This is a genomic window from Rouxiella sp. Mn2063 (assembly GCF_049319665.1).
Taxonomy (GTDB): Bacteria; Pseudomonadota; Gammaproteobacteria; order Enterobacterales; family Enterobacteriaceae; genus JBMOUD01.
Window position 1 is genome coordinate 1 of record NZ_JBMOUD010000002.1, and the last position, 57,671, is coordinate 57,671.

52 protein-coding genes (1 of these 52 running past the window's edge) are annotated in these 57,671 nt (G+C 48.7%); 38 read left to right on the forward strand and 14 right to left on the reverse strand.

From position 1 onward, the window contains the following. Positions 1 to 656 precede the first annotated feature (656 nt). Entirely contained in the window at positions 657 to 1,346 is a 690-nt protein-coding gene (locus ACL9RG_RS03410) for a FadR/GntR family transcriptional regulator (protein WP_422791186.1), read from the forward strand. 6 nt (positions 1,347 to 1,352) lie between these two features. Here the strand turns inward: ACL9RG_RS03410 and rbsR are convergent, their stop codons facing one another. The 7 genes from rbsR to kup all read right to left on the reverse strand — a co-directional run bounded on the left by rbsR (position 1,353) and on the right by kup (position 9,355). After that, positions 1,353 to 2,360 (reverse strand): ribose operon transcriptional repressor RbsR, encoded by a 1,008-nt coding sequence (rbsR, locus tag ACL9RG_RS03415; RefSeq protein ID WP_422791187.1) that lies wholly within the window; start codon positions 2,358 to 2,360, stop codon positions 1,353 to 1,355. Beyond that, on the reverse strand, positions 2,360 to 3,289 hold the full coding sequence (gene rbsK, locus ACL9RG_RS03420) for a ribokinase (protein ID WP_422791188.1): 930 nt from the start codon (positions 3,287 to 3,289) through the stop codon (positions 2,360 to 2,362). The genes rbsR and rbsK overlap by 1 nt, the downstream gene beginning before the upstream one ends. A gap of 166 nt (positions 3,290 to 3,455) precedes the next feature. After that, positions 3,456 to 4,346, reverse strand: coding sequence for a ribose ABC transporter substrate-binding protein RbsB (gene rbsB / locus ACL9RG_RS03425; protein ID WP_422791578.1), 891 nt, complete (start codon positions 4,344 to 4,346; stop codon positions 3,456 to 3,458). Between the two features lie 30 nt (positions 4,347 to 4,376). After that, a complete protein-coding gene (gene rbsC / locus ACL9RG_RS03430; protein ID WP_422791189.1) occupies positions 4,377 to 5,348 on the reverse strand; it encodes a ribose ABC transporter permease in 972 nt (323 codons plus the stop codon). Continuing rightward, a complete protein-coding gene (gene rbsA / locus ACL9RG_RS03435) occupies positions 5,345 to 6,859 on the reverse strand; it encodes a ribose ABC transporter ATP-binding protein RbsA (RefSeq protein ID WP_422791190.1) in 1,515 nt (504 codons plus the stop codon). Before rbsA ends, rbsC begins: the two co-directional genes overlap by 4 nt. Before the next feature lie 7 nt (positions 6,860 to 6,866). Continuing rightward, positions 6,867 to 7,286: a D-ribose pyranase gene (gene rbsD / locus ACL9RG_RS03440; protein WP_422791191.1), complete on the reverse strand. Its 420-nt coding sequence runs from the start codon at positions 7,284 to 7,286 to the stop codon at positions 6,867 to 6,869. Positions 7,287 to 7,486: 200 nt separating this feature from the next. Continuing rightward, complete coding sequence (kup, locus tag ACL9RG_RS03445) at positions 7,487 to 9,355, reverse strand: low affinity potassium transporter Kup (protein WP_422791192.1); 1,869 nt, start codon at positions 9,353 to 9,355, stop codon at positions 7,487 to 7,489. 307 nt (positions 9,356 to 9,662) lie between these two features. Between kup and ravA the strand changes: the two genes are divergently transcribed. The 17 genes from ravA to glmS all read left to right on the forward strand — a co-directional run bounded on the left by ravA (position 9,663) and on the right by glmS (position 28,200). Next, positions 9,663 to 11,171 carry an ATPase RavA gene (gene ravA / locus ACL9RG_RS03450; protein WP_422791193.1) on the forward strand — a complete coding sequence of 503 codons (1,509 nt, stop codon included), beginning with the start codon at positions 9,663 to 9,665 and terminating at the stop codon, positions 11,169 to 11,171. A gap of 3 nt (positions 11,172 to 11,174) precedes the next feature. Next, entirely contained in the window at positions 11,175 to 12,653 is a 1,479-nt protein-coding gene (gene viaA, locus ACL9RG_RS03455) for an ATPase RavA stimulator ViaA (RefSeq protein WP_422791194.1), read from the forward strand. Between the two features lie 114 nt (positions 12,654 to 12,767). Next, positions 12,768 to 13,229: a transcriptional regulator AsnC gene (asnC, locus tag ACL9RG_RS03460; protein WP_422791195.1), complete on the forward strand. Its 462-nt coding sequence runs from the start codon at positions 12,768 to 12,770 to the stop codon at positions 13,227 to 13,229. A gap of 127 nt (positions 13,230 to 13,356) precedes the next feature. After that, a complete protein-coding gene (gene mioC, locus ACL9RG_RS03465) occupies positions 13,357 to 13,800 on the forward strand; it encodes an FMN-binding protein MioC (RefSeq protein WP_422791196.1) in 444 nt (147 codons plus the stop codon). 380 nt (positions 13,801 to 14,180) lie between these two features. Continuing rightward, the gene (gene mnmG, locus ACL9RG_RS03470; protein WP_422791197.1) at positions 14,181 to 16,070 is read left to right on the forward strand and encodes a tRNA uridine-5-carboxymethylaminomethyl(34) synthesis enzyme MnmG; all 1,890 of its coding nucleotides are present in this window, start codon (positions 14,181 to 14,183) and stop codon (positions 16,068 to 16,070) included. 126 nt (positions 16,071 to 16,196) lie between these two features. After that, on the forward strand, positions 16,197 to 16,817 hold the full coding sequence (rsmG, locus tag ACL9RG_RS03475) for a 16S rRNA (guanine(527)-N(7))-methyltransferase RsmG (RefSeq protein ID WP_422791198.1): 621 nt from the start codon (positions 16,197 to 16,199) through the stop codon (positions 16,815 to 16,817). 638 nt (positions 16,818 to 17,455) lie between these two features. After that, entirely contained in the window at positions 17,456 to 17,848 is a 393-nt protein-coding gene (atpI, locus tag ACL9RG_RS03480) for a F0F1 ATP synthase subunit I (RefSeq protein WP_422791199.1), read from the forward strand. A 42-nt stretch (positions 17,849 to 17,890) separates the two neighbouring features. Beyond that, the gene (atpB, locus tag ACL9RG_RS03485) at positions 17,891 to 18,679 is read left to right on the forward strand and encodes a F0F1 ATP synthase subunit A (RefSeq protein ID WP_422791200.1); all 789 of its coding nucleotides are present in this window, start codon (positions 17,891 to 17,893) and stop codon (positions 18,677 to 18,679) included. A 49-nt stretch (positions 18,680 to 18,728) separates the two neighbouring features. Beyond that, the gene (gene atpE, locus ACL9RG_RS03490; RefSeq protein ID WP_422791201.1) at positions 18,729 to 18,971 is read left to right on the forward strand and encodes a F0F1 ATP synthase subunit C; all 243 of its coding nucleotides are present in this window, start codon (positions 18,729 to 18,731) and stop codon (positions 18,969 to 18,971) included. 64 nt (positions 18,972 to 19,035) lie between these two features. Then, positions 19,036 to 19,506, forward strand: a complete 471-nt coding sequence (atpF, locus tag ACL9RG_RS03495; RefSeq protein WP_422791202.1) for a F0F1 ATP synthase subunit B — start codon at positions 19,036 to 19,038, stop codon at positions 19,504 to 19,506. Positions 19,507 to 19,520: 14 nt separating this feature from the next. Then, a complete protein-coding gene (gene atpH / locus ACL9RG_RS03500) occupies positions 19,521 to 20,054 on the forward strand; it encodes a F0F1 ATP synthase subunit delta (RefSeq protein ID WP_422791203.1) in 534 nt (177 codons plus the stop codon). Between the two features lie 12 nt (positions 20,055 to 20,066). After that, entirely contained in the window at positions 20,067 to 21,608 is a 1,542-nt protein-coding gene (gene atpA, locus ACL9RG_RS03505; RefSeq protein WP_422791204.1) for a F0F1 ATP synthase subunit alpha, read from the forward strand. 77 nt (positions 21,609 to 21,685) lie between these two features. After that, entirely contained in the window at positions 21,686 to 22,549 is an 864-nt protein-coding gene (gene atpG / locus ACL9RG_RS03510; protein ID WP_422791205.1) for a F0F1 ATP synthase subunit gamma, read from the forward strand. A gap of 32 nt (positions 22,550 to 22,581) precedes the next feature. Continuing rightward, positions 22,582 to 23,964 (forward strand): F0F1 ATP synthase subunit beta, encoded by a 1,383-nt coding sequence (atpD, locus tag ACL9RG_RS03515; protein ID WP_422791206.1) that lies wholly within the window; start codon positions 22,582 to 22,584, stop codon positions 23,962 to 23,964. A 51-nt stretch (positions 23,965 to 24,015) separates the two neighbouring features. Further along, positions 24,016 to 24,438 carry a F0F1 ATP synthase subunit epsilon gene (locus ACL9RG_RS03520; protein WP_422791207.1) on the forward strand — a complete coding sequence of 141 codons (423 nt, stop codon included), beginning with the start codon at positions 24,016 to 24,018 and terminating at the stop codon, positions 24,436 to 24,438. A 321-nt stretch (positions 24,439 to 24,759) separates the two neighbouring features. Continuing rightward, on the forward strand, positions 24,760 to 26,133 hold the full coding sequence (glmU, locus tag ACL9RG_RS03525) for a bifunctional UDP-N-acetylglucosamine diphosphorylase/glucosamine-1-phosphate N-acetyltransferase GlmU (RefSeq protein WP_422791208.1): 1,374 nt from the start codon (positions 24,760 to 24,762) through the stop codon (positions 26,131 to 26,133). 237 nt (positions 26,134 to 26,370) lie between these two features. Continuing rightward, complete coding sequence (glmS, locus tag ACL9RG_RS03530) at positions 26,371 to 28,200, forward strand: glutamine--fructose-6-phosphate transaminase (isomerizing) (RefSeq protein ID WP_422791209.1); 1,830 nt, start codon at positions 26,371 to 26,373, stop codon at positions 28,198 to 28,200. 105 nt (positions 28,201 to 28,305) lie between these two features. Here the strand turns inward: glmS and ACL9RG_RS03535 are convergent, their stop codons facing one another. Continuing rightward, on the reverse strand, positions 28,306 to 29,223 hold the full coding sequence (locus ACL9RG_RS03535; RefSeq protein ID WP_422791210.1) for a response regulator: 918 nt from the start codon (positions 29,221 to 29,223) through the stop codon (positions 28,306 to 28,308). Beyond that, complete coding sequence (locus tag ACL9RG_RS03540) at positions 29,210 to 32,563, reverse strand: ATP-binding protein (protein ID WP_422791211.1); 3,354 nt, start codon at positions 32,561 to 32,563, stop codon at positions 29,210 to 29,212. The genes ACL9RG_RS03535 and ACL9RG_RS03540 overlap by 14 nt, the downstream gene beginning before the upstream one ends. 240 nt (positions 32,564 to 32,803) lie before the next feature. On the opposite strand from ACL9RG_RS03540, the gene urtA reads away from it, so the two are divergent. The 6 genes from urtA (at position 32,804) to ACL9RG_RS03570 (ending at position 38,706) form a co-directional block, all read left to right on the forward strand. Then, the gene (urtA, locus tag ACL9RG_RS03545; protein ID WP_422791212.1) at positions 32,804 to 34,057 is read left to right on the forward strand and encodes an urea ABC transporter substrate-binding protein; all 1,254 of its coding nucleotides are present in this window, start codon (positions 32,804 to 32,806) and stop codon (positions 34,055 to 34,057) included. 60 nt (positions 34,058 to 34,117) lie between these two features. After that, positions 34,118 to 35,044 (forward strand): urea ABC transporter permease subunit UrtB, encoded by a 927-nt coding sequence (urtB, locus tag ACL9RG_RS03550; protein WP_422791213.1) that lies wholly within the window; start codon positions 34,118 to 34,120, stop codon positions 35,042 to 35,044. Between the two features lie 10 nt (positions 35,045 to 35,054). Then, positions 35,055 to 36,170, forward strand: coding sequence for an urea ABC transporter permease subunit UrtC (gene urtC, locus ACL9RG_RS03555; protein WP_422791214.1), 1,116 nt, complete (start codon positions 35,055 to 35,057; stop codon positions 36,168 to 36,170). Continuing rightward, positions 36,167 to 36,916 (forward strand): urea ABC transporter ATP-binding protein UrtD, encoded by a 750-nt coding sequence (gene urtD / locus ACL9RG_RS03560; protein ID WP_422791215.1) that lies wholly within the window; start codon positions 36,167 to 36,169, stop codon positions 36,914 to 36,916. The genes urtC and urtD overlap by 4 nt, the downstream gene beginning before the upstream one ends. A gap of 10 nt (positions 36,917 to 36,926) precedes the next feature. After that, the gene (urtE, locus tag ACL9RG_RS03565; RefSeq protein WP_422791216.1) at positions 36,927 to 37,616 is read left to right on the forward strand and encodes an urea ABC transporter ATP-binding subunit UrtE; all 690 of its coding nucleotides are present in this window, start codon (positions 36,927 to 36,929) and stop codon (positions 37,614 to 37,616) included. Between the two features lie 76 nt (positions 37,617 to 37,692). Further along, positions 37,693 to 38,706 carry a formamidase gene (locus ACL9RG_RS03570; RefSeq protein WP_422791217.1) on the forward strand — a complete coding sequence of 338 codons (1,014 nt, stop codon included), beginning with the start codon at positions 37,693 to 37,695 and terminating at the stop codon, positions 38,704 to 38,706. A gap of 94 nt (positions 38,707 to 38,800) precedes the next feature. Here the strand turns inward: ACL9RG_RS03570 and ACL9RG_RS03575 are convergent, their stop codons facing one another. Next, positions 38,801 to 39,715, reverse strand: a complete 915-nt coding sequence (locus ACL9RG_RS03575; protein WP_422791218.1) for a LysR family transcriptional regulator — start codon at positions 39,713 to 39,715, stop codon at positions 38,801 to 38,803. Positions 39,716 to 39,820: 105 nt separating this feature from the next. Here ACL9RG_RS03575 and ACL9RG_RS03580 point away from each other — a divergent pair, with 105 nt between their 5' ends. The 8 genes from ACL9RG_RS03580 to ACL9RG_RS03615 all read left to right on the forward strand — a co-directional run bounded on the left by ACL9RG_RS03580 (position 39,821) and on the right by ACL9RG_RS03615 (position 49,838). Continuing rightward, entirely contained in the window at positions 39,821 to 40,282 is a 462-nt protein-coding gene (locus ACL9RG_RS03580) for a DMT family transporter (protein ID WP_422791219.1), read from the forward strand. 4 nt (positions 40,283 to 40,286) lie between these two features. Continuing rightward, positions 40,287 to 40,733: a DMT family transporter gene (locus ACL9RG_RS03585; protein ID WP_422791220.1), complete on the forward strand. Its 447-nt coding sequence runs from the start codon at positions 40,287 to 40,289 to the stop codon at positions 40,731 to 40,733. A gap of 31 nt (positions 40,734 to 40,764) precedes the next feature. Continuing rightward, complete coding sequence (locus ACL9RG_RS03590; protein WP_422791221.1) at positions 40,765 to 42,165, forward strand: aldehyde dehydrogenase family protein; 1,401 nt, start codon at positions 40,765 to 40,767, stop codon at positions 42,163 to 42,165. Between the two features lie 568 nt (positions 42,166 to 42,733). Further along, positions 42,734 to 42,976, forward strand: a complete 243-nt coding sequence (locus ACL9RG_RS03595; protein ID WP_422791222.1) for a hypothetical protein — start codon at positions 42,734 to 42,736, stop codon at positions 42,974 to 42,976. Next, positions 42,977 to 43,918 carry a pseudouridine-5'-phosphate glycosidase gene (locus ACL9RG_RS03600; protein WP_422791223.1) on the forward strand — a complete coding sequence of 314 codons (942 nt, stop codon included), beginning with the start codon at positions 42,977 to 42,979 and terminating at the stop codon, positions 43,916 to 43,918. It begins immediately after the preceding gene. A 1-nt stretch (position 43,919) separates the two neighbouring features. After that, entirely contained in the window at positions 43,920 to 44,606 is a 687-nt protein-coding gene (locus ACL9RG_RS03605; protein WP_422791224.1) for an HAD family hydrolase, read from the forward strand. Positions 44,607 to 44,678: 72 nt separating this feature from the next. Continuing rightward, positions 44,679 to 45,926 carry a questin oxidase family protein gene (locus ACL9RG_RS03610; RefSeq protein ID WP_422791225.1) on the forward strand — a complete coding sequence of 416 codons (1,248 nt, stop codon included), beginning with the start codon at positions 44,679 to 44,681 and terminating at the stop codon, positions 45,924 to 45,926. A gap of 75 nt (positions 45,927 to 46,001) precedes the next feature. Then, entirely contained in the window at positions 46,002 to 49,838 is a 3,837-nt protein-coding gene (locus ACL9RG_RS03615) for an amino acid adenylation domain-containing protein (RefSeq protein ID WP_422791226.1), read from the forward strand. A gap of 66 nt (positions 49,839 to 49,904) precedes the next feature. Here the strand turns inward: ACL9RG_RS03615 and ACL9RG_RS03620 are convergent, their stop codons facing one another. Beyond that, positions 49,905 to 50,837, reverse strand: coding sequence for a LysR family transcriptional regulator (locus ACL9RG_RS03620; RefSeq protein WP_422791579.1), 933 nt, complete (start codon positions 50,835 to 50,837; stop codon positions 49,905 to 49,907). 107 nt (positions 50,838 to 50,944) lie between these two features. Here ACL9RG_RS03620 and eamB point away from each other — a divergent pair, with 107 nt between their 5' ends. After that, complete coding sequence (gene eamB, locus ACL9RG_RS03625; RefSeq protein WP_422791227.1) at positions 50,945 to 51,532, forward strand: cysteine/O-acetylserine transporter; 588 nt, start codon at positions 50,945 to 50,947, stop codon at positions 51,530 to 51,532. A gap of 53 nt (positions 51,533 to 51,585) precedes the next feature. On the opposite strand, the gene ACL9RG_RS03630 is transcribed toward eamB, so the two are convergent. Then, complete coding sequence (locus ACL9RG_RS03630) at positions 51,586 to 53,019, reverse strand: purine-cytosine permease family protein (RefSeq protein ID WP_422791228.1); 1,434 nt, start codon at positions 53,017 to 53,019, stop codon at positions 51,586 to 51,588. A 233-nt stretch (positions 53,020 to 53,252) separates the two neighbouring features. On the opposite strand from ACL9RG_RS03630, the gene ACL9RG_RS03635 reads away from it, so the two are divergent. The 3 genes from ACL9RG_RS03635 to ACL9RG_RS03645 all read left to right on the forward strand — a co-directional run bounded on the left by ACL9RG_RS03635 (position 53,253) and on the right by ACL9RG_RS03645 (position 55,235). Further along, on the forward strand, positions 53,253 to 53,828 hold the full coding sequence (locus tag ACL9RG_RS03635) for a cytochrome b (RefSeq protein ID WP_422791229.1): 576 nt from the start codon (positions 53,253 to 53,255) through the stop codon (positions 53,826 to 53,828). A gap of 112 nt (positions 53,829 to 53,940) precedes the next feature. Further along, entirely contained in the window at positions 53,941 to 54,429 is a 489-nt protein-coding gene (locus tag ACL9RG_RS03640; protein WP_422791230.1) for a sigma-70 family RNA polymerase sigma factor, read from the forward strand. Continuing rightward, a complete protein-coding gene (locus ACL9RG_RS03645; RefSeq protein WP_422791231.1) occupies positions 54,426 to 55,235 on the forward strand; it encodes an anti-sigma factor family protein in 810 nt (269 codons plus the stop codon). The genes ACL9RG_RS03640 and ACL9RG_RS03645 overlap by 4 nt, the downstream gene beginning before the upstream one ends. Before the next feature lie 5 nt (positions 55,236 to 55,240). Here the strand turns inward: ACL9RG_RS03645 and ACL9RG_RS03650 are convergent, their stop codons facing one another. Further along, positions 55,241 to 55,816, reverse strand: a complete 576-nt coding sequence (locus tag ACL9RG_RS03650) for a YceI family protein (RefSeq protein ID WP_422791232.1) — start codon at positions 55,814 to 55,816, stop codon at positions 55,241 to 55,243. Positions 55,817 to 55,973: 157 nt separating this feature from the next. Next, positions 55,974 to 56,873, reverse strand: a complete 900-nt coding sequence (locus tag ACL9RG_RS03655) for a LysR family transcriptional regulator (RefSeq protein ID WP_422791233.1) — start codon at positions 56,871 to 56,873, stop codon at positions 55,974 to 55,976. 98 nt (positions 56,874 to 56,971) lie between these two features. Here ACL9RG_RS03655 and ACL9RG_RS03660 point away from each other — a divergent pair, with 98 nt between their 5' ends. Next, positions 56,972 to 57,604, forward strand: coding sequence for a glutathione S-transferase family protein (locus tag ACL9RG_RS03660; RefSeq protein WP_422791234.1), 633 nt, complete (start codon positions 56,972 to 56,974; stop codon positions 57,602 to 57,604). 5 nt (positions 57,605 to 57,609) lie between these two features. After that, positions 57,610 to 57,671 carry the 5' end (the start) of a pyridoxamine 5'-phosphate oxidase family protein gene (locus ACL9RG_RS03665; RefSeq protein ID WP_422791235.1) on the forward strand. 859 nt of this gene lie beyond the right edge of the window, so only the first 62 of its 921 coding nucleotides appear in the window; the start codon lies at positions 57,610 to 57,612; the stop codon falls past the right edge of the window.

Here is a 57,671-nt window from a genome sequence, read left to right on the forward strand (position 1 = left end):
TCAATTAAAAGTTCGATTTGCTGAAACAAGTTCAGCGATGCTCAAAGTTACTTCACATCATTCATAATGAATTACTGCTTAGACACTCTTGAGACTTTAATATTTTCGCTACCGAAGTAGCTTGATATCGTCCTGTGAGTGCCCACACAGATTGTCTGATAAATTGTTAAAGAGCAGTGCCGCTGTTCGCTAGGAATCTTATGCGGCGCGGGAGGCGTATATTACGTTTTCCCGCTGAAGAGTCAAGAGATTATTCATTCGAACATCTTTCTTTTCTCTTCCTAACCCGGCGACTTGTCAGTCGTTGTTCCCGGTCAGTGGAGGCGCATTATAGGGAGTTTCAGAAAGCCTGCAACCCCCTTTTGCTAAATAATCGCAAATAATTATCTGACCGTTTCTTTTTTCTACAAACCTCTGTAATTAGTACGATTTTCAGCCACTTTATGATGAAAAATACCGCTTCCACTGCAAAATCCCAGCGTAAACTGATTTTATCTCATTTCATTTGAATGGCTGGTAGAAGACAATCAGACCTAATTCTCATCACTAAACCCGAAAAATAAGCCTATCAGACTATCCAGGTCAGCAAGAAACCCTCTGCATGCCGGATAAATATGGTTATAAATGATGATAGAAACCTATCCAGGATGATATTGATGCCACTGACTGCCCAACAGCAAGCCGCTCAACGCAACCTTTCTTATATTGTGGCGGAGAAAATCGCACAAAGGATTTTCTCCGCTACTTATATAGCTGGCAGCATTCTGCCAAGTGAGATGGAGTTGGGTGAGATATTTGGTGTAAGCCGCACGGCGGTACGTGAAGCGGTCAAAACGCTGACGGCCAAGGGAATGCTATTACCGCGTCCACGCATAGGTACCCGCGTGATGCCGCAAAGCCAATGGAACTTTCTCGACCAAGAGCTCTTAACCTGGTGGGTCAACGGGGAAAACATTGAGCATATCACGGCGCATTTTGTAGTACTGCGTCTTACCCTTGAACCACAGGCCTGCGCCCTCGCGGCGATTAATGCCAGTCAGGAACAAAAAGAACAGTTAGCTATATATATGGCAGAAATGCGGGATTTACATCAAAGCTTCGACCGCGAGCGTTGGATTACCGTAGACACACAATTCCATCATTTGATCTATCAAGCCAGCAGGAATCCATTCCTGACCTCTTTTGCTAACCTGTTGAGTCCGGTTTATCAAAGCTATTTCCGTTCAATTACCAGAAATACTGTCATCAAACTCCACCAGCACCAAAGATTGGTTGAGGCAATTCTGGCTGGCAACACAAATGATGCCTTATTGGCGTGCCAAACCTTATTAAAGGATGAGGAGTAAAGAGTACTAGCGCGAGGACTTGTCCACCGAGCCGCGAATAATCAGTTCAGGTGTTAGTGATAAAACCTGAGCTTCTGTATCCGGCGCCTGCAATCGGTGTAATAAGGTATCTATCGCCAGTTCGCCTAACTCATCTTTAGGTTGATGAATCGTTGTCAGCGGTGGCGTCATATATTGTGCAAGCTGAATGTCATCGTATCCCATCACCGCAATATCGCCTGGGATACTCAGCCCCTGCTGATAAACAGCCTGATAAACACCGACCGCCATTGCATCATTACTAGCAAATACCGCATCAGGCGGCGCGGCTAAAGCTAGCAGCTGCTGCATTGCCGACAATCCACCCGCAAATTCAAAATCTCCGCTGACTTCATAACCAGGGAGAATATCCAAATTGGCTTCATGCATTGCCTGGCGAAAACCAGCCAAACGTTGTTGCGCGGTCGTTTTATCTAAAGGCCCGGTGATACAGGCAATGCGGGTGTACCCTTGGTCAATTAAATACTGGGTCGCCATCTTTCCGCCGATTAGGGCGTTATCTTGAATAATGTCATTGGCTCCATCGAACGGCGACCAGTCCATCATCACGATAGGTAAAGAAGGATAGCGGTTTAAGGCATCCTGCGATGGGCAATGATTTTCGGTACACATCATAATCAACCCATCGACGCGTTTTTGCAGTAGCGTTTCAATACTGCGGTTCATACGCTCTTCATCACCATCGGTATTACACAAGATCAAGCTATAACCGCGTTCATAGCAGCTGCGTTCAACGCCTAGCACTACTTCAGAATAGAAAGGGTTGCTACTGGCCGTCAATAACATACCAATTGTTCGGGTTTGATTGAGCTTCAAGCTACGCGCCAATGCAGAAGGCGCATAGTTGAGTTGGTCGATAGCAGCATTCACTTTGTCGCGAATAGCCTCGCTGACAAAGCGATTGTTGTTAATCACATGCGAGACTGTAGAAGTCGAGACACCCGCTTCGCGGGCGACATCTTTCATTGTAGCCACTAGCTCTCCTGATGAGCTAAAAAGTCATCAATATCCTGACGCCAAGGCACTGAAGGTTGCGCGCCCGGGCGAGTTACAGCGATGGCAGCAGCAGCATGGGCAAAGCGCACAGCTTGATCCATTTCTTTACCTTCGAGCAACGACGTCACTAAAGCACCATTAAACGTGTCACCAGCGGCGATAGTATCAACGGCTTTCACACGGAATCCTGGTACTTGTTTGCCCTGACCCTTTTGACTCAACCACACACCTTTACTACCCAGGGTAATAATGACGGTATCGATGCCTTTTTGATGCAGAACGTCTGCTGCACGCGCAGCGTCAGATTGATCTTTTACCTGAATACCGGTCAAACGTTCGGCTTCGGTTTCATTTGGGGTGATGATATCCACCAGCGACAACAACTCATCAGGCAACTCGCAAGCAGGGGCTGGATTGAGGATAACCTGGGTTTGATGCGCTTTTGCCAGTTTCGCCGCAGCGGTAACTGTCTCAAGAGGAGATTCAAGCTGCATCAACAGTGCATCAGCATCTATTATCTTTTGCTGATACTGCTGCATATAAGCAGGCGTCAATTCGTCATTAGCACCGGCGTTAATCGCAATGACATTTTCACCATCAGCATTGACGAAAATAAGTGCCACGCCGGTTGTCGTATCTTTAATGGCTTGGACGGGTTGAGTATCAATGTTATCGCTGGCTAGCTGCTTGCGAATACGTTCCCCAACATCGTCATCTCCCACGCAGGCAATAAAAGAGATATCTGCACCGCTACGACCTGCGGCCACTGCCTGATTGCCCCCTTTACCACCGAAAGCAACATTATATTGCTTACCGATCACCGTTTCGCCCGGTTGCGGGAAATGTCTGACGTTAAGAATGTGGTCAGCATTAATGCTGCCTAACACAACCAGTTTACCTGTAGCCATCGTATTCATTCCTGAGTCAATATATTGCGCCGCCCGATGCGGGCGGCGCAGATAAGATTAAAGCCAATTTAATTAAACAATATTCTTATGAATCAATTAACAAGACATCTACCCTATAGACTTCTTGGTGCAGCCAACACGCCAGCCCCCCGAAGCATTACAGGTATTAAGGCTGAGCAACTAATTTCAAATCCACCGGGATAGTCGCTGGCACTTTCTCGCCTTTAAGCACTTTATCAGCAGTATCTACACCAATAACACCGATTTGCTCAGGCTGTTGCGCTACTGTTGCACCTAGCTTGTGACTATTTACTGCTTTCACGCCATCTGCGGTACCGTCAAATCCGACAACCAGAACATCAGATTTACCGGCGGTCTGCAAGGCGCGTAGTGCACCTAATGCCATTTCGTCATTTTGAGCAAACACGGCCTGCACGTCTGGGTGAGCAGTCAGCAGGTTTTGCATGACGTTCAAGCCTTTGGTGCGGTCAAAATCAGCCGGTTGGCTAGCCAGCACGGAGAAATGATGCGCATCAACCGCTTGTTTGAACCCTTCACCACGTTCACGAGCAACAGAGGTCCCTGCGATACCTTCAAGTTCAATCACTTTGGCATTATCGCCGAGTTTCTTAGCGATGTAGTCACCAGCCATTTTTCCGCCCAGTACGTTATCGGAAGCAACGTGGCTTACGACTTGTCCTTTATTAGCCTGGCGGTCAAGGGTGATTACTGGGATCTTCGCCTGATTAGCCAAGGCAACTGAGCTGCCGACGGCATCAGAATCTGTTGGGTTGATCAGCAACAGTTTGGTTCCGCGCACCGTTAAATCTTGTACGTTAGCAAGCTCTTTGGCCGGATTGTTCTGCGAATCAAGCACCACTAGGTTGTAACCCAGTTTGGTCGCTTCTTTCTGCGCCCCTTCTTTCATAGAAACGAAGAACGGGTTATCCAGTGTGGAAACCACCAGCGCGATAGTATCTTTTGCCAATACGCTAGCACTGAAAGTGGCGGTAATGGCTGCGGCAGAGACTAATGCCGCCAGTTTTTTCATTGAAATTGTCATAATCATGTTTCCTGTAGGGGAGGTTTATTTGTTGCTTTTGTTGTCTACCAATACCGCCAGTAAAATAACCACTGCTTTGACGATCATTTGATAGTAAGAAGAAACACTTAACAGATTCAGGCCGTTATTGAGGAAACCAAGGATCAGTGCCCCAATAAGCGTACCCATAATTCGCCCTTTCCCCCCAGACAAACTGGTACCACCCAGTACAACTGCGGCGATAGCATCCAGTTCATAGCCAGTACCTGCGGTCGGTTGAGCCGAAGAAAGACGTGCGACTTCGATAATCCCAGCCAATGCCGCCAATAGGCCACACAGGGAATAGACAATGATTTTTACTTTATCAACGCTGATACCTGACAAACGCGTTGCCGCTTCATTACCGCCAAGCGCATAGATATAACGGCCCAAGCGCGTGTGCTGGAGCATGTACCACACCGCAGCAAACACAATAGCCATAATCCACACGGGTGTAGGAATGCCCAGCGGACGACCAATACCAAACCAGCCAAAGGTATCTGCAACGTCACTAAAACCGGTGCTAATTGGGCTACCGTTGGTATACACCATCGTGACACCACGTAGCAGTAACATCATCACTAATGTCGCGATAAATGCCTGAACCTTGCCCTTGGCCACAATAACTCCGGTGACTGCACCTACCGCGGCACCTAGTGCCAAAGAGGCAGCAACAGCCAGCAAAGCGCTGGATTCCAATCCGACTACCGATGCTGCCACTGCGCCGGTTAGTGCCAGCAGTGACCCTACGGATAAATCAATCCCCGACGTCAGGATAACCAACGTCATTCCCACCGCCATAATGGCGTTGACCGAAGTCTGCTGCAGAATGTTAAACAGGTTATTAACGGTGAAGAAATTCGGGCTCATTGAGGAGACCACGGCTATCAACACCAGCAAGGCAATCAGTGATTTTTGCTCTAACAACCACTGTTTGCTGATCCAACGCTTTTTGGCTGGTAACGTTTGAGAACTCATATCTGATACTCCTGCTTCACGCCGTATTGCTTGCCAACGGCTGCTGCCATCAACACTTCTTGCGTCGCCTGTTCTATCGGGAATTCACCGCTTAAATGTCCTTCATGCATCACTAAAATACGATCGCTCATGCCAATAACTTCCGGCATTTCCGAAGAGACCAAAATGATGCTCAAACCTTCGCGCTTGAACTGGTTAATAAGTTGGTAAATCTCTTTCTTGGCCCCAACATCAACGCCGCGCGTTGGTTCATCGAGGATCAAAACTTTCGGGCGTGTCATCAATCCGCGGGCAATCGCGACTTTTTGCTGATTCCCCCCGGACAACAACCCTATCGGCTGCAGCATGGAAGGCGTTTTGATATTAAACAGGCGAATGAAATCTCCGACTGCAATTTGCTCTTCCCCATGCTTTAAACTGCCGCCAACCCGGCTGAAATAGCGCAGTGCAGTCAGCGACATGTTTTCTTTCACTGACATGCCTAAAACTAAGCCATCTCGTTTACGGTCTTCAGAGATGTAAACAATGCCGTTAGCCAAACCATCTTGCGGACTACGGGTAATAACGTCTCGCCCATCGAGCAGCACATCGCCGTTAGTGCGTTTAAGTGCGCCATAAATAATTTTCATCAACTCGGTACGGCCTGCGCCCATTAAGCCTGAAACGCCGAGGATCTCTCCTGAGTACAAATCAAACGAGATATTATCTACACCAGGCCCAGAGAGATTTTTCACCTGTAAGCGTAGCGCACCTCGTGGCTGGTTGAGCCGTGGATACTGCTCTTCCAGACGACGCCCTACCATCATTTCGATCAGCGTATCTTCTTGTAATTCACTGACCGGGCGCTCGGCAATAAACTGTCCGTCGCGAAATACCGTTACGTCATCGCAAATCTCAAAAATCTCTTTCATACGGTGCGAGATATACACCACACCGCATCCTGAGGCTTTTAACTCGTTGATTACCGCAAACAATGAGGCAGTTTCGGTATCAGTCAACGCGTCGGTGGGCTCATCCATAATGATCACCCGAGATTCGAAGCTCAGCACCTTGGCAATCTCAACCATCTGTTGATCGCCAATAGATAAATCGCCCACCAGCCGGTGGCTGCTGTATTTAAGATTGAGACGAGCCAGTAATTTATCGGCCTCGGCATACATCTTCTTCCACTGGATACGTCCCAACCCATTAACAAATTCACGCCCGAGGAAAATATTCTCAGCGATAGTCAGTTGTGGAATCAGGTTTAGCTCTTGGTGGATGATGCCAACGCCGGCTTCTTGTGAAGCTTTAGGGCCAGAAAAAGAAGCCTCTTTCCCTAAAAATTGCACCGAACCCGCGTCTTTTTGATAGATGCCGGTCAGGATTTTCATCATGGTCGATTTGCCGGCACCGTTTTCGCCGACCAACGCCATAACTCTTCCCGGATAAACCTTTAGCGCAGCGCCTGACAGCGCCTTAACACCGGGGAAAGCTTTATCTATTCCTGAGAGTTGCATCAAAGGTTGCATAGAGGCCTCAGAAGGTTACGCCAGCACACAAGATAATGTTCGCATAAGGTGAACACTCTCCACTGCGGATCACGGCACGGCTGTTGGCACTTTGCGCCTTGAAGGATTCATGGCTGATGTATTGCAAAGTGATGGTATTTCCCTGGTGTTGCTCAAGTTGTTCTAACTGTAAAAGCAGAGCGTCATGAAGTTTTGGATTTTGTTTGACGATCTCTTCAGCAAGGATAGCCTGTTCTACCTGCATCTCCTCGGTGATGACTTTGAACACCTGAAGAAAAGTCGGCACGCCCGCAGTCAGCGCCATATCAATACGCTGTGTCGTCGCGGGTACCGGCAACCCGGCATCAGCGATAACCAGCATATCGGTATGGCCAAGCTTGGCGATTGCATGGGAGATTTCGGCATTCAGCAACATGTTCTTTTTCATTATCGACTCCGTTAGCGAAACGTTTCGCTCACAAGGAGTTTTAAAAAAATGACGCGGCTTGGCAATGGAAAAGTAGCGGAAATGTGATCACCGTCGAAACGTTTCGATAACAGTAAAAAAGGACGCTGAGAGGATTTAGCTTAAGGGAGTCAATCGGCAAATAAAAACACTCGAGGCACCGTGAAGGTGCCTCGATATCATTATATTTCTACCTGGGTTCCCAGCTCGATAACCCGGTTAGGTGGGATCTCAAACTGATCAGGTGCGCGCAGCGCATTGCGGCTGAGCGCCATAAACAACTTGCCGCGGAAGTAGAGGTACCAAGGGCGTTTAGTCAGGATCAGCGATTCATGTGACATGAAGAACGAGGTTTCCATCATCCGACATGACAAGCCTTCCAGACCGCAGCGATGGAATACTTCCTCAACATTCGGCGTCTCTTTAAAGCCGTAACTTGCCACGACTCGCCAGAAAGTTGGCGACATCTGTTCGATAGTCACACGCCGGACATTATGCACAAAAGGCGCATCCTCTGTTCGCAGCGTTAGCAGGACGACACGCTCGTGCAACACTTTGTTGTGCTTGAGGTTATGCAACAGCGCGAATGGAATGACATTGATAGCGCGCGATAAGTAAACCGCCGTGCCGGAGACTCGCACCGGTGGCGATTTCTCCAAAGAGGCGATCATCGCTTCAAGCGAGTTACCGTGCTCATTCATACGACGCATAAGGCGGAAGCGCTCACTCTTCCATGTAGTCATGATAACAAACATCACCAGACCCAACGTCAGCGGCAGCCAGCCACCAGAAAGTAACTTGGTCGCATTCGCAGCAAACATCGGCACATCGATAAACAGCATGACCGAAACCAGCAGAGCAACCAGGAAGCCTTTCCAGTGCCAGTTTTTATATGCCACGGTACAAGAGAGGATACTGGTTAATACCATCGTCCCAGTCACCGCAATACCATATGCCGCGGCCAAATTGCTCGAATGCTCAAAGCTGACAATAACGATAACTACCGCGATATAAAGCGTCCAGTTAATCGCGGGAACGTAAACCTGTCCTTCTTCCATCGCTGAGGTGTGGATAATGCGCATTGGCGGCAAATACCCTAAACGAACGGCTTGGCGAGTCAGCGAGAATACCCCTGAAATCACCGCTTGCGAGGCAATAATTGTCGCCAGCGTTGCCAAAATCAGCATCGGGATAAGCGCCCAGTCAGGGGCCAGCAAGAAGAAGGGGTTTTGTATCGCCTGCGGGTTTTTCAGCAACAGCGCGCCCTGACCAAAATAGTTGAGCACTAATGAAGGCAGCACCACGCTAAACCAAGCCAAACGAATCGGCAATTTACCGAAGTGCCCCATATCAGCATACAGAGCTTCAACCCCGGTGATGGATAACACCACGGCGCCAAGTGCCAGGAAAGCAAAGAATTTGTAGTTGATGATGAAGTTAATCGCCCACATTGGGTTCATCGCTTGCAGCACTTCGGGGTTGCCGATAATGCTATTAATACCAAGCAGAGCCAGGGCTAAAAACCACAGCAGCATGACCGGCGCAAACATCTTGCCAACCAAACCAGTCCCATGCTTTTGGATGAAGAACAGCAACGTCAGAACGGCAACCGATAGTGGCACAATAAAGTGATCAAGGTTCGGTGCCGCAATTTGCAGGCCTTCCATCGCTGAAAGCACTGACATTGCCGGGGTAATCACCACCTCGCCATAGAAGAAACTGCCACCAATCAGACCAAGAATAACCAGTATTGCTGTGGTGTGTGCATTGGTATTGCGTCCAGATAAGGACATCAAGGTCAAAATACCGCCTTCGCCTGCGTTATCTGCACGCAGCACAAAAGAGAGATATTTCAGAGAAACAACAAGGATTAACATCCAGAAAATCAGAGAGAGAAAACCAAATACCACGCTAGGTTCAACGTTAAAACCATAGTGGCCAGAAAAGCATTCTCTCAAGGTATAAAGAGGACTGGTGCCAATGTCGCCATATACCACGCCAATTGCCGCTAAGGTGATTGCGGGTAATGGCCGTTTATGTTCTGTACTCATAATGGGTGTCTTTTGATGTTTCTTTGTGGGCTAGATACATTCCATGGGCCATACGTGTGCTCAATCCATGATCCCCACGAAAAACGCACAGTATGCACGAATAAAAAAGATTGCCTACCCCTTAATGCCGAGTTAACCGTTAACACGTATAAACAGAAAGGTTTTAAGACAAATTGCATACTGTTATGAATCAACAAGGTTTACAAATCACCCGGGTATACTGTCAGTAGTTTTCATGGTTTATTATCCTACAGCGAATTAATATTCATTTACTTACGACACTACTTTGGGAAATTTAAAGATATTTATGGCGCAATCACCACTTCTGGCAGAAAGAATTACCCGATTAGCCAACGCATTGGAAAAAGGCCTCTATGAACGACAAGATGCCATTCGCCTGTGCTTATTAGCCGCATTGTGTGGAGAGAGTGCTTTTCTGCTCGGCCCACCGGGTATAGCCAAAAGTATGATTGCACGTCGCCTGAAATATGCCTTTCGTAACGCTCGCGCCTTTGAATATCTGATGACCCGCTTTTCAACGCCGGAAGAAGTTTTCGGCCCCTTATCTATTCAAGCACTGAAAGATGAAGGGCGCTATATCCGCCTGACAAAAGGCTATTTACCCGACGCTGAAATCATTTTCCTCGATGAGATTTGGAAAGCCGGACCGGCCATCCTCAATACCTTACTTACGGCGATCAACGAACGACGTTTTCGCAACGGGGATAAAGAAGAAAGTATCCCGATGCGCATCCTGATTAGCGCATCCAACGAACTCCCCGAAGCAGAGGGCAGTCTCGAAGCACTTTATGACCGCATGTTAGTCCGTTTATGGCTCGATAAAGTTCAAGATAAAAATAACTTCCGCTCCATGCTAACCGGCCATAACAGCGACAACGCTAACCCGGTAACAGAATCATTGAGTATCAGTGATGAAGAGTATCTGCAGTGGCAAACTGAGATAGAAAAAATCACGCTCAGTGAATCCTGTTTTGAGCTAATTTTCGAGCTGCGTCAGCGACTTGATGCGCAAGAAACCGCTCCTTACGTTTCTGACCGTCGTTGGAAAAAAGCGTTACGTCTGCTACAAGCCAGCGCCTTCTTCAGCGGGCGTCAGGCTATCACCCCAGTCGATATTATCCTGCTCAAAGATTGCTTATGGCACGATCTGGACAGCTACCATTTGCTACAAAAGCATATTGAACAAACCATTACTGAACATGCCTATCAGCAACAAAACCTCACGTTTAAAGTGCAGCAGCTCAATCAGCAGTGGATGCAGCACCAGCAACAGCAAAGCCGCCAAAAAGCGGTCAAAGTGAGTAAAAAAGCCGGGATGTTCAGCCGTAAACCGCAATATCAATTACCTGATGAACTTAGCGCAAACAGCCTGACTCTGTTACTGCAAACGCCATTACATCTGCATGAAATTCAAGTGACGCATATCGTTCTCGAACGCAATACATTAGCCGATTGGTTAGTCAAAGAGGGCCAGCTAAAGGCCAAACTAAACGGTATAGGTTTCCCGCAAGTTATTGATGCAGAAGTCGACGAGACAATGCAGCTGGTGGTACGAGATATCAGCCGCCAGCCTTCACTGCTCTCTCTGCCTGGCAAAGAACACATTAGCGTGCCGGAAGAGCTGAAAAATCAGCTCAGCGATTTGCAGTCCTCACTTTCACAGCAGCGACAGGATTTTGCTCAGCATCAGCATTGCTTGTTTGTCCCCGCAGAATGGACGGCGAAGATTGAAGCCAGTCTGTTGCAGGTAGCCGAACAGATTCGTGTCCAACAGCAATTATTTAATGGCGTCTAGCCTATGTTTAGTCTGGAAACTCTTGATGTGCTCTTGGCGATTAAAGAAGGGGACATTATTGATGAGATGATCCTCACCCTGCTGGCAACACCGCAGTTGGCTGTCTTCTTTGAAAAATTCCCGCGCCTGAAACAAGCGCTGACCAAGGATCTTCCAGCCTGGAAGGCTCGCCTACAACAACGGATCCACGATACGCCCGTGCCACCAACGCTGGCTAAAGAGTTTTATCTTTATCAACACAGCCAACAATCGGCACCAACCCAGTTTAAACAAGAGTTGGCAGGAATTATCGAACAACTAGAACAGCTCGAGTCACCTTTTGTCACCGAAGCCCGTTCGCTGGCGGCCGATATTTTTGAGGACCGTTCAGTTAACCATGCCGCTAATAACAGTTTTCAGACGCTGTTTATTCAGCGCTGGCGTCTGAATATGACCTTCCAGACCGTCACTTTGCATCATCAGTTGCTCGAGCAGGAACAAGAACAGCTACAGGCCGAATTAGAACAGCGCCTGGAGCTAAGCGGGGAACTCTCTCCTTTATTAGCCGATAATGATGCCGCCGCCGGGCGCTTATGGGATATGAGTAAAGGCAAGCTGCAAAAAGGCGATTACCAATCCTTAGTACGCTACGGTGCCTTTTTACAACAGCAGCCCGAACTACAACAACTGGCAGAACTACTGGGACGCAGTCAGGTTGCCAAAACCAGCTCCCACGATGATGTCACGTTAGAACCACAGATTTTGCGAGTGCGCGAACCGGCGATTGTGCCCGAGCAAGTCAACGGGATTAATCAAAGCGATGATATTCTGCGTCTGCTGCCAACAGAGTTGGGCACATTAGGTATTCCTGAGCTGGAATATGAGTTTTACCGCCGTTTGCTAGAAAAGCGTTTGATGACCTACCAACTGCAAGGTGATGTATGGCGCGAAAAAGTGGTGATGCGTCAGGTTGCCCATCAGCAACAAGAGCCTCAGCCTCGCGGTCCTTTTGTGGTTTGTGTCGATACATCGGGTTCTATGGGCGGCTTTAATGAGCAGTGTGCGAAAGCCTTCTGTCTGGCGCTGCTTAGGATAGCGCTGGCTGATAACCGTCGCTGCCACATTATGTTGTTCGCCAGTCAAGTGATCCACTATGAACTCACCGCCTCCAGCGGTCTGGAACAAGCATTACGCTTCCTTGGCCAACATTTTCGTGGTGGTACTGATTTAAATGCCTGCCTTAATGACACCTTAGATATGCTTGCTACCCCCGAGTGGCAAGATGCAGATGCAGTGATCATTTCTGACTTTATCGCCCAACGCATACCCGATGAGACACAAAAACGGGTTAAGCAGCAGCAACTACAGCATCACCATCGCTTCCACGCCCTCGCCATGTCGCAATATGGTAAGCCCGGCATACTGCGTATTTTCGACCATATCTGGCGCTTTGATACTGGTATCAAAAGCCGGGTACAACGCAATTGGCAACGATCTTCATAACACGTCATCTCTTATCTTTCCCTATTGTGTCGCGATAGGGATTGCCATTAACTGTGGTTTCCATCATTTTTATCGTCATATAAATAGTGACTCACTAATATAAGGGCTATAAAAATGACAGAAGTCTATCAAATCGACGATCTTGACCGTGGCATCCTTAACGCGCTGATGGAAAATGCTCGTACTGCTTATGCTGAACTGGCGAAAGCGTTCTCCGTGAGTCCGGGCACTATTCATGTTCGAGTAGAGAAAATGAAGCAGGCAGGGATCATCACCGGTGCCTGTGTCAACGTCGATCCGAAGCGTCTGGGATATGATGTTTGTTGTTTTATCGGCATTATTCTTAAGAGTGCGAAAGATTATCCTTCCGCATTAGCCAAGCTGGAAAGCCTGGAGGAAGTAGTTGAAGCCTATTACACCACCGGTCACTACAGTATTTTTATCAAAGTGATGTGTCGGTCCATCGATTCTTTGCAGCATGTACTTATCAACAAGGTGCAAACAATTGATGAGATCCAATCAACAGAAACGCTGATCTCCTTGCAGAACCCTATTATGCGTACCATCCAGCCCTAAAACTAAATGCATCTATCCTTGAAACTAAATAGTAGTACCCCTATTATCCACAGGTAGATCCCAGCTCATTCACAGCGTACAATGCCGATCAATTTTATTAGCAGCAGCTTTATTGGGTAATCGGTAAATGTCTGACATCACACTGATCACAGGTAGTACGCTTGGCGGCGCTGAGTATGTCGCTGACCATATCGCAGAGAAACTTGAAGAAGCCGGTATCTCTTGTGAAATTTTGCATGGCCCAGAACTCGATGAAGTTTCATTAGAAGGGAAATGGCTGGTGGTTTGTTCAACCCACGGCGCGGGTGAACTGCCTGATAACCTGCAACCCTTTTTAGAACAGCTCGAAGAGCAGCAGCCGGACTTATCCCAAGTCAGTTTTGGTGCCGTTGGTCTGGGTAATAGCGAATACGACATCTTTTGTGGTGCGATCCAAAAACTCGATCGGCAATTGACCTCTTTAGGGGCTAAAAGGATCGGCGATCGCCTTGAGATCGACGTCATACAACATGACATTCCTGAAGATCCAGCCGGTATTTGGGCATTAAATTGGATTAATTTACTCAAATAAGTGTAAATTTCAGGCGATCAACTGTGGATAACTAAGCTTAAAAGCAGGGTAAAACCGGTAGTTATCCATATAACAACCCTTGTTCTCTTTTTGACCTGTGCATAAATAGCCATTTAGATCCCAGCTTATACGCGAAAGGATCACCGATCATTCACAGCAAAGGATCATCCTTAGCATATTGATCTTATTAAGCAATAACGACTTATGCACAGAGGATCGCGATCCTAATAAGAGATAGTAGTAAGAGATCTTTAAATAAAAAAGATCTTCTTTTAATTAGTGACGATCCCCTGGGGCTTGTGGAACAACCAAACTCGGGTAGAATCCCTCCTCCCAACGCAACACATCGATCGTTCGCATCAACCCTGAGGTGCAGTACCATGTTTTATCCGGATCAATTTGACGTCATCATCATCGGCGGCGGCCATGCAGGTACAGAAGCGGCAATGGCTTCTGCACGAATGGGGCGTCAAACCTTGTTATTGACCCACAATATCGACACGCTAGGACAAATGTCGTGTAATCCAGCGATAGGTGGGATCGGCAAAGGACATCTGGTTAAAGAAGTCGATGCACTCGGTGGCCTAATGGCAACGGCGATCGATCATGCCGGTATTCAGTTTAGGATACTAAACGCAAGCAAAGGTCCAGCGGTGAGAGCGACCCGTGCTCAAGCAGACCGCGTCTTGTATCGTCAGGCCGTTCGCACCGCTCTGGAAAACCAGCCAAATCTGATGATCTTCCAGCAACCGGTTGAAGACCTGATCGTAGAAAACGATCGCGTTGTTGGTGCCGTGACCCAAATGGGACTCAAATTCCGCGCTAAAGCGGTTGTCCTGACTGTCGGTACCTTCCTGGATGGCAAGATCCATATCGGCTTGGAAAACTACAGCGGTGGTCGTGCAGGCGATCCTCCAGCCATTTCGCTGTCACAGCGTTTACGTCAGTTACCATTGCGCGTTAACCGTCTCAAAACCGGGACACCACCGCGTATTGAGGCACGTTCTATCGATTTCAGCGTATTGGCACAGCAACACGGCGATGACGTTGCGCCAGTATTCTCGTTTATGGGTAATGCAGGTCAGCACCCGCGTCAGGTGCCTTGCTATATCACCCATACCAATGAAAAAACGCACGATGTGATCCGTAATAATTTGGATCGCAGCCCGATGTATGCCGGGATCATTGAAGGGATCGGCCCACGCTATTGCCCATCGATCGAAGACAAAGTCATGCGCTTTGCCGATCGCAATGCGCATCAGATCTTCCTTGAGCCTGAAGGCTTAACCAGTAACGAAATTTATCCAAACGGAATCTCCACCAGCTTGCCGTTTGATGTGCAAATGCAGATCGTTCGCTCGATGCAGGGCATGGAAAATGCCGTCATCGTTCGACCTGGTTATGCCATTGAGTACGATTTCTTCGACCCACGCGATCTCAAACCAACGCTGGAAAGTAAATTTATCGCTGGCTTGTTCTTTGCTGGACAAATCAACGGCACCACCGGTTATGAAGAAGCAGCCGCACAAGGATTGCTGGCTGGTCTGAATGCTGCACGTTGTGCTAGCGAAGAAGAAGGCTGGGCGCCACGCCGCGATCAGGCTTACCTTGGTGTGCTAGTGGATGACTTATGCACCATGGGAACAAAAGAACCGTACCGTATGTTCACATCACGTGCTGAATATCGCCTGATGCTGCGTGAAGACAATGCCGATCTGCGTCTCACCGAAAAAGGCCGTGAACTTGGCTTGGTCGACGATCTGCGCTGGGCGCGTTACAACCAAAAATTAGAGATGATCGAGCAAGAGCGTCAACGTCTGCGTGGGATCTGGGTTAATCCTAACCATGCGTTGGTTGATGCAATTAACCCGCATCTCTCAGCACCGCTATCAAAAGAAGCCAGTGCTGAAGAACTGCTGCGTCGCCCAGAGATGACTTATGCACTGATGACCAGCCTGGAAGCTTTTGCACCAGGTGTTGCTGATGAGCAAGCGGCAGAGCAGGTAGAAATCCAGGTTAAATACGAAGGTTATATCGCTCGCCAGCAAGAAGAGATCGAAAAACAGCAGCGCAATGAGAACACCTTGCTGCCTGCCACGCTGGATTACAAACTGGTTAATGGCTTATCTAACGAAGTGATCGCTAAACTCAACGATCACCGCCCAAATTCAATTGGCCAAGCATCACGTATTTCCGGAATTACACCGGCGGCGATCTCTATTTTGCTGATCTGGTTGAAAAAACAAGGTTTGCTGCGTCGCAGTGCCTGATTGACAGACTTTTTAGCCATCGGCATAAATTTGCTGATGGCTAACTCTCCCTTTTCCCGCCTTGTTGGCTGCTTTATCATTTAAGCCAAAATATTATTGAATTACGCTTTGTCAAAGGACGCTAACGTGCAACAGAAACTTGACTCGCTGCTGGCTGCGGCTGGTATAACGCTACCCGATCTTCAAAAACAGCAACTGCTGGGTTACGTCAACCTACTGCATAAGTGGAACAAAACCTACAATCTGACTTCGGTACGCGACCCGATGCAAATGCTGGTGCGTCATATCATGGATAGCATTGTGGTGAATCCTCACTTACAAGGCAGCCGCTTTATCGATGTCGGTACCGGTCCAGGTTTACCCGGTATTCCTTTGGCTATTGTTCGCCCTGATTCCCATTTCACCTTGCTAGACAGCTTAGGCAAGCGTGTACGCTTCTTAAGACAAGTGCAGCATGAGTTAGGATTGAAGAACGTTGAGCCGGTTCAGAGCCGCGTTGAAGAGTTTGCTCCCGAGCCACCGTTTGATGGTGTGATCAGTCGTGCTTTCGCCTCTTTACAAGATATGCTGTCTTGGTGTCACCACCTTCCAGCAAAAGAGTCAGGCCATTTTTATGCATTAAAAGGCGTCCGGCCTGATGATGAACTGGCTGTATTACCGGAAGGCATTTCGTTAACTGAGGTGATAAAACTTCAGGTGCCAGAATTAGAAGGTGAGCGTCATCTGGTTATTTTAAAAGCAAGTTAACCTTGTTTTACGTCAATAATATAACGGCGAAAGCTGTGCTAAAAAGGTAAGAAATAAGCAAGCTAACTAAATCCTGAAGTACGATAAATATTCTGCTACTAGAGACATTTAACGGCATAATCTGGCGTTGATATTTTAGTCAAAAGTGGAATAGTTGCTATTGAAAACCAATATCAATTACGAAGCGCTCTATTTAGCATGTAATGAAAATGTTGTTATTTGTTGGGTTAATGTATCTGCAATGGTCTTTTTATTATATATACATTGCCTGGTTTGAAATGATGTTTTCATTTTATTGATTTTTAATGGATTTTATCGTTTTCCAAGATGAGTAATAGCCTGGTTAGTGAGTTTGTTTAGGCTGATAAAAATTAATTTTGTGATCTCACTCACGATTTTAAAAGAGACCGATGAATAACCATACTTGGGGTTTGAAAGGAAATTTCTGAGACTTGGCTTATAAAAATAGTCACAGAGTCGCGAATTTAAATAATTGTTCACCTTTTCGCTACTTATTCATTGAATTCCATTGAGTGGCCCGTATAATTTGCTCGGTTTTTACTGCTTGGCTCAACTGAGTAAAGCAGCGTTGTACGGCATTCAACATACCTCCAGCTAGGTACGAGAGAATAGACGTCATGTCAGTGTCCTTTTTGTTATACGGTAAGGGTGGTGGGAAAGCAGCTAAGAAGTTGTTAATCCTGCAATTATTGACTTTTGTTCTCGTTAGTGCGGCATTTGGATTCAAAAGCCTGACATGGTCAACCTCTGGTTTCTTAGGCGGATTGGCTGCTTGGCTACCTAATGCACTGTTCATGTTGTATGCCTGGCGCCAACAGGCGCAAAAAACGGTCTCTGGTCGGGTTGCCTGGTCATTTGCCATCGGAGAAGCGCTGAAGGTTGTGACGACCATCGTTTTGCTCGTCATTGCGCTAGGACTTTTCAAGGCGGCATTTGTTCCTCTTGGCCTGGCCTATTTATCGGTGTTGATTACACAGATAGTGGCGCCGGCCTTTATTAATCGGTCGTAACCATAGATAACCGTACTTAACTACTAAAGGGTAAGAGGCATCATGTCTGCAACAGGAGAAATCTCTACTCCACAAGAGTATATCGGTCACCACCTGACTCAGCTTCAGGTCGGGGCGAAAGAGGGATTCTGGTCGATTAACATCGATTCGATGTTTTTCTCCGTGGCTCTCGGTGTACTCTTTTTGGTTATTTTCCATCGCGTCGCCAGAAATGCCACTAGTGGCGTTCCGGGGAAACTACAAACAGCTGTAGAGCTGGTTGTTGGTTTCGTCGACAGCAGCGTGCGTGACATGTATCACGGCAAAAGCAAAGTGATCGCGCCTTTAGCGCTCACTGTGTTCGTCTGGGTGTTCTTAATGAACCTGATGGACTTGCTGCCAATTGATTTGCTGCCTTATATCGGCGAGCACATCTTTGGTCTGCCAGCTCTGCGTGTTGTGCCAACCGCTGACGTAAACATTACGTTGTCGATGGCGCTGGGCGTATTCATTTTGATTCTTTTCTATAGCATTAAGATGAAAGGCGTTGGCGGTTTCGTTAAGGAACTGACAATGCAACCATTCAATCATCCGGTTTTTATCCCTATTAACCTGATTCTTGAAGGTGTCAGCCTGCTGTCCAAACCAGTTTCACTCGGTCTGCGACTGTTTGGCAATATGTATGCGGGTGAGTTGATCTTCATCCTTATTGCTGGCCTGTTGCCGTGGTGGTCACAGTGGATTCTGAGCTTGCCTTGGGCAATCTTCCACATCCTGATCATTACGTTACAAGCCTTTATCTTCATGGTTCTGACGATTGTCTATCTGTCGATGGCATCTGAAAAACACTGATTTTCTTAAAACACAACTACGTTATAACTGAAACAAACTGGAGACTGTCATGGAAAACCTGAATATGGATCTGCTGTACGTGGCTGCCGCTGTGATGATGGGCCTGGCGGCTATCGGTGCTGCGATCGGTATCGGCATCCTGGGTGGTAAATTCTTGGAAGGCGCTGCGCGTCAACCTGACCTGATTCCTTTGCTGCGTACTCAGTTCTTCATCGTTATGGGTCTGGTCGACGCCATCCCGATGATCGCTGTAGGTCTGGGTCTGTACGTGATGTTTGCTGTCGCCAAGTAACACAGATTTATTTCTGAGTTAATCGACAACCATTAATTATTTACTTTGAAAGAGGCATTGTGCTGTGAATCTTAACGCAACAATCCTCGGCCAGGCTATCGCGTTCGTCCTGTTCGTCTGGTTCTGCATGAAGTATGTATGGCCGCCAATTATGGCTGCCATCGAAAAGCGTCAGAAAGAAATTGCTGATGGCTTATCTTCTGCTGAACAGGCTAAAAAAGAGCTGGACTTAGCACAAGCCGATGCGACCGACCAACTGAAAAAAGCCAAAGCAGATGCCCAGGTGATTATTGAGCAAGCTAACAAGCGCAGAGCTCAAATCCTTGATGAAGCAAAAGCAGAAGCCGAGCAGGAACGTAGTAAAATCGTGACGCAAGCGAAGGCAGAGATCGACGCAGAACGTCAACGTGCTCGTGAAGAGTTGCGTCTACAAGTCGGCATGTTGGCTGTTGCTGGCGCCGAGAAGATCATCGGACGTTCCGTAGATGAAGCTGCTAACAGCGACATCGTTGATAAACTGGTCGCTGAACTGTAAGGAGGGAGGGGCCGATGTCTGAATTTGTTACTGTAGCTCGCCCCTACGCCAAAGCAGCTTTTGACTTTGCCGTTGAGCACCAAAGCTTAGATCGCTGGCAGTCCATGCTGGCGTTCACGGCTGAAGTCACACGCGATAAAAATATTCAGGAACTGCTTGCTGGTGCTTCGGCACCAGAGCATCTTTCTGCGACATTTATCGCAGTATGTGGTGAACAACTCGACCAAGCAGGTCAGAACCTGATTAAGGTTATGGCTGAAAACAAACGTTTACGTGCGCTTCCGGACGTGCTGGCACAGTTTATTGAACTGCGTGATGCATTAGAGGCAATTGCCGAAGTTGATGTGACTTCTGCAAGCCCACTGTCCGAAGAACAGCAGGCAAAAATTGCTGCTGCGATGGAAAAACGTCTGTCTCGCAAAGTTAAGCTGAATTGCAAAATTGACAAGTCTGTTCTTGCCGGTGTCGTAATCCGTGCAGGTGATATGGTGATTGATGGCAGCGTTCGCAGTCGTCTAGTACGCCTGGCAGACGTCTTGCAGTCTTAAGGGGACTGGAGCATGCAACTGAATTCCACCGAAATCAGCGAACTGATCAAGCAGCGCATTGCTCAGTTCAATGTGGTGAGCGAAGCTCACAATGAAGGTACTATTATTTCCGTCAGTGACGGGATTATCCGCGTGCACGGCCTGGCCGATGTCATGCAAGGCGAAATGATTTCGTTACCGGGCAACCGTTTCGCAATCGCCTTGAACCTGGAGCGCGACTCTGTAGGTGCCGTTGTTATGGGCCCTTACGCAGATCTCGCCGAAGGTATGAAAGTACAATGTACTGGTCGTATCCTGGAAGTTCCAGTTGGCCGCGGCCTGCTGGGACGTGTGGTTAACACCCTGGGTGCACCAATTGACGGTAAAGGTCCGGTTGAGCACGATGGCTTCTCTGCTGTTGAAGCTATCGCACCTGGCGTTATCGACCGTCAATCCGTTGATGAACCTGTGCAGACAGGTTACAAATCCGTTGATGCCATGATCCCAATCGGTCGTGGTCAGCGTGAATTGGTCATCGGTGACCGTCAAACCGGTAAAACTGCTCTGGCAATTGATGCGATCATCAACCAGCGCGATTCCGGCATCAAATGTATTTATGTTGCTATCGGTCAGAAAGCTTCCACTATTTCTAACGTGGTTCGCAAACTGGAAGAGCACGGCGCACTGGCTAACACCATTGTTGTTGTTGCAACTGCATCAGAATCTGCTGCACTGCAATACCTGGCACCATATTCTGGTTGCGCAATGGGTGAATACTTCCGTGACCGCGGTGAAGATGCCCTGATCGTTTATGATGACCTGTCTAAACAGGCTGTTGCATACCGTCAGATCTCCCTGCTGCTGCGTCGTCCGCCAGGTCGTGAAGCTTATCCTGGTGACGTGTTCTATCTCCACTCCCGTTTGCTGGAGCGTGCTGCGCGTGTAAGCGCTGATTACGTTGAAGCATTCACCAAAGGTGAAGTGAAAGGTAAAACCGGTTCCCTGACTGCGCTGCCAATTATCGAAACGCAAGCTGGTGACGTTTCCGCGTTCGTTCCGACCAACGTAATCTCGATTACCGATGGTCAGATCTTCCTGGAATCTAACCTGTTTAACGCCGGTATTCGTCCAGCGGTTAACCCGGGTATCTCTGTATCCCGTGTTGGTGGTGCTGCACAGACCAAGATCATGAAAAAACTGTCCGGTGGTATCCGTACCGCTCTGGCACAGTATCGTGAACTGGCTGCGTTCTCCCAGTTTGCATCCGATTTGGATGAAGCAACCCGTAAACAGCTGAACCATGGTCAGAAAGTGACTGAACTGCTGAAACAGAAACAGTACGCGCCAATGTCTATCGTTGCGCAGTCTCTGATTCTGTTTGCTGCAGAACGTGGTTTCCTGGAAGACGTTGAGTTGGCCAAAGTCGGTAGCTTCGAAGCTTCACTGTTAGCTTATGCTGAACGTGAACACGGCGAACTTCTGCAACAAATCAACCAAACTGGCGCGTACAACGATGAGATCGAGGGGAAATTCAAAAATATCCTCGAAACCTTCAAGGCAACCCAGTCCTGGTAACACTGAGCGGGCCTGCTGCCCTGTTTGATAACAGATAGGCGGTAGGCCGCTTCGCTTGGTAATGAGGAGAAGCAGAGATGGCCGGCGGAAAAGAGATACGTAGTAAGATCGGTAGCGTGCAAAACACGCAAAAGATCACTAAAGCGATGGAAATGGTCGCCGCCTCCAAAATGCGTAAAACGCAGGATCGCATGGCGGCCAGCCGTCCTTATGCAGAAACCATTCGTAAAGTGATAGGTCACCTTGCGTTAGGGAATCTGGAATACAAGCACCCATATCTGGATGAGCGTGATATTAAGCGCGTTGGATATCTGGTGGTGTCTACCGACCGTGGTCTTTGTGGTGGTTTGAACATTAACCTGTTCAAAAAGCTACTTGCAGAGATGAAAGGCTGGTCCGAAAAAGGTGTTGAGGTTGACTTGGCCCTTGTCGGTTCTAAAGCCGCTTCTTTCTTCGGTTCCGTGGGCGGCAACGTTGTTGCCCAAGTGACTGGCATGGGAGATAACCCTTCCCTGTCTGATCTGATCGGTCCGGTTAAAGTCATGCTGCAAGCCTACGACGAAGGTCGTTTAGACAAGCTGTGTATTGTTAGCAACAAATTCGTCAATACCATGTCTCAGGAACCAAGAATCGTACAGTTGCTGCCTCTCCCGCCTGCGGAAGAAGGTGAGCTGGCGAAGAAATCCTGGGATTACCTGTATGAGCCTGATCCTAAAGCGCTGCTGGATACCCTGCTGCGCCGTTATGTGGAATCTCAGGTTTATCAGGGCGTCGTAGAAAACCTGGCCAGCGAACAGGCCGCGCGAATGGTAGCGATGAAAGCCGCCACCGATAACGGCGGCAGCCTGATCAAAGAGCTGCAGTTGGTTTATAACAAGGCTCGTCAGGCCAGCATCACTCAGGAACTCACCGAGATCGTCGGGGGAGCCTCCGCGGTTTAAGCTAGGTTTACGAATTACGTAGAGGATTCAAGATGGCTACTGGAAAGATTATCCAGGTAATCGGCGCCGTGGTGGACGTCGAGTTCCCTCAGGATGCGGTACCGAATGTGTATCACGCTCTTGAGGTAGAAAACGGTACTGAGAAGCTGGTGCTGGAAGTTCAGCAACAGCTGGGCGGCGGCGTTGTTCGCTGTATCGCTATGGGTACCTCAGATGGCCTGCGCCGTCATCTGAAAGTGAACAACCTGGAACACCCAATTGAAGTGCCAGTTGGTACCGCGACCCTAGGTCGTATCATGAACGTATTGGGTGAACCAATCGACATGAAAGGTCCAATCGGTGAAGAAGAGCGTCGCGGTATCCACCGTGCAGCACCTTCTTATGAAGAACTGGCTAACTCCCAGGAACTGCTGGAAACCGGTATTAAGGTAATGGACCTGATGTGTCCGTTCGCCAAAGGCGGTAAAGTCGGCCTGTTCGGCGGTGCTGGTGTTGGTAAAACTGTAAACATGATGGAGCTTATTCGTAACATTGCGATTGAGCACTCTGGTTTCTCTGTGTTTGCAGGCGTTGGTGAGCGTACTCGTGAGGGTAACGACTTCTACCACGAAATGACCGACTCCAACGTTATCGACAAAGTTTCTCTGGTTTATGGCCAGATGAACGAGCCACCAGGTAACCGTCTGCGCGTTGCGCTGACTGGCCTGACCATGGCGGAGAAATTCCGTGATGAAGGCCGTGACGTACTGCTGTTCGTTGACAACATTTACCGTTACACCTTGGCCGGTACCGAAGTGTCTGCACTTCTGGGCCGTATGCCATCAGCGGTAGGTTATCAGCCAACGTTGGCGGAAGAGATGGGTGCTCTGCAAGAGCGTATCACCTCTACCAAAAATGGTTCTATCACCTCTGTTCAGGCCGTTTACGTTCCTGCGGATGACTTGACTGACCCATCTCCAGCGACCACCTTCGCCCACTTGGATGCGACCGTGGTACTGAGCCGTCAGATCGCGTCTCTGGGTATTTACCCAGCGGTAGATCCACTGGATTCCACCAGCCGTCAGCTTGATCCGCTGGTTGTTGGTCAAGAACACTATGATGTGGCGCGTGGCGTGCAGTCTATTCTGCAACGTTACCAAGAGCTGAAAGACATCATCGCGATTCTGGGTATGGACGAGTTGTCAGAAGATGACAAACTGGTTGTATCCCGTGCGCGTAAGATTCAGCGCTTCCTGTCACAGCCGTTCTTCGTTGCTGAAGTCTTTACCGGTTCTCCGGGCAAGTTCGTATCGCTGAAAGATACCATTCGTGGTTTCAAAGGCATTATGGACGGCGACTACGACCACCTGCCAGAACAAGCGTTCTACATGGTTGGTACCATTGACGAAGCAGTGGAAAAAGCCAAAAAACTGTAATGCCCGGCCCTTGTGGCTCTAGGTGTTATAGTCTGAATAGAGGAAGGTGACATGGCTGCAAAAGCTTACCATCTGGATGTTGTCAGTGCGGAAAAGCAAATGTTCTCCGGTCTGGTGCAAAAAATCCAGGTGACGGGCATCGAAGGTGAACTGGGTATTTTCCCTGGTCATGCTCCGTTGCTCACCGCCATCAAGCCTGGCATGGTGCGTATTGTCAAAGAACGCGGTGAAGAAGAGTATATCTATCTCTCCGGGGGCATCCTTGAGGTGCAACCGAATGCAACCACCGTTCTGGCTGACACTGCAATCCGTGGGGAAGACCTCGACGAAGCGCGAGCGCTTGAAGCTAAGCGTAAAGCGGAAGAACACATTAACGGTTCTCACGGCGACGTCGACTATGCTCAGGCGTCAGCTGAACTGGCTAAAGCGATTGCGAAACTTCGCGTTATCGAGTTGACCAGGAAAGCGATGTAACATGAATCAATGTCACACTTGTAGGGTGTTATCATCTTACTGGTGTGACAGAGATGAGTGATAAGAGCGACCTTCGGGTCGCTTTTTTTTTGCCTTTAAAAAAGCCCTTTCAACTGCCATTTCCAGATGTTTCCAGACCGATTTTATTGGAATACTTGTGGTGATAAGCGACAATATTACCTAGATTTGTTTGTGGTCGCTTACAGAGTGTTCACCCCTTATGGGATGCGGTCTGCGCGTAGTTTTTGCTGAAAAATATGTAGTAATCCACAGAGCTAACGGGTTACTTTTGTCTACTAAAATGGATGTGTCAGGTTGCTTATGTCTAACAGCGCATTGAGTGTTGTGATCCTTGCCGCAGGCAAGGGTACACGTATGTATTCCCAGTTGCCTAAAGTGCTACACCCGATCGCGGGTAAACCGATGGTGCAGCATGTTATTGATGCGGCGACGCATGTGGGCGCGCAAACCGTTCATCTGGTTTATGGACACGGTGGCGACCTGCTCAAGCAACGTCTGGCTGCCAGCGAGCTAAACTGGGTATTACAGGCCGAGCAATTGGGTACCGGCCATGCGATGCAACAGGCAGCACCGTACTTTGCCGATGACGAAGATGTGTTGATGTTATACGGCGATGTGCCATTAATTTCGGTCGAAACGCTACAAACGCTGTTAAAAAGCAAACCTGCTGGCGGCATTGGATTGTTAACCGTGGTGCTTGATGATCCGACAGGCTATGGCCGCATTGTGCGCGAAAATGGCCAGGTAACCGGTATTGTTGAGCAGAAAGATGCCAACCCAGAACAGTTGAAAATCCAGGAGATTAATACTGGCATCCTGGTTGCGAATGGCGCGTCGTTAAAACGTTGGTTAAGCAAACTGACCAACAATAACGCACAGGGCGAGTATTACATCACCGATATTATCGCGATGGCCCATGCTGAAGGCCATGAGGTTGTGGCGGTGCACCCATCGCGCAATAGCGAAGTTGATGGCGTAAATAACCGCCTACAGCTGTCGCGTCTCGAACGCGTTTATCAACGTGAGCAGGCGGATCGTTTGCTATTAGCCGGCGTTATGCTGCTAGACCCGGCGCGTTTTGATCTGCGTGGTGAGCTTAAGCACGGGATTGACGTAGAGATTGACGTTAATGTCATCATCGAAGGTCAGGTGACGTTAGGCGAACGGGTGAAAATTGGCGCTGGCTGTGTGTTGAAGAATTGTGTTATCGGTGATGATTGTGAAATCAGCCCCTACAGCGTGTTTGAAAACGCCACGTTGGAAAACGAATGTACTGTCGGGCCATTTGCTCGTCTGCGTCCAGGCGCTGAGCTGGCAAAAGGCGCACACGTTGGTAATTTCGTTGAGATCAAAAAAGCACGCTTGGGCGTAGGTTCAAAAGCCGGACATCTCAGCTATCTGGGCGATGCTGAGATTGGCGATAACGTCAATATTGGTGCTGGAACCATCACCTGTAATTACGATGGTGTGAATAAATTCAAGACGGTTATCGGCAACGATGTTTTTGTTGGCTCGGATACCCAACTGATTGCTCCTGTTAAGGTTGGTAATAACGTGACTATTGCTGCTGGCACTACGGTAACTGCCGATGTTCCAGATAACGGCCTGTTATTGAGCCGCGTAGCGCAGGTGCATAAGCCAAACTGGCAGCGCCCGCAAAAGAAAAAGCCATAATGTTGTAGCCAGTGCTATCGTTAAACAGGCGCAAACATGCGCCTGTTTAGTATCACAATCATTGTGTTTTGGTGTGTATTTGCTGCGATCATCTAGCAAATACACACCAAAACATAATAACCCCACCCTCTACAAGGCTCGGGGAACCGGCGGGCTTGTTCGCAAGACCTGACCGGCTATCAATCAGGTCAAGACATCAAAAGGTCTGGAAACAGATCTCCTAAAGGAATCAAACTGATGTGTGGAATTGTTGGTGCAGTAGCACAACGCGATATTGCTGAAATCCTTGTTGAAGGATTACGTCGTCTGGAATACCGGGGTTACGACTCTGCCGGATTGGCGGTAGTGGATAACGAAGGCCACATGGGACGTTTACGCCGCGTGGGTAAAGTGAAAATACTTTCCGATGCGTTGGACGAACATCCTCTGCATGGCGGCATTGGTATTGCACATACCCGCTGGGCGACGCATGGCGAACCTTCTGAGGCAAATGCTCACCCTCATGTTTCTGATTATATCGCCGTGGTTCATAACGGTATTATTGAAAACCATGAGCCGCTGCGTGAGTTATTAATCGAACGCGGTTACCGATTTGACTCTGAGACTGATACTGAAGTTATCGCGCATCTGGTGCATTGGGAACTGCTGCAAGGCGGAACGCTGCTTGAGGTTGTATTGCGCGTCATCCCACAGTTACGCGGCGCTTACGGCACGGTTATTATGGATAAACGTGACCCGAATGTGCTGGTAGCCGCGCGTTCAGGCAGCCCATTGGTTATTGGTCGTGGCGTTGGCGAGAACTTTATTGCCTCCGATCAGCTGGCACTGTTGCCGGTGACTCGTCGCTTTATGTTCCTGGAAGAAGGCGATGTAGCAGAAATTACCCGTCGTGCGGTGAGCGTATTCGATAAACAGGGTAACCCTGTTGAACGTGCTGAAATCGAATCCAACGCCCAGTATGACGCTGGTGACAAAGGTGCATACCGCCACTACATGCAAAAAGAGATTTATGAGCAGCCACAGGCGCTGAAGAACACCCTGGAAGGGCGTTTTAACCACGGCAAAATCAATTTTAGCGAACTGGGTGAGAAAGCCGACGAATTACTGTCCCGCGTACAACATGTGCAGATTATTGCCTGTGGTACCTCTTATCACTCTGGGATGGTGGCCCGCTATTGGTTTGAATCTCTCGCTGGCGTGCCTTGCGATGTCGAAATTGCCTCTGAATTCCGTTACCGCAAATCCGCAGTGCGTCCAAATAGTCTGATTATCACCTTGTCTCAATCGGGTGAAACAGCGGATACCTTGGCTGCGCTTCGTCTGTCGAAAGAACTGGGTTATTTGGGTTCTCTGGCGGTGTGTAACGTCGCGGGTTCATCATTGGTTCGCGAATCTGACCTCGCACTGATGACCAAAGCCGGTACCGAAATTGGCGTGGCATCGACCAAAGCGTTCACAACTCAGCTTACGGTGTTGTTGATGCTGGTGGCTCGCATTGGCAGCCTGAAAGGGATGAGCGAGCAAGTGGAGCACGATATTGTGCATGCTCTGCAAGCTCTGCCTGCGCGCATCGAACAAATGCTATCGCTGGATAAAACCATCGAGCCATTGGCGCAAGATTTCTCTGACAAACATCATGCACTGTTCCTTGGCCGTGGCGATCAATACCCGATTGCGATGGAAGGGGCTTTGAAGCTAAAAGAGATTTCTTATATTCACGCTGAAGCTTATGCCGCGGGTGAGTTGAAACACGGCCCGTTAGCGTTGATCGATGCGGATATGCCGGTAATTGTTGTGGCACCAAATAACGAATTGCTGGAAAAACTGAAATCCAATATCGAAGAAGTGCGTGCGCGCGGTGGCCTGCTGTATGTGTTTGCCGATCGTGATGCGGGCTTCACCGATAGCGAAGGAATGAAGATTATTCAGTTGCCGCACGTCGAAGAGATTGTGGCACCGATTTTCTACACTATTCCGCTGCAATTACTGTCTTATCACGTTGCGCTGATTAAAGGCACTGACGTTGATCAGCCACGTAACCTGGCAAAATCAGTTACCGTTGAGTAAATAGCCACGCTTTTTTGACCCAATAACTGATTCTTAATGATAAAAATCCGGTGATGCTCGTTAACTCGCACACCGGATTTTTTTATACCTAAATTACAGCATTCATTAGAATTCTTTCACCGCAAGGGCGGCGATAACTACCGCGGCAGCGGCCGTTCGGTTATCTACCCCGAGTTTAGGGAACGCGATTTCTAGATGTTTATTCACCGTCCTTGGGCTGAGATTGAGGATATGTCCAATCTCACGGTTTGTTTTCCCGCGAGCTATCCACAGTAGAACTTCCGTTTCGCGATGAGTGAGACCCAGGCGATTTTTAAGACGTAGGATGGTTTCATCTTCTGCATGCTCTTTAATTTCTTCAATTCTGAGCAGCCGTTCGCCACTGGCATTGTAGTGAGAAAAATAGAGTTTTAGTGGGATATTCACAGAGGAGAGATCAAGCGGGAGCTTGATACCATCGGTACTATTGAGCCACCCGAGCACACGTTTAACAAACTTTTGTTGGGGTTCAAAACCTTCTACGCAGTAGGTGTTGAACAGTTGCCATGCATTGGGCGTGGCCCATAACAGCTTGCCTTCCTGACTGATAACGCAGAGCGTTTGGCCGACTAAATCCATCGCACTGTAGGCGCTGGTCGTTAATTGCGAGTTGCGCAGGTGGGTGCGCATCCTCACCAACAGCTCTTGCGTTCGAATGGGTTTTACCAGGTAATCCACGACGCCAGCATCAAAGGCATCGACCACGTTTTCGGTATCACTGAGTCCGGTCATAAAAATAACCGGCGTGTGGCGCAGCCCCGGGTTTTCACGTAAGCGTTTACTGGTCTCAAAGCCATCTAAATGCGGCATGATGGCATCCATTAAAATGATGTCTGGGGTGATCCGTTGGGTTATGGATAATGCCTGCTGGCCTTCTAAGGCGACTAACACGGTAAATCCCGCATCATCCAAAGTGTCGTTAAGCATACTTAGGGTGTTGATATCATCATCCACTATCAGCACTGTCGGTTTATTCTGTGTCATGATTTTCGTCTCCAGTGCGTGCTAAGTGTGCAATAACCTCATCAAATCGAAAACGTTGCGCGAGTTCTTCCAGTGCTGAACCCTCTTCATCACTGAGATGATTGGCAGCGACATAGATTTTCAGTAAATCCCTAAATCCACGCACATAGCCTAAGTGAGCCATCTCTTTGAGTTTTTCTAACGGCTGAGAATCGGCAGCGGAAACTGCGCTGACGGCAGAAGCTGGGGACTCACCGCGCTCAGTGTCCCACTCGAAACTTAGCATTTCGCCAATATTTTCCAGTAGTTGGGTGAAACGCACTGGCTTGCCTAAAAATCTCACTTCGCCTTGTCCTTCTGCACGCTGACATTTTCCTTCTTCTGCTTCAGCCGAAATCATCAATACGGGTTGGTGATAATTTGCACGGCGTAAGGTATTCAGTAGTTCCCAGCCTGACAGCCCCGGCATATTGACATCCAACATAAAAAGATCCGGTGCTTGTTGTTCGATAAGCGCCAGAGCTTCTGTACTGTTTTCTGCTATTAGCACCGTGAATCCGAGCGGCGAGAGCAAATCGTTCATCAATAATCGATGTGATTCATCATCGTCTACCACCAATAACGTATGACGCCTGCCGGGATAGCCGGTGATTTTTTCCGGCTCGGTATTTTGGTACATCTGACCGCTGTGGCTGGGTAACATCAACGTAAGCTTGAACGTCGAACCGCTGCCAGCCAGGCTTTCTACCTGCAAATCACCGCCCATGATATAAGTCAGTAGCTGGGTAATGGTTAAGCCTAAGCCGGTTCCTGAGCGCCGCGAGTCACCTGAGACGCGTTCAAAGGGCTGGAAAATCCGTTCTAGATTTTCAGGAGCAATCCCGATTCCCGTATCATGCACCGAGAAAAAGGCCACTTCACTGCGGTACTGAAAATCGAGAATAACGCCGCCTTTATCGGTGAATTTAATGGCGTTCGACAGTAAATTGATGAGGATTTGCCGCAAACGTTTTTCATCGGTCATCACGGCATCAGGTAACCAATGAGGGGGGTTATAGCTGAACGTCAATCCCTTATCTTTGGCTTGTTGCTCGAACAGGCTGACCAACTGCTGCACCAATTCACCAATGCGAACTTCTTCGCGATGAATCTCTAATTTCCCAGCCTCAATTTTGGAGATATCCAGCAATCCTTCAATCAAGTTGGCCAGATGCTCGCCGCTACGCAACATAATACTGATGCCGCGTTGACGCGCTGGTGGAATATCATTGGCCCTCTCTAGTAGCTGCGCATAGCCCAACATGGCATTGAGCGGGGTTCTGAGTTCATGAGTGATCCCGGTGAGATAACGACTTTTAGCCTGATTGGCATCGTCGGCATCCTCTTTGGCCTGCTGTAACTGTCGGTCCGTCGCTTTGTGCGCAATGATCTCTTTCATTAAGCGATCGCTTTGCAGGCGCAGCTCTTCTTGAGCGATTTGTTTACTCTTATTGGTTAGCACAAACAGCCAGGTTGTCACCCCGGTAATGATCAGCAGAATAAAAAACACCTTCCACAAGGTCGCCGCCAGCAACTCTTCATCACCAGAAAACTCGCCCCGCATCTGTGCGTAGATAAGCATTAAAATCATGCCAATAATGGAGCTAAATAGCGCCAATATGCTAATAAAACTCCATATCCTGGGATCGATTTTTTGCAATATCGATTCGCGGATAAACAAACGGATAAATTGTGCCGCTTGTTCGCTATACCGCGCCTGTGGTTTACAGGCATCGTTACACTGCACGTCCAATGAGCAACATAGCGAACAAATGCTGCCTTGGTAGAACGGGCAGTAACTCATCTCCGGTTTTTCGAAATGGGTACCACAGACACAGCATTCCGTAGACGTTGGCTGCGCGGAGGCGCGCGATAAGTAATAGCGCCCTTTAGTTAGCCAGGCGATAGCGGGAGCGGCGACAAAGGTGAGGCTCAATGAGAGCATTGAGGCAAATACCTGTAAGGTATGACCAAACCAGCCCATCCAGGCGCTGAGTCCGCATAATAATGCGAAGCCCATCGAACCTATCCCAACAGGATTGATGTCATATAAGTAAGCGCGGCGAAATTCGATATGATCGGGGCGTAGTTTCAGCCAACGATTAATCGTCAGATCGGCCACTACGCTGCCCAACCACGCGGTTGCGGCAACGGCATACAGCCCCAAAATATCTCTAAATACACGATAAACTCCCAACTCCATCAACAACAGCGCGATCCCGACATTAAAAAATAGCCAGACCACGCGCCCTGGATGGCGATGGGTGAGACGCAAGAAAAAATTAGACCAGGCGATAGAGCCTGCGTAGGCGTTGGTCACGTTAATTTTAAGCTGCGACAACACCACAAATATCCCGGTGAGAGCTAGCAGCGTCGACGGCGACTGGGTGACGTAACTGAATGCGACCAGATACATATGCGTTGGCTCGCTGGCGACATCGGCACTCAATCCATAATCGAAGGCGAGAACCGCCAAAAATGAACCCAACAGAATTTTTAGCGCGCCGATGATAATCCAACCTGGACCTGCCATTAATACCAGCACATACCACTTCCAGCGCCCTTTATGGCTCGATTTAGGCAGGAAACGTACTTGATCAACTTGTTCCCCCACCTGACTAACCAGCGAGAGCAGTACTGAACATACCGCGCCTAATTGCAGCAGGTCGAATCCACCGGCATCAGGCGTAATAATGCCCTGAAAATGAGTCCACTTTTCGACGGCTCCGCTATTGCGTAGCAGAATAAATACCAAAGGAAGTAACTGTAAAACCAGCCAGCACAGCTGGGTCAACTGCTGAAATTTGGAGATAAAAGTAAAGCCCCAGGTGACTAACGGAATGACAATCACCGAGCCGAACAAATAGCCCAGATGCAAGGGCAGGCCAAATAGCATGTGCAAGGCCATTGCCATGATTGCTGCTTCGAGGGCGAAAAAAATAAAGGTAAAGGTGGCATAAATCAGCGAGGTGACAGTGGAGCCGAGATAACCAAAGCCCGCTCCCCGCGTTAATAGGTCAATATCTAAGCCATACTTAGCCGCGTTAACTGAGATAGGAATCGAGAGGCAAAAAATGATAACGCTGACTAAACCTACGGCGAGGACCACATAATTAAAGCCATAGGTTAAGGTTAAGGCTCCGCCGATAGCCTCCAATGCCAGAAAGGTAATGGCGCTTAATGCTGTTATCACCACACGTCGTGCGCGCCAACGGCGTGCCGAGGTCGGCGTATAACGCAGAGCAAAGTCTTCCAGCGTTTGATTAGTCACCCACTGGTTATATCGCCGGCGCGACTTAAATGCTTTTTGCTGAACTGTCATCCGCCTTCCCCAGTCAATGTGTCAGGGCCAAGTAATGTTAAGGGCCAATTCAACCGTTGAGCGTGACTTTCCATAGCAGCACTTTATCTAGCTTGCGCCCGTGATAATCGCTCTGCGTTCTCTTTTCTCCAATACGTTAAATGACGTAATCCTTGCGTTACCTCACGCATTGTTGGATCTCGTCACTAATTCCATGATGTCCCTCAGTGAGATTAACCGTATCGGATGATGAGGGCTACTATGAACATTGCTTATTTTTCCCCGCAGTATCGCTGTAAAGTCCACCGTAAATTGAAGCTGTTCGCCGCCGCCAGTTTGATGATGGCTATGCAGAGTGCGATGGCTGCTGCACCCGCGACATCAGCGGTGGATACTACCGGATTGGCCGTGACGGATAATTCTGTGAAGGTCGGTATCCTGCATTCATCCACCGGGACGATGGCTATCAGCGAAACCGGCTCGATTCAAGCCGAGAAGCTGGCCATTGACCAGATCAATGCGCAGGGCGGTGTGTTAGGGCGCAAGATTGACTATGTGCAAGAAGACGGTGCCAGCGACTGGCCGACCTTTGCAGAGAAAGCGCGAAAGCTGCTCGTCAGTGACAAAGTCGCGGCTATTTTTGGCGGCTGGACCTCGGCGTCACGTAAAGCCATGCTGCCGGTATTGGAGCAATACAACGGCATGCTTTATTACCCAACCTTCTATGAAGGTTTGGAGCAATCGCCGAATGTTATTTACACCGGTCAGGAAGCAACACAGCAGATCATTTCAGGCATTGATTGGGTGGTTAAAAACAAACACGCCAAAAGTTTTTACTTAATTGGCTCAGATTATATTTGGCCGAGAACGGCAAATAAAATCGCCCGTCATCATATCGAAAAGCTCGGACTGCAAGTGGTCGGCGAAGACTATTACCCGCTTGGTAACACGCAATTTAACTCCGTTATCAACAAAATTAAGCTCAAAAAACCAGATGTGATTTACGCCATCGTGGTAGGTGGCTCGAATGTCTCCTTCTACAAGCAATTGAAGGCCGCCGGTATCGATATGACCAAAGAGAAGCCATTAGTGCTGACTATCTCGGTCACTGAAGATGAGATCCGTGGCATCGGGGGTGAAAATATTGTCGGCGCTTATGCATCGATGAAATATTTCCAAAGCATGAATAACCCGGCTAACCAGGCATTCGTCGCCGCCTTTAAAAAGCGTTGGGGCAACGACATGGTGATAGGCGATGTCACTCAGGCGGCCTATCTCGGCCCTTGGTTATGGAAAGCGGCGGTTGAGAAAGCCGGTTCCTTTGATATCGACAAAGTTCGCGCGGCCTCGCCTGGCATTGAGCTAAAAGATGCGCCAGAAGGCTATGTGCGTATCCATGAAAACCACCATCTCTGGTCCAAAACTGTCATCGGTCGTGCCCGTAGCGATGGTCAGTATGACGTTATCTATCAAACGCCAGAACTGATCGAACCTAATCCTTTCCCCAAAGATTGATCCACTCCCCCCACCTTTGGGTGGGGGCGTAACCTGGCTGACTTCGCCGAGGAAATGACAATGTTCAGTGATTATAGTTTTGCCAATTTGGCATCGATATTTGTGATGCAGGGGTTTTCAGGCCTGAGTTTGTTCGCGGTCTTTGTGCTGATGTCTTTAGGACTTGCCATCATCTTCGGCCAGATGGGCGTCATTAACATGGCCCACGGCGAATTCATGATCTTGGGCGCTTATGTGACATGGCTTACCGGCCGATTCTTCACCGCCTACTTGCCCTCGTTATACGGCGGCTACTTCTTTGTCGCGATTATCTTGGCGTTTATTGCCGCCGCTTTATTAGGTGCGGTGGTGGAGAAAGTCCTCATTCGCCACCTTTATAAACGCCCGCTCGATACGCTGCTGGCGACCTGGGGCCTGAGTTTGATTATGCAGCAGTGCTACCGCTCGCTGTTTGGCGCCAGAGAAGTGGGGGTTGATCTGCCTAACTGGCTGATGGGTTCCTACCACTTTGCTGACAACATCGATATTCCGATTAATGGTGTGTTTGTTCTACTGCTGACTCTGGCTATTACCTTGGCTACCGGTTGGTTGATGTATCGCTCAGCCTGGGGAATTAGCGTGCGGGCCGTGGTGTTAAACCGTCCGATGGCAGCGGCTGTGGGGATTAATACGGCCAAAGTCGATAACCGGACCTTTGCTCTCGGCTGCGGCATTGCCGGCATTGCAGGCAGCGCATTTACGATGATCGGGTCAACCGGGCCTACCGCGGGTCAGCAATATATTGTCGATACCTTCCTGGTCGTGGTGTTTGGCGGCGCGCAAAGCCTGTTGGGGACGCTGGCTTCGGCATTTTCGATTTCACAGTCTCAATCGACGTTAGAGTTTTTCCTCAGTGGTTCGATGGCGAAAGTGATCACTTTGCTGATTGTGGTCGGGATCTTGTTGCTGCGCCCACAAGGTCTGTTTGCCAGCCGAGTTCGCCGATAGGAGTGACGAGATGAAATACTTAAAAAACTATCCCGTATTAGGTGTCCTGATTTTGGCGGCTCTGATGCTGGTGGTGATGCCTGCAACATTAGATATTTTCCGCTTAAATTTGGTCGGAAAATATCTGACCTACGCTTTTGTCGCCGTGGGACTGGTGTTGTGCTGGGGATATAGCGGCATTTTGAGTCTGGGACAGGGGATTTTTTTCGGTCTCGGCGGATACTGTATGGCGATGTTCCTCAAGCTTGAGGCATCGACCGCTGCTGCGACCAAAATGCAAACCACGCCGGGTATCCCTGATTTTATGGATTGGAATCAGATCACGGAATTACCTGCTTTCTGGCAGCCTTTCCACTCATTGACCTTAACCTTGATTGCCATCTTGGTGATCCCGACGCTGTTTGCTTTTGTGCTGGGCAGCGCGATGTTCAAACGTCGGGTCGGCGGCGTGTATTTTGCCATCATTACCCAAGCTATCTCGGCGATTTTGACCATTTTGATTGTTGGCCAACAAGGTTATACCGGCGGCATTAACGGGATTACTGACCTGAGAACCCTGCTGGGCTGGGATATCCGTACCGATTCGGCACATTATATCCTCTATTTCATCAATGCCTGTTTGTTGCTGCTGGTGGTCTGGGTGGGGTATTTCCTGCTCAATAGCAAGTTTGGTCGCCTGATGGTGGCGATTCGTGATCAAGAAGATCGGGTGCGTTTTTCCGGCTATGACGTCGCCAATATTAAAACGGTGGTGTTTTGCCTGAGTGCGCTCTTCTCGGCTCTGGGTGGTGCCATGTTCACCTTGCAAGTTGGGTTCATGTCTCCAGGCTTTATTGGCACCGTGGCTTCTATCGAAATGGTGATCTTTTGTGCCGTTGGCGGAAGGGGTTCATTGCTCGGTGCGGTATATGGCGCCTTGATTGTCAATGCGGCTAAAAGCGCTATCTCTGAACAATTTCCTGAAATGTGGACCATCGCCATGGGCCTGCTCTTTATCTCCGTCGTACTGGTCTTCCCAAAAGGTCTGGCAGGGCTATATCAGCAATATATTCAGCCCAAAATTGATGCAGTATGGCGCAGGAAGACTTTCCGCCACGTTAAATCTGCACGCGGAGAGCTGAAATGAAGAGAGCGGTGAAAGATATTATTTTGGCCGTTGAAGGTTTAACCGTGTCCTTTAATGGTTTTAAAGCGGTTGATGACTTCTCAATGTATATCGATGAAGGGCAAATATACGTCATTATTGGGCCGAATGGTGCGGGTAAAACCACTGTGCTGGATTTAATTTGTGGAAAAACAAAATTAACCAGCGGCAGTATTAAATACAGAAATAAAGAAATTAGTCGGATGAAGGAAAATAAAATCGTACAGGTAGGGGTGGGGCGTAAATTTCAAACCCCATCGGTTTATGAAAGCCTGACGGTATTTGAAAATTTAGAATTATCTTATCCAACGGCGAGAAGTGCATTAGGGGCGATATTCTTCAGACGCAGTGACGACATTGTTCAGGCAGTTAAAAGCATCGCTAAAGAGATCTTCTTGGAAGAGTTCTTACAGACTGAGGCGGGCTTATTAAGCCATGGACAAAAACAGTGGTTAGAGATCGGCATGTTACTCATTCAAGACCCTAAATTACTCATGCTTGATGAGCCGGTGGCGGGAATGTCGGTCGCTGAACGAGAAAAAACGGCGCAATTATTACGCAAAATCGCTACCGGTCGTTCGGTTCTGGTGATTGAACATGATATGCAGTTTGTCGAGGGCATTGCGGATCATGTCACGGTGATGCATCAGGGAAAAGTGCTGTCTGAAGGCAGTATTGAACGTGTCAAAAATGACCCGCGCGTCATTGACGTCTACCTCGGACACTAAGGGGAATATCATGCTAAAAATTAGCGATTACTCTGTGGGTTATGGCCAAAGCTTGGTGATATCAGGGATGAATTTAACCCTCGAAAAAGGCGAGATTGCGGCGTTGGTTGGGCGTAATGGCATGGGGAAATCTACCTTGATGAAATCCCTGATTGGCATGATCCCTTCCGCTTCTGGTCAGGTTCATGTTGCAGGTAACAACATCGTCCCGATGCCGAGTTTTCAACGTGTACAGAGCGGTATGGGATTTGTTCCGCAAGGGCGCATGGTGTTCTCAACCTTAACGGTTGAAGAAAACATTAAAACGGGCCTGCTAAACTCGCGTTCCCAAGAGATACCTGACTATATCTACGATTATTTCCCGGTACTTAAAGTCATGCGTAAACGTATGGCCGGCAATCTGTCCGGTGGGCAGCAGCAACAATTAGTGATGGCCAGAGCATTAGTGGGTCGCCCAAAGCTATTGTTATTAGATGAGCCGACCGAAGGTATTCAGCCTTCCATTATTAAAGAGATGGCGAAAATATTACGTAAAATTCGTGACTCAGAAGGGTTAACTATTCTGGTGGCAGAGCAAGTATTAAGTTTTGTATTAGATGTCGCGGATAAAATTATTGTCATTGAGAAAGGGAATATTGTTCATCAACAAGCAAGAGCTGAAGTAAATGAACAGCAAATAGCATCCTATCTTTCCGTGTAATTATTTTTTCTGTTTTAAATTTAATTATTTTTATTTTCAATGTAACTATCTTTCAGTGAAATAAGAGAGGTTGATTATGGGCAGCACCGGTAGCGTAAGTTCTTGGGATGAAGCTTTATTAATTGCAGCTATTCAATATCCCGTTCCGGTTATTAAAGGGCCGGAAGATATTCAAGTTCAAGTCGATAAAATTTGTAAGGCGGTTGATTCGACGAAAGCGGGATACCCTGGTCTGGATGTCATCGTATTTCCTGAATATTCCACCCAAGGGTTAAATACCAAAATCTGGACCTATGATGAGATGTTGCTCACTCTGGAAAGTCCTGAGATCGGTCAATTTAAACAGGCCTGCCAGCGCAACAATATATGGGGCGTGTTTTCGCTGATGGAGCGTAACGAAGATCCTTCGTTACCGCCGTACAACACGGCCATTATTATCAATGCGCAAGGTGAGATAGCGCTGCATTACCGCAAACTCCAGCCATGGGTGCCAATCGAGCCTTGGATGCCGGGCAACAAAGGGATGCCAGTGTGCGATGGGCCTAAAGGTTCTAAATTGGCGGTCTGTATTTGCCATGATGGCATGTTCCCAGAGCTGGCGCGTGAAGCGGCTTACAAAGGGTGTAATGTCTATATTCGCATCTCGGGTTATTCGACCCAGGTGAATGACCAATGGATTTGGACTAACCGCACCAACGCCTGGCAGAACCTGATGTATACCGTATCGGTCAACCTGGCAGGCTATGATGAAGTGTTCTATTACTTTGGTGAAGGTACCGTCTGTAATTACGACGGCAATGTGATTCAGCAGGGCCATCGTAACCCATGGGAAATTGTTACCGCAGAGCTGTTCCCTCGCTTGGTCGATAAGGCACGGGAAAATTGGGCGCTGGAAAACAATATCTTCAACCTGGGATGCCGTGGTTACGTGGGCCAGCCGGGGGGCGCTCGTGAAAACTATCTGACCTGGGTAAGGGACTTGGCAAATGGTGAATATAAGTTGCCGTGGGATGACAAAGTGAAAATCCGTGACGGCTGGGAATATTACCCGGATGGCGTGAAATTAGGTCCATTACCGAAAGACCAATAACATCACATTACGCGTAGTGATTGCCCCGATCGGGGCGCGGCCCACGGATGGGCCGAGTGATTCAAGCCATTAATACCTGGCAGCCTGAAGCAGATCAGTTCTCGTAGCGAACCCGGTAATCTGACCCTTCATTGAAACACTGGATTAAAAACTCTAACAGCAGGCGCATTTTTTCTGGCATAAACCGCCTTTGCGGATACACAGCAAAAATATGGTGCAACGGCAGCTTATATTCAGGCAACAGTGCAACCAGCCGTCCGTCTGCCAGCGCCGGGCCGACGATAAATTTTGGCATCTGACAAACCCCCATCCCCGCCAGTAACGCCTCATACAACACTTCACTGTTATTCACCTGATAATTGCCGCGTGGTAAAAAACGCTCCGGTCCGCTAGGGCCATCAAACGTCCAGGTCGCCCCGCCACGGTAATAAGAATAAAAAAGACAGTTATGTTGAGCCAAATCTTCCAGCGTTTCTGGTGTACCAAACTTCTGTAGATAAGCCGGTGAGGCGCAAAGAACGCTGCTGCAAGGGGCGAGGGGACGGGCGATAAGAGAGGAATCACTAAGTTGGCCGATGCGGATCCCCATATCAAAACTGTTTTCCACTAAATCGACGACTTTGTCATCCATCGATAAATGTAATTCTATCTGCGGATTATTTTTCAGGAAAATCGGCAGCAGAGGTGAAATATGCAACCGACCAAATACCATTGGCGCGGTGAGCCGCAAAATTCCCTGGGCTTTATCCTGCATATTGGATATTGCGTCTTCCCCTTCTTTTGCCAGCAGCGTCGCAGCGCGGACATATTCATAATATTTCAGCCCCGCCTCGGTCAGGCTCAGCTTACGCGTTGTGCGGTTTAATAACCGGATGCCTAAATCTGCCTCAAACTGACTGATCCTTTTGCTGACCGCAGATTTAGTGACAGACAGTTTTTTGGCCGCGCCCGAAAAGCTACCCGTTTCGACCACCGCGATAAAAAAGGGGATTGTAGCGAAATTATCCATTATTTTGTCAACTTCTCGTAAACAATGAGTTTCTTGCCGGGCGGGTTATACCGCATTTGAAATTTTTTTAAAATAGCGTCCAAACTATTACGGAGCTATTAAGTTATGCGTACCACCGGCACTATTTTGTTACTGGCGGTTGGAGCGGGCGTGTTACTCACCGCTATGATCACCACCAATAGCTATCTGGCTACCTGGAGCTCACCGCTGCTTGCCTCATGGTTTGCCCATGGTTCAGGCGCCCTTGTTGCTTGGGTACTACTCATGCTGAGGTTTCGCACAACGCGAGTATTTCAGGCAGCGCCTGAGGCCAGTAAGCCTCCGAAATGGAGCTATCTGGGCGGTATTCCTGGCGCGTTTACTGTTCTGCTGGCGGCTATTGCCGTAAACAGCCCTCTGCAACTGGCCGGTACACTGGCACTGATGATGACAGGACAGATAATCTTTGGATTACTCGCCGATCTGCGTGGCTGGTTCGGTGTGATCAAATGCCGATTCTCCGCGCTGGATCTTCTCTCCGTTGCCTTAATACTGTGCGGCAGCGCCCTTCTGATAATTCACAGATAACATTATGCTAACTTATATTTTTATTTCGTTATTAAATGGCGTTTGCATCAGTTTAAGCCGTTCTATTAATGGGCGGCTGAGCATGGAGCGTAATGCTTTTTATGCATCACTATGGAACCATATTGTCGGTTTTATTTTCCTGACGATAATTATTTTCTTCTACGGCAAGGGCTTTTCTTCATTCAATCTCAGTGCCCCTTGGTTTGCCTGGCTTGGTGGCGCAATGGGCGCACTCTTTGTCGCTATTAACAGCTATGTTCTGCCGCGTACCGGCTCAACACAAGCCGCCTTGTTGATTATCAGCGGTCAGATGATCTCAGGCGTTATCATTGATCAATTTAATCATCCAAAAGATACGTTATGGATTGAATTAATCGCGGTAGCACTGATTATTTCTGGTATCTGGGTATCTAAATTATCGGCGAGTAGAAAAGCCAAAGCGATAAAATAAGCTTAACGTCTGTGCTAAAAGGATGATGCTCATGACTGTGACCCATTGCGATAATATGGGCAATATACTTCAGTTGCAAACCACCGTTGTTCGTAATCCATGGAATAATGTTGTGGTGGCAGAATTGGCTGTTGATAGCCCACGACAGGCGCAAGCGAAGTTAGCCGCTGCGTGGGCGTATCACCCAAACCTATCCTGTGAGCAGCGGTATCATATTTTGAGCCGCGCCAGACAATTATTGCAGCAAAACAAACCTGAGATCGCGGTATTAATCAGCGAAGAATCAGGGCTAAGTTTGCAAGATACTTATGATGAAGTCGAGATTGCCTGCGTAGTCCTCCATTATGCCGCAGAGCAAGCATTACTGATGGCTGCTGAAAATTGTCCATCAGCGGGTCATTCAGAGACTAATGCCGATATCCATTTTTCACGCCGCTCCCCTTTGTCTGGCATTATTGCCGCAATCACCTCTTTTAATCATCCTCTGGCCCAGGTGGTATGCAAGGTCGCGCCCGCTATCGTGACCAATAATCGTATTGTGCTTAACCCTTGTGAAAAAACGCCTTCCAGTGCACTGGCACTTCATAAAATCTTGAGTGAAGCTGGGATGCCGAGCAAGATGTTTACTCTGGTTAATTGCTCTGTTGCCGCATTTCTTAATCTGGTGGTTGCACAGCGCTATATTGATTTGCTGTCATTCACCGGTTGCCCGGCGGCAGGCGAAGAGGTGGCTCGGAAAGTGACAGGTTGCAAACTGACCCTCGAAATAGACAGTAACGATACAATGATTATTGCCGCTGATGCTGACCTGAAACAAGCCGCTGCGCTTGCTGCCCGCGGGGCTTTTTCTTGTTCAGGGCAGCGCAGTTCAGCGATCAGACGTGTGTTGGTCGATAGACGCTGTCACGCTGCATTTGTCCGTTGTTTGGCTGAGGAGGCACAGAGTTACCGAACCGGCAACCCGCTTGATACCGATGTTAAACTTGGCACCTTAATTGACGAAATTAGCGCGGCAGAAATTGAGCAGCGTATTAGAATTTCAGTAAATCAGGGGGCATGCTGCGTCACCGGTAATCAACGAGATGGGGCAATGTTAACTGCCACTGTACTTACCGGCGTGACTGCTGACATGCCATTGATGGCAAAAGCTACATTCGGGCCAGTAGCACTGGTCACCCCCTATACCAGTATTGAAAGTGCCATTCGTAAAGCCAACGATGCGGGGTTAGCAGGGAATGTGTCGGTGATCACCTGTGACCAACAACTGATATCAAGGTTTATGAAAGAGCTGCAAGTAGCCAAGGTTATTATTAATGGCATTCCAGGTTTTTACAGCGAAGAGTTATCGGCAGATGGCGTGAGTTTTTCTGCTAATAAATACCAAGAAAGTATGACGGAATGCTGTTTGGCCTACACCTGCCCGCAAAGCTAGTGACCTCCCTGAATCCCCCCCGCTGAATAAATAGTTATAAAATAATGCTGATTATCTTAAACACTGGAATGATTAAACATTTCAGTGCTTTCTTTATAGAGAAATCAGATTTTAATTCTCATTTCATGAAAAGAGATTGTGTTTTCACTCTTTAATCCATCTTGCAATTCAATTAATAGCTAAATACTACCTTTATAATACCATTAATGTATTAACGACATTAGTATACATCTTTGTGTTTTATAAAAATCTATTTTTTCTCTAACTTTATGAATGCGCGGTAATTGTTAATAAAAGTAACGACGAATTCATCTCAGTATTGAAAGTGACAAATTTAAAACTAAAAATTACAGAATTAAAACGTTGAGTGACAGATTTAAGACGCTGCGCTATCAAGGCCTGTAAGGGGTTGATATGCCACGATGGTTAATTATAGGGAAATTGTCTTATTAATCGTTGAGCAATGGGAAACTATTATTTTCCTTAATGTCATCTAGTAAAGTAATGCTGATAATTTTACATTCATTTTGCTTAAAAATAGTCAGCCTTGGAACATGAGGTATTTTACTTGCCGCATATTAATATGAAGCATTTCCCGTCACTATCTGACGAACAGCGCAATATGCTCGCCAGCGCTTTTATTAAAGCCGTTGAAGATATTGTTAAATGTCCATCTAATGTTATTTCTGTTGCATTTGAACCTGTTGAGCCTGAAATATGGATGCAGGATGTTTATGAAAATGAAATTCTTGGAAAGAAAGAATTAACACATACTTTCCCTAATTATAACAATAGTGATGAGGTGATATAAATGTCGAAATTTAAAAATACTGATTTATTAAATTATAGCGAAGAAGTTCTGGATGCATTAAATAGTGGGAAACCGGTAGTTGCGCTGGAATCAACCGTTATTTCTCATGGCCTGCCGTATCCTGATAATGCCTCGACTGCGCTAAAAATTGAGCAGGCAGTCAGAGATGAAGGGGCAATTCCGGCGACTATCGGTATTGAGAATGGCAAATTTGTCATTGGTATGACTGCGCAGGATATTGATCGCTTTGCTTCAGTGAAAGGTATTCCCAAAACAACCAGTCGAGATATTCCGGTCATTCTTGCCCAGCGTGGCATGGGGGCGACAACCGTAGCTTCGTCTCTGGTGGCGGCAGATTTAGCCGGTATTGCTTTCTTTGCCTCTGCGGGTATTGGTGGTGTGCACCGTGGTGCAGAAAAGAGCATGGATATTTCGGCTGACCTGATTCAATTTACCCGCTCTAAAGTGGCGGTAGTTTGCGCCGGCGCTAAAAACATTCTCGACCTTGGACTGACACTGGAATACCTGGAAACTCAATGTGTCCCTCTGATTGCCTGGCAGTCCGATGACTTCCCTGCTTTTTACTGTGAAAGCAGCGGCTATCGCAGCCCCCATCGCATCGATGATGCGACGCAAGTTGCCAGCGTTATTGAACATCACTGGAAATTAGGTAACCACAGTTCCGTCATTATTACCGCGCCGGTAAATAAAGAAGATGCCATCGATCGTGAAGAAGTTGAAGGCATTATCCGTATCGCTGCAGAACAAGCCGAGCGTGAAGGTATTCGTGGTCCGGGTGCAACACCTTATCTGATGCGCGCAGTGGCAAAAGCCACCGAAGGTAAAACGGTGAAAGCCAATATGTCAGTGCTTATCAGCAATGCCGCAGTGGGTGCTCGTCTGGCTGTAGCGCATGCCCATTTCCTGAAAAATGGAGGTTGAGATGGCCCAGCAACTGGCGATTTTTGATCTTGATGGCACCTTGGCTGATACCCCATCAGGGATTGTGCGCGCTTTTACCAGCGTTTTGCATGATAACGGCCTTGCCGCGGTAAATGAGGAGGATATTCGCCAGACGATCGGGCTGCCCCTCGAAACGGCATTCAATCGACTGATGGGAATTAGCGCCGATGATGTGCGGATCCCGGCTTTGGTGAGCGCCTATCAACAGGCTTTCCGTGAATTAGTGCTGCCGGGCGCACGCGAGCTGGTCTTTCCTGGCGTAATAGCAGGTCTGGAAAAATTAAAGGCACACGGTGTAGTGCTGGCGATTGCCACCAGCAAAGTGTCCAAAAGCGCGCATGCGCTTCTGGAGGCGACGGGCTTACTGCCGTTTTTCAGCAAGGTGCTCTGTGCTGATGATGTTAAACGACCAAAACCTGACCCTGAAATGGCGCAAGTACTGATGGCCGCCTTTCAAGTCTCCCCAGAAAACACCTGCATGGTAGGGGATACGACCCACGATCTCTTAATGGCTCGTCAGGCTGGAATTGCTGGGTTTGGTGTGGTGTGGGGCGTTCATAGCCACGAACAGCTGGCACAAATGCAACCTCAGCATATCGCTACAACCTTTGACCAGACCGTAGACGCGATTCTGGCAAAAGTCTCACAGCAGGCGCTGACCGCCTGATAACCAATATTTACGGTGAAATATCTTATTAAGCTGAGGCTATTTCACCTTCTGTAATTGGAATAACGCACCATGACATCACTTATTTCTCCAGAAACGGGGACGGCTAACACTTGTCTGTCTCGCAAAGATCGTATTGATGCACTCTTAGCGGATGCGTCCCATCATATTGAATTTAACGGGCATCTCTCGAACCATAATAAACATGCGGTTGTGGCATTGGCGGGATTGAATGCATCGGCCGATAGAATCGAAGAATATTATTATCAATACGTTAAAGAAACCACCTACGGTTTTGGCCTCGAGCCTAAACGGCCTTCACGTTATACGGTGGATGATAATAACTGCTTGTCTCTACTTGGTCAGCGCACCAGTTTTTCCAGCTGGTGCCTCTATTTTGATGAGCTGATCGCCCAACGTGGCTTGGATGCCGTATTAGAAAAATGGGTACCCATTTTACTGCCAGGATGGGCGGGGGCTTTCACTCACGCCACCATTCACCTTGGCTGGGGGCTGGATTATGGCCATCCGCGCATGATTACCGAAGGGCTGGCCTATATGGCATTCTCGTGGGTTTCTTGCCATCCGGAGCGTCAAAATTTACAACTGCTGGCTGCACACACGTCTGCCATCGATTCTCTGACCCACATTAGCACCCTGCTTGAGCAAGATAGTCCCGGTTTTCAAGCTTGGGCACAGCGGGTGCAGAACGGAGAAATTGACCCAGAAAAAGCCAACTGCCATCCAGAATTGAAACGTTCAGGGCTGCAATATCGCATTGCCATGTCATTGGCTGAAGGCCATCTGGCGATGGATGCTATTCCTGGTTGGTTACTCAACGACGAACTCGATGCCGTATGGCTGCAACTTTACTATGCGGTGGCAATCATTTACCTCGCTCGCCCGGGGGATTTCGTCAATCTGCATTTGATTACCTCTTTGCATGCGATGGAAGAGATAGCCAAGCGTTTACCGCAAGCGCAGCAGCGCAGCGTTGCCCAGAGTTTCTGGCAGGGGATGATCGGCATTGTGTTATCCAGCGGTGATTTCCCAAGCACCCAGACGCTGACCCAACTGCATCAGCAATGGCATCAGCCGATTGATGCGCCACAAGATGACAGCATCAGCCAACAATGGCAGGTGATTATCACGGCGGCGTTGGCCGATGCTGAAGAGCATAACCCTAAGCTGGTCTATGTCGCGCAGAAACTGTGGTATCGCACCCATTACCTTTCACTTTATCGCCAGGTCGCAAGCCACTTTACTACCACGCCTGAACTTCCGGAAAGTTTTTCTCAAGAGGCAGACACCGGCATTTAACACACTGATTAACGCATTCAATTAGCCAATTTTACTTTTTACACATTGCGAATTCTCCTGGTAAGGAAGTCAGCTATGACACTTGATACTATTTATAACGACACAAAAAAAGCGGTTAATCATTATCAGCATTCGGCGTGGAATAGCCTGCCGGATATGTTAAAAACACAGAAGGATCGTAATCCTCAGGCGGTGGCCGTGATTTGCGAAGAGCAAATTCTGACCCGCGAACAGTTGTGGCTTCAGGCTCAATCTATTGCTTTATATCTTAAGCAGCATGCTGCTGACAGCGACCATAGCATCGGTTTATTTGTTGACCCTTCGCTATCATTAATGAATGGTGCGTGGGGAATTATGTTATCCGGGAACGGTTATTTGCCGCTCTCGCCGGAATACCCGGAAGATCGTCTGCGCTATATGCTTGAAGACAGCCTGACGAAAATTGTTTATACCCAGCCACATCTGCGCCGCCAGCTTGAACAGCTGGTGCCTGCTACTACCCATATTTTTACCTGGCAGGATGTAGAGAATTTCATCGCACAACAAGGCCTGCATGCCGAGCAGTTTGATGCCTCGACGGTAAAACCGGATAACCTGGCTTATGTGATTTATACCTCTGGTAGTACGGGTAAACCGAAAGGGGTGATGATTGAACAGCATAGCGTCGTCAACCAGATGACCTGGCTGGCAAACGACTATCATCTCAACCAAGACACTCGAATCTTACAAAAAACCCCGATGAGTTTTGATGCGGCACAGTGGGAGATTTTAGCGCCATCTTGTGGCGCGACGGTCATTATGGGGGAAGTGGGGATTTATAAAGACCCTGCACGGTTGATTGAGTTTATCCGCCAGCATCAAGTGACCGCAGTACAATGCGTTCCCACGCTACTACAGGCGATTCTCGACGATGATGATGTGTTGCAGTGCGCCAGCCTGACACAGATATTTAGCGGCGGAGAAGCACTGCATAAAAGATTAGCACAGCTGTGTCTGGAAACGTTCCCGGCATGCCAGCTGATTAATCTTTATGGCCCGACGGAATGTACCATCAATAGTTCAGCGCTGACGGTGACGCAGGACGTGTTGGATAAATCCGCTGATGTCATTTCAATCGGCCATCCCATCGCGAATACGTCGTACTACATCCTTGATGAGAATTTGCAACAGGTCGCCTTTGGGCAAACCGGTGAGTTATACATCGGTGGAGCCGGGCTGGCGCGGGGCTATTTGTTGCGCCCTGAACTGACCCGTGAACGCTTCTTACCTGACCCTTTCCAACCGCAGAACCCTTACGCCCGTATCTATAAAACGGGTGATCTGGCGCGCTGGGGCGAGCAGGGTGACGTCAATTATATGGGACGGGCAGACAGCCAGATCAAACTGCGCGGCTATCGCATCGAGCTTGATGAAATCCGTTCTTCGATTGAAAAGCACAAGTGGGTGCGCCACGCGGCGGTGATCGTTAAGAACGATCCCCATACCGGATATCAAAACCTGATCAGCTTCGTCGAGCTTAATGATAAAGAAGCAGCATTGATGGATCAGGGGAAAATCGACAGCCATCACCAGTCCAAGGCTAACAAAGCTCAGGTCTATATGCAGCTTTCCAACGCCGGGTGCCGCGAGACGTCACCAAGCAATCGGGCGATCGGCCTGCCCGGTAAGCAGGAAACAGCACAACAACGAGCACTGGCCTTTGGCCGTAAAACCTATCGTTATTATGAGGGGGGAGACGTCACGCGACAGGATTTACTGGATCTGCTGGCTGAACGCTCTCCTGAAGGTACTGCTGCGTCCCTTAACGCTCTGTCTTTGGCAAGTTTAGGCCGCTTATTACGCTATTTCGGTACTTTTACCAGCGAACAGCGCATTTTGCCAAAATACACCTGGTCTTCTCCGGGGGCGCTGTATGCCACTCAGCTTTATATCGAGCTGTCAGGGATTAACGAGATTGATAGTGGCATCTATTACTATCATCCGGTGAAACACCAGTTGGAATATTGCAGCGCGGCGGAGGCACGCAGCGAACCTTATTTTGCTTGCCATTTCATCGGTAAAAAGGCGGCAATTGAACCTATCTACAAAAACAATCTGCAAGAGGTGTTGAATTTCGAAGCGGGGCATATGCAGGGCGTATTGGATTATGTGCTGCCTGAGTTTGGTTTGAGCATCGCCGAGCAGTTCAGCTTGCCAGAAGTGAAACAACGGTTGGATGTGGCGGACGAAGATTATTACCTGACCAGCTGCCGTATCGACAGTTATCAGCCATACCAGTCGCTGCCGGTAGACTTGCTGGTACAGGCAATGCCTGAAAAAGTGTCAGGGTTAGCCACCGGTATTTACCGTTACCAGCAGGGGGAATTGGCGCTGCTGAGCGAAAGCATCATCAGAAAGAATCACGTTATCGCCATTAACCAGAAGGTCTATGACAACGCCTCTTTCGGTATTGCACTTGTCAGCCAGGAACAGCGCAGCTGGCAACAATACATTACCTTGGGCAGACAGATGCAACGCATGATGAGCAACAGCAAATTGCTGGGCGTGATGGCTTCAGGCTATAGCTCGGAAACGGGCAATGATTTGCTCTCTGCCGTCGCGTTGAAACAAATTATTCCGGCACTTAATGGCGCATCCTATTTCTGTGTAGGAGGCCGTATTAGCGAGGAGCAGAAAACCAGCGAAGGCATGAAAGAAGATAGCGTGCACATGAAAGGCCCAGCGGAGATCCTACGCGATGACCTTGAGAGCTTCTTACCTGCTTATATGGTGCCGAATCAGATTTTGGTCCTGGGAAAACTGCCGCAAACGGCTAACGGAAAAATCGATATTCAGGCGCTAGCCAGACAAGAACTGACGCTGGTTCATAAGACGATTATCGAACCACGTAATGAACTGGAAGAGCAAATTGCCGATATTTGGAAAGAGAAGCTGAAACGGCCGCAATTCTCCGTGGATGATAACTTCTTTGAAGTTGGCGGTAACTCGCTCATTGCCGTCGCGCTTATCGCCAAACTCAATAAACAGCACCATTGCCATTTACCGGTACAAACGATTTTCACTGCGCCGACGATTGAAAAACTGGCACAGCAGGTCACCACTCAATCAGCGACGGTTTCCCGGCTTATCCCGTTACAGCAGCGCGGTGTGCAGAGTCCGATATTCTGCTGGCCGGGGTTGGGCGGCTACTGCATGAATTTACGTACGCTGGCGGTTTCTCAGCCATCATCACGGCCCTTCTTTGGTATTCAGGCCAGTGGTATCAACGCTGATGAAACCATCGCCGCGTCGATAAAAGAGATGGCTGAACGTGATATCGAGCTTATTCGCCAAAAACAGCCGCACGGGCCTTATACGCTGTGGGGATACTCTTTTGGTGCTCGCGTCGCCTTCGAAGCCGCATGGCAGTTAGAAAGCGCCGGTGAAAAAGTAGAACAGTTGCTGCTGATTGCCCCGGGTTCGCCAAAAGTACGCCAGCAGCAGGCTTTGCAACATTCGCGTGAAGCCCGCTACGACAACCCTGCTTATCTGACGATTCTGTTCTCAGTATTTATGGGCAGCATTGACCATCCGCTGTTGGACAGTGCGCTACAGGGCGTGAAAAATCGCGATGCGTTTATCGCCTTTATTGCCCAGCATCGTCAGGAGATGTCGGTAGAACAGATTGCCCGTATTACCGATATTGTCAGCCAGACGTTTGAGTTTACTTATAGCTTCCATGAGCTGAGCGAACGCCAGATCAACGCGCCAGTCACGGTAATTAAAGCGCAGGGCGACGATTATTCGTTCCTGGAAAATAGCGAGAGCTTCTCTGTTCAGCCGCCGCGTATCGTTACCTTACAGGCTGACCACTATCAGTTGCTCAAAGAGGGGCATATCGCCGAACTGCTGGCGGTCATTGCGGACAAGTAACGTGCGATGAGGGTCGTTTTTATATAAAACGCCAGGCCGATATGTGAATACCGGCCCGGCGTTTTTTTATAGGCTGGCGGCAAGAGGTAATCCTGGATTTTTTACTGCGTTATCCAGGGTCTGCCCTGACAAACACTCTTGCATACATTCCATAAATATTTTCATCGCCGGGCTGACCACTTTCCCGGCGTGGTGGGCACAGAGCGCGGTGATGCTCAGCGGCGTTTCACTAAACGTTAACTCTTTTAAAATACCCGTTTGTAGCTCTCGCTCCACGGTAAAACGAGGCAAATAAGAGATGCCAAGATTACCTGCTACGCACTGTTTAATACTCTCGATACTCCACAATTCGATGGTGTTTTCCATCGTGATCCGCCTATGGCGCAGCGTGCTTTCAAACAATTGGCGGAAAATACATTGCGGTTCATTAATGATAAAACTTAGCGGGATATGTTGGTTGGGCCGGGTAAGGTCAATGTCTTCAAGCTGAGGCGAAGCTACTAACACTAACTCTTGTTCGCCATAACTTTGCATGGCTAGCGCATCATCATTCCCTACCCGATAAAAAACGCCTAAATCGACCCGATCAGACAGCAAGGCATCCCGAATGATATAGCAGTTGAGTGACTGCAAAGAGAGTCGAACCTTGGGAGCCCTTTGCTTAAAGCGTTGCAACACTTGCGGCATTTTATAGGCCAGCAGCGTTTCGCCGGTGGCGATACGGAGATCGCCGCTCGGCTCGTTATCTTGTTGAGCGGTAAGGCGAATAGAATCCATGACGCGTGAGAGCTCATGTACGTGTGCAAGCAGGTTCTTCCCGGCGTTGGTGAGGCACATACGCCGGCCAATTTTTTCAAATAACTGTAGCGATAGCTCCTGCTCGAGCTGCTGAATTTGAAACGTCACTGTCGATTGGGTGCAGCATAGCTTTTGCGATGCCCGCACAAATGAACCTTCCTCAACGACCGTCTTGAAGGTGATAAACCGCCGTAAATCCATCGTCATTACCCATATCTATCGAAATGTTCGAATTAAGACTATCAAAACATTCATTTTTTAAAAGTAAAAGAATGGGGTAATTTCTCGCAAAACACAGGAGAAGAGTCGTGACCCCAGCCATTATCAGCGCTTTTTTTACTTATACCTTTATTACCGCCATGACCCCGGGACCTAACAATATTTTGGCACTAAGCTCGGTAAGCTCTCATGGATTGAGTGGCAGTCGCCGTGTGCTGACAGGCATGAGCTTAGGTTTTTTGGCGGTGATGTTGTTATGTGCCGCCATTACATTCACGCTGACTCGTCTTGATCCTGGTATTGCTGTTTGGCTTAACTGGATAGGTGCGGCGTATATCTTGTGGCTGGCAGTAAAAGTTGCGATGAGTCGGCCATCGTCGTCTGGCTCCTCGACGCAGCCACTGAGTTTCTGGGCCAGCTTTGGGCTGCAATTTGTGAATGTAAAAATCATTCTCTACGGCATTACGGCGATTTCGAGCTTTGTATTGCCATATACGCACGACATGCTCTGGGTTATTGCGGTAAGCCTACTGCTGTCGTTAATCGGCACAATAGGTATTCTCAGCTGGGCATTGGCGGGGCATGTTTTTCAGGCTTTGTTTCAACGACATGGTCGTATCGTTAACCTGACGCTGGCAGCATTATTAGTGTATTGCGCAATAAGAATGTTTGTTTAAGCGATAACCCCCTCCGTGAACGGAGGGGGTTATAAAGACGCAATCGTCCGTGTTTATTGCGGATAGCGACTGGCAGTCAGCACCGGTTTGGGGGCCACACGATTAATGGCCAAATAGAACAGTGCGGTAAATATCCAACCGATAAACCAGGAAATATCGTTGTCATCAAACAGATAAACCAGCGGGCCACTGAAGAACCCGTTAGAGACAAACGGCAGTTGCACCAGCACGCCTAAGGCATAAGTTGTGATGCCGATTTTATTCCAGCGCCCGTACATCCCGCCCGGCTCGGACAAGGCCGGAATATCGTATTTCCCCTTAGAAATAACGTAATAATCCATTAAGTTAATCGCACTCCACGGTACAAAGAATGCCAGCAGGAATAACAGGAATTGGGTGAAAGCATGTAGGAAAGAGCGTTCCCCGAGCAGCGCAATACTGGTGGATAGCACCACCATCAACAAAATAAAAGCAAAGCGCCAGCCAGAACTAATGCGTACGGTTTTTTTAAAGCCACAAATGATGGTCGCCAGCGACATAAAGCTGCCGTAAGCGTTGAGCGTGGTGAGCGTCAGTTTGCCAAAGAAAATACTGAAATAGAGCAGCGCGGCAATGGTGCCGCTGGTACCTAATCCGACGATATAACTCACCTCATGACCCGCGAAGCCTTTGCCCGCTAAAGTGGCCGCCAGCACGCCCAATGTCATCGATATCTGCGTGCCGATAATCGTGCCCGCCCAAACCGCCAGAAAGGTCTTTTTACCCGAGGTTTGACGTGGCAGGTAGCGTGAGTAGTCGGAAACATAAGGGCAAAAAGCAATCTGCCACGATGAAGAGAGCGAAATGGCCAGCAAGAACATCGACAGCGAGAAGTGGCGATTCGCCAACAGTGCGCTGATGTCATGCTCAACCAAAATACGGAAGAACAGATACAAGAACAGCAGAATCCCCAGCAGACTGGCCACTTTTCCCAACCCGTGAATAATGCGATATCCCAGCAAGGTGATCAGAATAATGATCGCACCGAATAACAAAATGCCGCTGGAGTCGGAAATCTGTACCAATTTAGCCAGCGATTGCCCGGCCAATACGGTACCGCTGGCAGAAAAGCCCACGTACATCACGCAAGCCAAACATAAAGGGATCACCGCACCATAAACGCCAAACTGAGCGCGGCTGGAAATCATCTGCGGTAGTCCGAGGCGCGGGCCTTGTACGGCATGTAATGCCATGACCGATGCGCCGAGGATCTGGCCGATAAACAGCCCAATCAACGACCAATAAGTATCGCCACCTAATACGACGGCCAGTGCACCGGTCACAATCGCCGTGATTTGCAAATTTGCGCCAAACCATAGCGTAAATTGGCTAAATACGTGGCCGTGGCGTTCGTTTTCGGGGATGTAATCGATATTGCGTGTTTCTATCATGCTGCCAGTCCGGTTTGCGCTGGTGGTAGCAGGATCTTGCGTTGATACGTTTGGCATCACTCTTCCCTCATCACTATTGTTATGATTTTGTTATCAGCTGACCAATATCTATACTTGTATGCACAAGTGAAACTTAAAGCAAATAGCGGGCCATAAAACGTGCGATGGATCGGTTATTAAAAGGATAGGCTCTTGGTCGACAGTGGAGGGTTAAAAAAGAATAAATTTTGGCGAATAAATTCCGAGGCTGAGGTGTTTACAAGGTATCTCATTCATAGGAAGCGCTACTCATGCCCCAATTTGACTCGTCCATTGCACCAGTTCGTCAACGTTATGATGCTTTAACGCTGTTTTTTCACTGGGTAACCGCCGCGGCGGTTATTTTTATGTTTGCCAGCGCCCATATCTGGGCTTGGCTGGAACGCGGCACACCGCTGCGCAAGGAGCTGCAATCGTTGCATATCTCCTGCGGTATTTTACTGGCAGCGGTGATTATTCTACGTTTGCTGTGGCGTATCGGCAGTCAGTGGAATGCCCGTTATAAAATGCCGAAAGCAGAGACGTCGCCAGCGATGCGTATCATCGCTCATGCAACTCACGGACTGCTCTATTTGCTGCTGGTAACTCAGGTTGTTCTCGGATTCTTATTCCGCTGGGCGCAGGAAGAGCCTTTCCGTTTCTTTGGCTTATTTGATATTCCGACCTTAGCGCCGGTTGATATCACCATGCGCCACACCTTTGCGACTCTGCATAATGGTGTCGCCTGGGCGCTAATTGGCTTAGCGAGCGCGCATGCTCTGGCGGCGCTTTTTCATCACTATGTATTACGTGATAATGTGCTGCGCCGCATGTTGCCACGCAGTTGAGGTGTATCTCAATGCCAGAGTCGGGCTATTATCTGCCAGTATGTGCGTTTGCCGCACGACTATGTAGGTAAGCCCGAATCTCGTTGAGGATGTGAAAATCACCAGCAATCAAGTGCGTCAACATTTGGCCGCCCACCTGACGCGATTATGGCGTTATGGCATGGTGCTATCACGTAATCGGGATATTGCCGAAGATCTGGTGCAGTCCACCTGCGTGCGCGCCTTGGAAAAAAGCGCGCAGTTTAGCCCCGGTACGCGCATTGACCGCTGGTTGTTCACCATCCTCCACTCCATTTGGGTAAACGATCTGCGGGCGCAGGCTGTTCGTCAGGGGCAAGGGTTTGTCGAGAGCGACACCTTGCTGGAGGTGGTGAGCGAAAGTCACGACGAAAACCGTGTGCAGTATCAGCAAATCATGCAGCAGGTGTGCCATCTGCCGGAAGCGCAGCGCAATACGGTTTTTTTGGTGTACGTCGAAGGGTTCACTTATCAGGAGGCAGCCCATACGCTGTCGGTGCCGATAGGTACTGTCATGAGCCGTCTGGCTGCGGCAAGGGCAACCTTGGCTAACGCGGTGTCCTCTAAGGAGCAAGGCCAATGAAATCAGGAGTATTTACCGCTCCTTACAGCGATGAGGCGATCGTGGCCTGGATTGATCGCCAGATGAGCGATGACGATGCCAGTCAATTTGAGCGTCATCTGGAAACCGATCAGCAATTAGCCGCCCGTACTGAACAACTGATGCAGAGCAATCAGCCTTTTGAGCAGGCCTTTGCCTTGTTACTTGATGATGCTCCCGAGGCAAAACTGCAATCTCAGCTTAATACGCTATTAGATAAAACGGCTGCCAGTGCCGGGCCTTCTGCCAGCCGCCGTGCGCTACTGGCCGCCTCGCTCGGTTTTCTGGCGGTGGGGATGAGCGGAGGTGCCGGGCTGGGGTACTTGCTACGCGGTCAGCCAGCGAAAGTCAGCGGCAGTGAAAAAGTGCGTGAACTGGTCGCGCAATATATGTCGCTCTACAGCAATGAAACCTTGGCAGATGCCGACAGTGCTCCCTCTGTACTGGATAAAGGGTTGGCAAGAACCCAGCAGGACATCGGCCTGCATCTGGATACGGCGCAGTTGGCGTTGCCAGACAGTGAATTGAAAAGCGTCCGCATGCTGCGATACGACAGCACCTCCATTGCGCAAATTGCCTGGGCTAATGTCGATTCAGGCCCGATGGCACTGTGCATTTCTCGCGCTTATCAACCCTCTGCGGCGGTCGTTACTGCGCAATCAGAAAAGCGTCACGGCATGAACCTTGTCTGGTGGAGTGCTCAGGGCTATCTGTTTGTTTTAGTAGGCCGTAATCCGCTTAATGACCTTGAGAAAAACGCGCAAACGTTACAGGCGCGGATTACCTAGCTGCGTTATTGGATCATATTGGCTTCAAGTCTGATATCCACACCAATCGAGTCCGAGACCAGGAAGAGATAGCTATCCATACCAAATGATGAGCGGGAAATCGTGGTCTTCGCATTAAGGATGAGTGTTTTGGGCACATCAGGCAGCGGGTTTGCTGGCATAACATCCGCTTCGAGTATCACCGGTCGCTGAACGTCTTTAATCTGTAGCGTGCCTAAAACACGATAATGTCCCGCGCCGGTACTGACAATTCGGCTACTGCGAAATGTCGCCACCGGGAAGAGAAGCTCGTCAAAAAAACGACGGCTTTTGAGCTCGTGAGTCAGCAAGATATTGTGAGCATCTAAGGTGTTGATCGGAATATTCACCACAATTTTATTTTGCATATCTTGCTCGGGATCCATGGTAACGATGCCGTTAACCTGTGATAACCGGGCATGATAAATCTTACTACTTGCGGACAGTGTCCAGTCGACTTTCACATTCGCGTTACGAGAATTGATCTGATACTGGGTGGTTTTGGCAAAGCTGGTGGTGGTTGCAAGGATAGAAAGGGTTAAAAAAGTTAATATACGCAACATGGCAGACTCTCTAATAGGATGTTTGATATTAACGTTTGATGGCGGAATTTTATTCGATGCTGGTTCGAAAAAATAAGGCTCGCTAATTACCTATTCTAGACGCCGTGCCATAAAAGATGTGTCGCAATCCGGGCCTGGACGTATCGCGAGCACCCGGTTATTGCGGCTGAATCTGCGGCAAAACGCGTAAACGTTGATAGGCGTAATCCCAAAAAGTACGCACTTTTTGCGGCATGAGTTGCACGTTTTGCACTACCAGCTGTACCGGCATGGGCAGGGGTTCAAACTGCGGCAATAGCCGCACCAGCGTACCTGCCGCCAGATCCTCCGTGACTTGATAGGATAATAATCTGGCAATGCCTTTGCCCATTCGCGCGGCCAGCAGTTGGCTTTCCACTTCATTTAAAAACAGGCGCGGGGATAAACGTACCCGCTCGCTGTTCTCATGCGCTCCAAAGCGCCATTCACTGACATTCGGCGTTTGGATACCCAAAATCACATCATGTTCTGCTAACTGCGCAGGCTGCGAGGGTTCACCACGTTGCGCTAAATAGTCTGGGCTGGCGACTAATACTCGGGAGACCTCTCCCAGCCGTTTAGCTACTTTGTTCGAATCTTGCAGATGTCCGATGCGCAGCGCGACATCAATACCTTCATCGAGTAAATCTAGATAGCGATTATTAAGCAGCATCTCAATCTGGATTTGCGGATACTCATCCATAAAATCCATCACTATTGGCGCTAAATGCTTACGGCCAAATTGCAGCGGGGCGGTAATTCGTAGCAGACCGCCGACTTGCATCATACCGGTATCTTGCAGCGCATTATCGTAATCGACGAGCAATACCTGTGCTCGTTCCATCAGCCGTAATCCTGCTTCAGTTGCCGCCAGACGCCGGGTGGTTCTCTCTACCAAGCGCACGCCAAAGCGTTGCTCAAGTGAGGCGATAGCGCGGGTCATCGCCGGGGCTGAACGCCGCAATTTGTGTGCTGCCGCAACTAAACTACCTTGTTTAATCACTTCAACAAAGATGGCTAATTCATCCAAGCGATCCATACATTATTCCAGTAATTGAAATTATCAATTTCCACATTGCCTGATTTATAAGCGAAGTTGCAAGAGTATGATGCGAGAAAACCTGGAGGAAGATTGTGATGTCACCACTGAATGCACCAACACTGAAATTGTATGCAACAGCCCTTTCTGGCCATTGTCACCGGGTGGCGTTATTGCTGCGGATGCTGAACTTACCTTATGAAACTGTCGATGCGCCTGCCAGCGTGCGGCAAAGTGCTGAATATCTGCAACTGAACCCGCTTGGTCAGATACCGGTGCTGGTCGATGCTAAACAGGTGCTCACGGATAGCAACGCCATTATGGTTTATCTGGTGAAACGCTACGCGGCGGGAAGCCACTGGCTGCCGGAAGAGGCGGTGCCAGCCGCGCAGGTACAGGCATGGCTGTCCAAAGCCGCGGGGGAAGTGCGTTATGGCCCGGCGTCATGCCGTATGGTGATGCAATTTGGTACTGACGAACCGCTCGCTTTTGCACAAACGCTGTCGGCTCGTTTGCTGACGTTGATGGAACAGCATCTTAGCGAGCATCACTATTTGGCGACCGATAAACCGACCATTGCCGATCTTGCTTGCTATAGCTATGTGGCTGTCGCGCCAGAAGGCGGAGTCTCCTTGGATAGTTATCCGGCTATTGGCCGTTGGGTGAGCCGTATTCAAGCTCTGCCGGGCTTCTTTGCCATGCCTGCATTGCCTATCCCGGCAAAAGTCTAATCACCATGCAACGGGCTTCGTTCCATCAAGGTGAGTTACAAGCACAGGCGCTGGCCGGTTTTAGTGA

Bases quoted from the DNA above. Each gene is read 5' to 3' on its own strand.
- ACL9RG_RS03410 (WP_422791186.1), top strand. From the start codon at position 657: ATGCCACTGACTGCCCAACAGCAAGCCGCTCAACGCAACCTTTCTTAT.
- rbsK (WP_422791188.1), bottom strand. From the start codon at position 3,289: ATGGCTACAGGTAAACTGGTTGTGTTAGGCAGCATTAATGCTGACCAC.
- rbsC (WP_422791189.1), bottom strand. From the start codon at position 5,348: ATGAGTTCTCAAACGTTACCAGCCAAAAAGCGTTGGATCAGCAAACAG.
- rbsA (WP_422791190.1), bottom strand. From the start codon at position 6,859: ATGCAACCTTTGATGCAACTCTCAGGAATAGATAAAGCTTTCCCCGGT.
- rbsD (WP_422791191.1), bottom strand. From the start codon at position 7,286: ATGAAAAAGAACATGTTGCTGAATGCCGAAATCTCCCATGCAATCGCC.
- kup (WP_422791192.1), bottom strand. From the start codon at position 9,355: ATGAGTACAGAACATAAACGGCCATTACCCGCAATCACCTTAGCGGCA.
- ravA (WP_422791193.1), top strand. From the start codon at position 9,663: ATGGCGCAATCACCACTTCTGGCAGAAAGAATTACCCGATTAGCCAAC.
- viaA (WP_422791194.1), top strand. From the start codon at position 11,175: ATGTTTAGTCTGGAAACTCTTGATGTGCTCTTGGCGATTAAAGAAGGG.
- asnC (WP_422791195.1), top strand. From the start codon at position 12,768: ATGACAGAAGTCTATCAAATCGACGATCTTGACCGTGGCATCCTTAAC.
- mioC (WP_422791196.1), top strand. From the start codon at position 13,357: ATGTCTGACATCACACTGATCACAGGTAGTACGCTTGGCGGCGCTGAG.
- mnmG (WP_422791197.1), top strand. From the start codon at position 14,181: ATGTTTTATCCGGATCAATTTGACGTCATCATCATCGGCGGCGGCCAT.
- atpI (WP_422791199.1), top strand. From the start codon at position 17,456: ATGTCAGTGTCCTTTTTGTTATACGGTAAGGGTGGTGGGAAAGCAGCT.
- atpB (WP_422791200.1), top strand. From the start codon at position 17,891: ATGTCTGCAACAGGAGAAATCTCTACTCCACAAGAGTATATCGGTCAC.
- atpE (WP_422791201.1), top strand. From the start codon at position 18,729: ATGGAAAACCTGAATATGGATCTGCTGTACGTGGCTGCCGCTGTGATG.
- atpH (WP_422791203.1), top strand. From the start codon at position 19,521: ATGTCTGAATTTGTTACTGTAGCTCGCCCCTACGCCAAAGCAGCTTTT.
- atpA (WP_422791204.1), top strand. From the start codon at position 20,067: ATGCAACTGAATTCCACCGAAATCAGCGAACTGATCAAGCAGCGCATT.
- atpG (WP_422791205.1), top strand. From the start codon at position 21,686: ATGGCCGGCGGAAAAGAGATACGTAGTAAGATCGGTAGCGTGCAAAAC.
- atpD (WP_422791206.1), top strand. From the start codon at position 22,582: ATGGCTACTGGAAAGATTATCCAGGTAATCGGCGCCGTGGTGGACGTC.
- ACL9RG_RS03520 (WP_422791207.1), top strand. From the start codon at position 24,016: ATGGCTGCAAAAGCTTACCATCTGGATGTTGTCAGTGCGGAAAAGCAA.
- glmU (WP_422791208.1), top strand. From the start codon at position 24,760: ATGTCTAACAGCGCATTGAGTGTTGTGATCCTTGCCGCAGGCAAGGGT.
- glmS (WP_422791209.1), top strand. From the start codon at position 26,371: ATGTGTGGAATTGTTGGTGCAGTAGCACAACGCGATATTGCTGAAATC.
- ACL9RG_RS03535 (WP_422791210.1), bottom strand. From the start codon at position 29,223: ATGACACAGAATAAACCGACAGTGCTGATAGTGGATGATGATATCAAC.
- ACL9RG_RS03540 (WP_422791211.1), bottom strand. From the start codon at position 32,563: ATGACAGTTCAGCAAAAAGCATTTAAGTCGCGCCGGCGATATAACCAG.
- urtA (WP_422791212.1), top strand. From the start codon at position 32,804: ATGAACATTGCTTATTTTTCCCCGCAGTATCGCTGTAAAGTCCACCGT.
- urtB (WP_422791213.1), top strand. From the start codon at position 34,118: ATGTTCAGTGATTATAGTTTTGCCAATTTGGCATCGATATTTGTGATG.
- urtC (WP_422791214.1), top strand. From the start codon at position 35,055: ATGAAATACTTAAAAAACTATCCCGTATTAGGTGTCCTGATTTTGGCG.
- urtD (WP_422791215.1), top strand. From the start codon at position 36,167: ATGAAGAGAGCGGTGAAAGATATTATTTTGGCCGTTGAAGGTTTAACC.
- urtE (WP_422791216.1), top strand. From the start codon at position 36,927: ATGCTAAAAATTAGCGATTACTCTGTGGGTTATGGCCAAAGCTTGGTG.
- ACL9RG_RS03570 (WP_422791217.1), top strand. From the start codon at position 37,693: ATGGGCAGCACCGGTAGCGTAAGTTCTTGGGATGAAGCTTTATTAATT.
- ACL9RG_RS03575 (WP_422791218.1), bottom strand. From the start codon at position 39,715: ATGGATAATTTCGCTACAATCCCCTTTTTTATCGCGGTGGTCGAAACG.
- ACL9RG_RS03580 (WP_422791219.1), top strand. From the start codon at position 39,821: ATGCGTACCACCGGCACTATTTTGTTACTGGCGGTTGGAGCGGGCGTG.
- ACL9RG_RS03585 (WP_422791220.1), top strand. From the start codon at position 40,287: ATGCTAACTTATATTTTTATTTCGTTATTAAATGGCGTTTGCATCAGT.
- ACL9RG_RS03590 (WP_422791221.1), top strand. From the start codon at position 40,765: ATGACTGTGACCCATTGCGATAATATGGGCAATATACTTCAGTTGCAA.
- ACL9RG_RS03600 (WP_422791223.1), top strand. From the start codon at position 42,977: ATGTCGAAATTTAAAAATACTGATTTATTAAATTATAGCGAAGAAGTT.
- ACL9RG_RS03605 (WP_422791224.1), top strand. From the start codon at position 43,920: ATGGCCCAGCAACTGGCGATTTTTGATCTTGATGGCACCTTGGCTGAT.
- ACL9RG_RS03610 (WP_422791225.1), top strand. From the start codon at position 44,679: ATGACATCACTTATTTCTCCAGAAACGGGGACGGCTAACACTTGTCTG.
- ACL9RG_RS03615 (WP_422791226.1), top strand. From the start codon at position 46,002: ATGACACTTGATACTATTTATAACGACACAAAAAAAGCGGTTAATCAT.
- ACL9RG_RS03620 (WP_422791579.1), bottom strand. From the start codon at position 50,837: ATGGATTTACGGCGGTTTATCACCTTCAAGACGGTCGTTGAGGAAGGT.
- ACL9RG_RS03630 (WP_422791228.1), bottom strand. From the start codon at position 53,019: ATGCCAAACGTATCAACGCAAGATCCTGCTACCACCAGCGCAAACCGG.
- ACL9RG_RS03635 (WP_422791229.1), top strand. From the start codon at position 53,253: ATGCCCCAATTTGACTCGTCCATTGCACCAGTTCGTCAACGTTATGAT.
- ACL9RG_RS03645 (WP_422791231.1), top strand. From the start codon at position 54,426: ATGAAATCAGGAGTATTTACCGCTCCTTACAGCGATGAGGCGATCGTG.
- ACL9RG_RS03650 (WP_422791232.1), bottom strand. From the start codon at position 55,816: ATGTTGCGTATATTAACTTTTTTAACCCTTTCTATCCTTGCAACCACC.
- ACL9RG_RS03655 (WP_422791233.1), bottom strand. From the start codon at position 56,873: ATGGATCGCTTGGATGAATTAGCCATCTTTGTTGAAGTGATTAAACAA.
- ACL9RG_RS03660 (WP_422791234.1), top strand. From the start codon at position 56,972: ATGTCACCACTGAATGCACCAACACTGAAATTGTATGCAACAGCCCTT.